This window comes from Crossiella sp. NPDC003009 (assembly GCF_053591555.1).
Map to the genome: position 1 here is coordinate 1 of NZ_JBSFUA010000057.1, position 48,559 is coordinate 48,559.

Consider the following 48,559-nt stretch of genomic DNA (forward strand, 5'->3'; position numbering starts at 1 on the left):
GGTCATGCCAATTTACGTCAACGCACAACGGAATGTCCACCAAGAGCCGGGACGCAATCAGCTAGCGGGCATGACCAATCCAGACGCCGGCACGCTGCCTCAACCTGCTGCTCCCAGATTCCTCGCCGTCATCCGGGACTACCACTCGCGCAACAAGGTCTGCGCTGCTGTGGAGAACTACGGCGGCAAGGTCACAGAGTGGTTCTTCGGCCGCGGGACGCCTGAGAGACAGCGTGATCCACTTGACCAGCTTCCCGCACCGCACCTGTTCGACGCCATCGTTCTTGCCTCCCCGGTTGCCTATTCCAGGCAGTTGGGCGAAACGCACCGGTTGATGGACTGGGCGACTCGGCACGGCAAGGCGATGGTGGTACTTGACGAGGAGCCGCACAGCGCACTGAACAATCCCCAGGTCTCAACGCTGGTGGGCATGGTCATTTTGCTGGCCGAGGTTGAGGAGCGACGCACGGAGCAGGAACGGCGGCTTCTTGTACGCAGGGCGCGGGGACAGAGGATTCGCGTTGTCTGACTTCTGGAACTCTCAGCGCCCTGGGGAGCGCGAGAAGTGCTACGTCGGCGTTATTCGGCTTTCCCACATGCGGGACAACAGTTCTAGTCCAGAACGACAGGAACAGATCATCGAGGAGGAGGCCAAGCGCAAGGGCGGCAAGATCGTCGACTGGGTCATAGATCTGGATGTGTCTGGATCAGTTAGCCCCTTCGCCCGACCGGAGTTCGGCAAGTGGCTGACCGACACGCCACCCAAGCCTTTCGATGGCTTCATCGCCTGGAAGGTCGACAGGTTCGCCCGCTCGATCATGGACTTCCACGAACTGTTGAAGTGGGCGAAGGACCGCGGCAAAGAGATCATCTCGGCGGCGGAGAACTTCGACTTGTTTTCGACGGTCGGACAGATCATCGTCGCAGTGTTGGCAGGGCTGGCACAGATGGAGCGCGAAGCCATCTCCGAACGGATCGCCAACGCACGGGAATTCCTTCGATACTCCGGGCGCTACGGCTACGGGACCGTTCCGTACGGGTACAGAGCAGTCGCTAGAACTGGTGGCGGATTTGAACTTGCTGAGGACACCAGTCAATCGGCCACGATCGAGTGGATCATCGAGGCGGTTCTCGCAGGGGAGTCACTCTTCAGCATCGCGAAGGCACTCAACCGCGATGGTGTGCTACCCCCGGCGCTCGCTAGGCAGGAACGAGCGAGCAAGGCAGCCGCGGCGATGGATCGAGCAGCCCCGAAGTACAAAGTCGCAGAACGACACCGGGGCTGGTCTTCCCGAACATTGGACGTCATTCTCCGATCACCCGCACTTCGAGGCCAGGCAGCGTACGTCTACAAGTGGGTGGACCAGGACGGCATCAAGCGCGAGGAGATGCGTCCACTGGTCTATCCACACGGCCACGAGAAGGCGGGAGAGTTTGTCGTCCGGGGGCCTGCGCTCGTGTCTGCCGAACTCCAGCAACGCGTCGTCGCAAAGCTCGATGAGCGCCGAGCCCGGAGAGGCTCGACCGGGGGTCGGCGTCGCACTAAGGACGTGCAGATGTTGTTCGAGGTGTTGTTCTGTGGAGACTGTGGCGCAAAGATGTACTCCGGGACGGCAGGAAAGATTGGCTTCAAGCGGCGCGTATACCGCTGCTCGAAAGCCCCAACGGAATACGCCAAGAACCGCCACAAGATCGTCACCATGACCGCAGAACTTACTGAACACTGGGTTGAGGAACAGTTCTTATCTGCCTTTGGCCATCTTGAAGTGGTTGAGATCATTCACGATCCTGGAGAGGACCACTCTGCCGAGATCGCTGAAGTCAAGAAGGCTATGGCGAAGCTGAAGACTGACCGTTACGAGCACGGACTATTCGACGATGAGGAAGGCGAGCAGGACTTCTTGTCTCGATATCGAGACCTGCGAAACCGTCAAACTAGATTGGAAGCACTGCCAAGTCGGCCAGCAGGAGAGCGACGAATTCCGACCGGCAAGTCGGTTTCAAGTCTATGGACCGAACTCGATCGAGATGATCGCCGTCGAATGCTGCTGGATCACAAAGTGACAGTAACCGTCCAGCAACTCTCCAGTGGCCGCCGGAGGGATTGGAATCCCGAGCGCCTGCAAATGCTGGTTAATGGCGAACCCGTGACATCGAAGGCGGCGTAATGGAGACGAAACCACACCAGCTTCTTCGCGCTCAGCGAATGATCGTTCGCGGTGTCTGGGTCGTGGCCGGCATCGCGATGCTGTACTCGCTGGGAACGGCGAAGGACTACTTGGAGGACCACGGAGTCCCGTGGTACCTCGCCATACTCCTTCCGCCAGCAGTCGACGTCGCTTTGGTGGTCGCACTGTACGGGGACGCCGTTCTCCAGGAGTACGGCGTTCGTACCGGCTGGGGAACGGCGTTGCGATGGGTTACCGCCGGGATGACGCTGTGGCTGAACTGCGGGGGCGCGGTCGAGAACGGCCAGTGGGGAACGGCGGTGCTCCATGCATTCGGCCCCGTGCTCGTCATCGTCCTGACCGAGGCCGCACACGGGTACGGGCGCTGCTTCACCGAACTCACGAAACGGGAACAGCAGGCCGCGACCATGCCCGCGCCTGCCACCATTCCCGGCGCGGACGGGTCGACACCTCCACTGCCGGTCGCCAACCTTGTCGCGCCGCCGGAACGAAGCGAGGGGTCCCGACCGCAGGAACGAACCGCCCGCCCAGCGCGCAGGCGCTCCGCGCCAGGTCGTTCCCCGAAGCGGCAGACATCGCGAGTCGCGGAGTTCAGCGCCGCGGAACTGGAAGGGGCGGTGGCGGTGCTGGAACGGTACGAGCTGGAGAACGGCAAGATGATGACGCTGGACGCGTTCCAGGCCATACAGCGGGGCAACCGCGCACGGAACAGCGCGCTCCGGAACGCTGCGCTGGCTCAGATCAACGGAACGGGAACGGAACGGCCGGAGCTACACCCGGCGAGCGCCGGGAGCGGCCCGACCGCTGAGCAGCCAGTTGTAGTCGCATCCGGTCCCTCGGGCGATGATGCGACAGGTCGCTTCGAGGTCGCGGGGTGAGGTCTCCCGGTGTTCCCACCGACGCCAGGTCTCGAACGGAATGCCGGTCTCCTCAGCTGCCTTCTTCATGTTCCAGCCGAGGTGAATCCGCACCGCAGCGATGCGCTCACCGAACGTGGCCGTCGTCGGCACCCATCCCGCATCAGCGCTGGTCACAGCCGAAAACGGTAGACCACTGACAAGATATGGGTAATGTACCCACAACTAGGTTTATTACCCGTTAATGGGTATATTACCCAGAAAGGTATTGAGGTCGATGTTCGACAACGTTTCCCCGCTGCGGAAGTGCGAGCTTCCCGTCCGGAGGCCGTGTGCTGCTCGGCGAGGCAGGGTCGTCCACCTGCTCCGCGAGATGTACGCCGCCCCAAGGAACGGAGCCATCGGGATGGCCTACTGCGGCGCACCCGTGACGGACCTGCTGCTTACCGAGCCGGACGCGCCGGGTTGCCGCGCGTGCGAGCGCAAAGCCCGTGGACAGGTCCAGCCGATGGCCCCTGACCTCTACCTGGTGGCGGTGTGCCCGCGCTGCCGTGGGCCGGTCGGCAGGCCCGGCGGCAAGAACTGGGTGTGCGTCCCGTGCGCACTCCAGTGGGAGCCGGACGGGACCCACGGTGAGCCGGTCCGGGAAGCGGGTGAGTGACATGCGTTCTGCAATCGAGGTCTACGAGATGCTCGACGGACTCCGGTCCTTCGTGGCGACGCAGTCGTTTCACCTCTCACTGGTGCAAACGGTCCTGAATGGACTGCCGACGGAGTTCCCCTCGCCCGAGGACGGCATGCCGGCGGTTCAGGGGTGTGCGCGGTTCCAGGATCGCTTGTTGCAGGGGTTGGAGAGCCCGCCGGTGTACCAAGCGTCCGTGGAGACCGTGGCGCTCGCCAAGTCGGGCGGGGAGGTGGTGCCGAAGTATCAACTCGCCTCGGAAACCCTGCCCTCGCCGCATGGATTTGTCATCTTCGAAGAGCCAGTGGACCACTACCAGGCCCCGGACACACCGGGCGTGTTCACCGACATCATCGGCATCGCGTGGATGCCGGCCACTCGGCACGGGCAGGCCGGAGTGGAGATCGTCATGCTCTCCGATATGGAGTACTTCGCCGAGCAGCAGGCGGCGCAAGGAAACGGGGAACTCGCCCTGCCCCCTCTCGTGGGTGTCCTGGGGTACGACGGCGAGGCGTTTCTTCCCTTCGGGGAACTCGACATCCCGGTGTTGAACCCGTCGATTAAGACGATCATGTCGACCTGGCTGCTGATGCAGAGCCGCAGCATCGTGGAGCTGACGACCACGGCTCCGCCCCGGCGGCAACGTCGACGACGTGAGCGGGCCGGAAAGTCCGCGGAGATCACGGTGGTGAGCCTTCGAGGTGAGATCGCGCGGGTGGTGCGCGAGATCCGCGAGGCTCCCGATGCAGGCGAGCCCCTGGAGCCCGATGCCGATGGGCGTGTCCGTGACTTCCGGTGGCCGGTCTCGGGGCACTGGCGACGGTGGTACTTCGTCAAGGAGCAGCGCAGGGACCTCATCCTGATCCCGCCATGCATCAAGGGACCGGAAGGGGCACCGCTGAGGGTGAACAAGAAGCTGTTCCGCCTGATGCTGGATAAGCCTTTGCTCCGATCCACAGATCATCCTCGATGAAGCATGAAGCCCCGGTACCGAGTTCGGTGCCGGGGCTTCGTGCTCAGGCAGCCACTTCGGCCAGGCGTGTCTTAAGGGTGGCGACGCCGCGTTCCCGGGCGATACCGACCTGGCGCCGGGACAGACCGAGAGCGGCGGCGGTATCGGTGTCGGTCAGCGGCTCGTCACCGGTCAGGCCGAAGCGAAGAGTAAGCACCTGAGCTTGGCGTTCGTCCAGGTCGGCGACCGCGTTATGGACTGCATCAGTGCGCGCACGGTCCACGCAGGTCTGCGCGGTGGGGTCTGCGGCCTCCTCCGCGACCGCGGTGATGTCGTCAACCGCCCGAACCCCGCCGATCATGTGCCGTGCCAGGTCGTAGAAGCTTCCGCGGCTGAGGCGCTCGTTGTAGCGCTCGACGAAGAGCAGCCAGGCCGCGTCGATGTCGTTGTCCGTCTCCCGCAGCATCTGGTTGACCATCTGGATGGCGCCGATGGGTGCGGACAGGCAGTGGTGGGCTGCGTACCGGGCTGCGGTGAGATCGCGGTTGACCGTGCTCTTCACCGCAGACCAGACCGGAATTCGCTTGCGCCGCAGCGCATCCGCTTCCAGCGAACCAATGGCGCACCAGAATGCGGCGACGGCCACGGCGAGCGCCTCTTCTCGGTCGAACGCCGCGGTCGACCGAGCTGAGGCCAGCTTCTGGGCGGCGCGTAGGCAGCCTGCGACGAGCTGCTCTCCGGCGCGCTGATCGCCAGCCTGCTGGCGCTCCAGAAGGTCCCAGTCCTGGCCGGGGGCAAGGGTGATCGCCTGCATGAAAAACTCCAGATGAGGTGGACACACACTCTGATGTCAGGGGTCGGCGCATGCCGAAGAGGGCCAGGGCAACCGCGGTCGGTCACCCCAGTCGACGAGGAGGCTCGTTATGCGCTCTGCCAGTCCGCGAGCGCATCCTGGAGTTCGTCGCAAGCCGCATCGAGCGCGATTGCGACTCGCGGCAGCAGTGCCTCGGCGGTCTGGACTGCCGCGCGCAGCGCCAGGCGCCGATCATCGAGCGCGGCCTCCGCGGTGGGATCAGCATGGCCGCCTTGGCTTCGACGGCCGTCCGTGTCTGCCCGGGGCACCGGTGCGGCTTCCCACTGCGCCTGCTTGGCGGCACGCAGGGCCTCGTGCAGGTCACGAGCGCTACGCAGCAAGCGAACCGTGGGCATCGAAGGTGTCGTAGTCGTAGTGGTCAAGTTCGGGCTCCAGGTCGTCGCCCGCGTTGGCGAGCAGTGGGTGAGCAGGGGCGATGGATCGCAGGGCTTGTTCAAGCGTTTTGATCCGGGCGCGAAGGGCGCGGGTGGCCAGGGCTTCCGCGGTATTGGCCGAGATGGTGACCGCGGACAGGTGACTCGGATTGACGCAGTGGCGGACGCCGCAGCGGTGGTGGACTGCTTCGCCTGGCAGAAGTTGGCCGCCGTGAACGAGGTAGGCGACGCGGTGCACGCCGGTCGAGCGGCCGGCCACCCGCGTGTAGCCGTAACCGGCGTCGTTGCACCCGCCGATCCATAGACGACACCCCCCGGGGCCGGGAACGCTGTGTGCGGCAATGCGTTCGCCCGCCGCCTCCATGTGTGTGTCCACCTCACTCATGAGGCAGGCCGAAATCGCGGATCATCGCGCCACACATCGAGGACTCCGACTTCCAGGTGTGTGTCCACCTCATTCCGTGGAGCTGTGAGTTGAGCCGGAGCACCGTACAGCGAACCCCAGCTGCGGCGGCCTACCTCGTGTTCAGCGTCAATCGGCACACCATGCAGGGTCATGCGCATCGCTTCGGCGATGCCTCGGCCGACCTCCTCGGCGTCCTCGGCCGGGACGCTGGTGAGGAACTCGTCGTGGATGATCATGCGGAGGAACTCCCCGTAGCCCGCGTCTTCGACGGCGAGGAGTGCCTGGGCGGCAATGTCGCGTGCGGTGGGCTGGATCAGGTAGTTGGTTGCGGCGTAGAGCCGGTCGGAGTCCAGGGGAATCCGTCGGCCGGTCGGCGTGGTCACCCAGCGCTCGCCAGTGAGCCGGACGCGGTCTCGGAGTCGGCGCGAGAGGCGCGAGATGGCCGGGTAGGTTTTGTCGAACTCGGCAACTGCTCGCTCCACAGTGGACTGTTCGACGCCGGTCTGGCGAGCGATGCCGGCCGCACCTCCGCCGTAGACCTTGCCGAAGGCAATTGCCTTGGCCAGCTGGCGTTCGGCCTTGGTGAAGTCCTTACCGAACAGCGCTGTCGCGGTCCAGTCGTGCAGGTCGACACCGTCGCGGATCAGGATCTTCATGGCCTGCTCGTCCGCCAGCGCCGCCAGCACTCGCAGCTCGACGGACTTGAAGTCCACTGAGACGGTGACGTGCCCGGGTTCGGCCAGGATGCACTGGCGGATACGCCAGTCCCGCGAGGGCAGCTGCTGGAGCGGTGGGTTGGACACCGACATCCGAGCGGTACGAGCCTGGAGGGCGTTGATCGTGGGATGGATGCGGTCGTTGCTGTCGCGGTTGGCGAGCATGGCCTCGGCGTAGCTGGTGCGCCACTTGTCGGCGCGCTTGGCGGCCAGCACCGCCGCGGCCAGCGGATTGGCGTCGCGGGCGCGGGCGGGGTCAGCGAGGCCGGCCAGCACCTGCTTGTCGACCTTCCAAGCACCGCTTGCGGTGCGCTCGGTCAGCTCTTCTCCCATGGCGATCAACGCCTCGGCGACCTGGGCCGGGGAGCCGACCTTGGCCACGCCCCACTGTGCGGCTTCGCGCCGGGCCGCTTCCGCGTCACTGCGCAACTCGGTCACCAGCCGCTCGGTGTAGCTGACATCGAGAAGCATCCCGCGCCGCTGCATGCGGCAGGTGGCCAGCTGAACCTGGTGGTCGAACCCGACCAGGTCGGCAACCTGGCGCCGCTGGACCTCAGCTGCCAGGACGGCGTGCAGCCGGTGGGTGAGGATGACGTCGAGCCCGGCGTACAGGAGGTAGGTCGGATGCGCAAGGTCGATCCGGGCGAAGCCCTCGCCGGTCTTGAGTCCGAGCTGACGGAAGACCTGGTGCAGGCCCCGCTGGGTGTCGGGCGCCTGGTCGTCGATCAGTGCCTGGGCCAGCTCCTTCAAGCCATGCCCGGTTCCGCCTTCTTGCCGGGCACGCGGATCGAGCTGGTGAGCCATCAGACGGGTGTCGGTGACCCGTGGTGCCAACTCCTCGAAGTCGCCGAGCCCCAGGTGATCCAGAGCAAGAAGGTCGAAGGGAGCGTTGTGACACAACAGGTTCCGACTACGCCGCAGAGCCTCGGTGACGAGGTCGCCGAAGCCATACTCCACCGGGACCACGTAAGCGCGGTCGCTGTCGCCGAACTGCGCGGTCCGGATGCGGAAGCCCTCGGTGTAGATGTCCAGCCCGGTGGTCTCGGTATCGACGGCCACCGTGGGACTGTGGGTGCAGAAGTTGAGCAGCTCGGCGGAGTCGCCGCGGCCTTCCAGCACGCGGACTTGGATCGGGTGTCCGGCCACGGTGTGGTCGAGAAGCTTCATCAGGCCGCACCTGCCTCAGCGTGTACGCCCCGGTCACTTCGGTGCCGCTGGTAGGCGATGTCGGGACGGCGGGGACCCGGCACGGCCGAGGGTTCGGCGTGCTGCTCGCACCGGCGCATGAGTTCAAACGTCGTCCACGCCGAAACCTGCGCCTCGCTGTAGGTTCTGCCCGCGTCAAGCACCTGGACCACCAGCTCCGCCATGACCGTGGCCTTCATGTCGAGCAGCTCGACGCTGTTGACGCAGGGACTGTCCTCTTCGGACAGATCGACCGCACCGGCCCACGCCAACGCCTTGCCCAGCAACCCGACGGGCTGACCATCGCGGGCGAACGGTCCGTATGGCTGATCACGCCCTTCCGGTTCCCCCTTGGCAACGGTGACGATTGCCCGGTACAGGCAGTCGTAGGTGATCACGCAGCTCTCTCCTTGAAGATGCGGCGCTCCCCAGTGCGCCCCCCTGTTGGTTGTTCAGTTGTCGACGCCCCCGCGTCGTTGTCCTGGCTCCAGTGCAGGCCGGTCAGGAAGATGCCGCGGCTTCGGCGTTTGCGGTGCGCTCCGCGTTCTTCCAGCGCGCCATAGAAGGCGCGTGCCGAGAGCATGTCCCGGTAGGGCATCCCCGCGGCTTCGGCCCACTCTCGGTAGGCCAGGTACACATCCGGCCCGAACAGCTCCTGCTGCGGGTCCGAGACCTGTTCGATGATGCCGGGGAAGAACCCGGCCAGGATGTCGCTGGTCTCCCGGTAGCTCTGGGTCTCCTTCAAGACCACGGCCGGGTCCTGAAGCCCTCGCGCGTACCACTCCTGTGCGCCCCGAACAGCCCAGGACAGGATCGCCGGCGCTTCGGCGAGCAGCTTCTTCGCCAGGTTCGGGTCACGCTCGGCCGGGGCGAAGAACCGCCGGAACGGAACCAGCCTGACCCGTCGCCAGAAGCCCTCGTCCTGCCCCTTGATCAACGGCCGGTGGTTGGTGGCCATGAAGATCAGGAAGGTGGGCTTGAAGGTGAAGAACTCGCGGTTCAGGAAGCGCGCGGTGATCGGGTCCTGACCGGTGAGCCTCTTGATGACCGACTCGGCCATCGGCGTGTTCGCCTCGCCCTCGGAGGCGAAGACCAGTCGGGAACCGTGCAGCGCGGCAAGATCATTGGGGATGCCGCCGCCACCGAAGCGCTTCTCGAAGGTGCTGAACGGCGTGGTGGCTGCGATGGCCTTGAAAATCTCGAACAGCACGTCCATGAAGACGGACTTGCCGTTGGCGCCTGCTCCCAGCAGCGTGACGTAGCACTGCTCACTCGATTCCCCCGTGATCCCATACCCGATGAGGCGCTGCACGTAGCTCACCAGCTCCGGCTGCCCCTCAAACACCTCCCCCAGAAACCGCAACCACCGCGTGGGCACGGCATCCGGAACGTAGTCCAGATCGATGAGCTTCGTCAGCCCGTATGCCCTATCGTGGCCGATCAGTGCGGTGTTACGCAGGTCAACTATCCCATTACGGCACGCAAGCAAGTGGTGGTGTTGGTCAAGTTCGTCGACAGACCAGACGACTTCGCGGTGGCTCTTGAACTCCTTGAGCATGGAGTCGATGCCGCGGCTGGAGCGGGTGTACTTGGCGTGCGCGGCGGCCTTGCGGTCCACGACGCCGTCCGGGCCGGGCACGGTGATCTCGGTGCCGATGCGCCGGGCGACCTCCTGGGCGGCGAAGCGGGTGGCGTCGGTTTCGTCGCGGCGCCAGATCCGCCCGTCCCAGTGCAGGAAACCGAGGGCGGGGATGTGCCGGATGTTGCCCTCGGCCTCTTCGACCAGTCTGGCGGCGTTGCCGAGGTCGTCGAAGGTGTGGAGCGGGCGCTTGGCCGCGGCTGAGGGTGGCGTGTCCGGGGTGGCCTGGAGCACCGCGTCGTAGAGTTCGGCGGCGAAGCGCTCGCCCCGCTCCGCAAACCACCCGGCCAGGTCGGGATCAGCGAGTTCCTCCGGCATTTCCAGCGCGGCGATGTCCAGGCCGTAGTGGGCGAACGCCTGCCGAAGCCCGTCGCGGAAGCGCGCGCCTGCGGCACCGCCCTGGGTGGCCACGACGACGCGCTTTCCGCGGGCGGATGCCCAGCGGGCGATCGGCGCGATGACCTCGGGCTGGGTGATGGAGGCGCCGCGCAACATGACGGAGTCGACGCCGGCCGCGCAGGCGGTGAGCCCGTCCCCAGGTCCTTCGCAGACCAGCAGGGTGTCCAGGCCGGTGTCGGCAGGGAAGAAGCCGGCCTTCGCCCACGCCGCGCCGGGCGGGTTGATGGGACCGCACCAGCGGGCACTGGAACGTGAGAGCGCTCTGCCCTGCATGCCGCGGCACACCCCGTCCTCGTCGGCGAAGGGCACCACGACCCGGGGCACCGCGAGGAAGGGGGTGGACAGGTACTCGCCGAAGGTGCCGCCGTCTCCGGGTTCCAGCCCCAGGTGCAGACGCCGGGCGAGTTCGGGCGTCACTCCGAACCGGGTCCGCAGGTACTCGCGCGCCTGTTTGGCCAGCTCGGTGTCCTCGTGCAGGAGGCTGGCTCGGCTCAGGACGTAGGTGCGCAGGGCGACCTGGGCGGCAACGGGCACTGGGCCGGCCGAAGTGCTCAGACGGGGAGTGCTGGAGTAGCCCTCGGCGTCCACATCGGCCAGCTCGGCGAAGGTCAGCGACACCGCGGCCAGCACGGTGCCGGTGGGGCATCCGGCGCGGCACTTGACCAGCAGCTTGCCGCCTTCGGCCAGGGCGATGCGCAACGAGGGATCGTGGTCATCGTGGGCCGGGCAGTGTGCCAGCCATCCATCTGTCTGCTCGATCAGCTGGCCGCGGGCGGCGAGCCGGTTGAGCAGGGAGTTGAGCTTCACCTGGGTCCTCTCGGTCGTGGCATCCCGGACGCTCGATAGCTGACTGCGGCAGGTCCGGGGTGTACGTGACCGCGAGGTGCGCCGAGCTGGTGCTAATGAAGTTATCTAATTACATTGTGAGTCATCACAGTCTCTTATGACACAACTTCAACGCCGAATAAGCGTCGGCCGATCGGGTGACAAACTGTGAGCGCTCACACGTCTACGGACAGACAGCAGCGCCCCGGCGGGCGCGATGCCTCCGGGGCGCTTAGTCCTGGTCAGTGCCTGTGCTCAGTTAGGTAGGGGAGAACGATGTCCCGGTAGAGGGCCAGCTCGACATCGAGGTTCTTGATCACGTAGGAGCGGCCGGTGGGATGGCCTCGGCGCTTGGCGACCACCGACCAGTACGGCTGGCCGGCGCGAAGAGCCTGCGCCGCGGCGGCGTCGCACCATCCGGCGAGGTCGAACCTGGCGTGGTTCTTGACCTGGATCGCGGTGAGCGGAAGACCGCCGAGGTCGCCGACGTCCAACGAGCCTGCCTGGGCGAGCCGGTGCACGTGCACTCCAGTGGCCTCGCTGGCATAGCGGGCGACCTCGGTTTCCGTCCTGGTCCCCTTGGCCTTGTTCGGGTTGGCCACCTACCTCCTCCCGGTCTGCGCAGCGGCGGTCATGCGGCCACGGCCTTCGGTTCGTCGTCCCGGTCGAGCACCAGCTTGAACAGCTGCCGAGCGGCCTCGTGGTAGACCACGATCCCCTCTGGGCTGAGGTAGTCCGGCGCCGCCACGGAGCCGACCGTCCGCAGCAGCTCGGCGACCTCGGTGGCCTTGCCGGTGTCGAACTCGCCCTCGTAGAGCACGGGCACCACGCCCAGGCCCGGCACCTGGTCGAGCTGGTCCGCCGCAGCACCCCACCGATAGGTGTTGAACAAGGAGAACCGCCGCTCCCGCAGGCCGTAGCCCCGCTGGATGCCCGCACCCCACCACTCGCCGTAGTGGTGCCCGGGGCCGAGGACTTCCCGGAGCTGCTCCGCGTGGTTGGCGACCCACGCGCCGAAGCCGTAGTGGTCCCCGTGGCTGCCGGGCGTCAGCAGGCGGTTGCGGGACTGGCCGCCCACGGTGCCGTCCTCGGCGACGATGACGGCGCAGTTGGAACCGTCGATCTTCTCGGTGATGACCATCCGTCGGCGCAACCGCGGCGTCTTGGGCCAGGGCTGGAAAGTGATCACGTCTCCTCCGTGGGGAAGTCCAGGTGCTTGAGGTCTTCCACCGGCACCGTGAGCTGGAACGGTTCGGGCACCTCGTACTCCTCCAAGGCGAAGGGGACGGAGTACCAGGCCAGGCGCTGCCAGATGACCCGCAGCAGGACCACCAGCGCGTTCAGCGGGCGGTCCGGGATCGGTGTCCCGGCCTTGCGGCAGCTGTCGGCCCACTGCTGTACCCGGGTCAGCACGAGCTGGATCGTGGTGTAGCTGGCGAAGGCGGCCTGCTCGTCCTCATCGAGCAACGCGTCCATACCGAGGTCGGCGAGGAATTCGCGGTGTTCGGAGTCCACCACCCGGGATTCCTCCGGACAGCCGAGCGCCTCATGGGTCCGGATCAGCGGGTCCTGCTCCAGGAAGACGAGCAGGCTCCCCAGATGCGGAAGCCAGGAAACCGCAGCGCGCGGTTGGGGCGTGGTCACAGTCGGGGCTCCCCGTGGTGGGCGTGGTGGGCTTCGGCCACTGCCATGGCGGCGCTCAACGCGGTGGCCAGGCTCAGCGCCGCGGTGGTGGTGAGGATCAGCGCGTCGTCCAGGCTGTCGGAGGTCAGCCGCACGACGGCGGTGTCCTCGGGCTGGATGTCCGGGACGTCGACGGTGATCGACTCGTCATACAGCTGACCGTCCGCGTCCAGGGTCGCCGGCACCACGGCCAGGAACGGTGGCGGGCCGTGCTGGCTCACGGCGTCACCTCCTGGCCTTGGTGCAGCTCGACGGTGCGTGCTGCCAGCAGCAGCACGTTGGCCAGCTGCACCGCCTCGGCCGCGCGCAGGATCAGGTCGGGCATGCGCGTCGGGTTGCCGTCGAAGTTCAGCCAGATGAGGCGGTTGATGCCGGGGGCGACGGTGACCCTGGCCATGTAGCTGTCCAGCTCGATCTGGGGCCGCCCGTCATCGCCCATGTAGTAGACGGAGACGTCGAGCACGTACCGGGTGCCCGGGTGGCCGTCGGCGAGTGTCGGCGCGCTCAACGGGATTCCTCGGGGGCCGGGCGCAGGTCGGCGATCACGGCCTTGTGGAAGGACTTGTTCTTGCCGGTGGTCTTGTCGGTCCAGCTGACCTCTTCCAGGCGCAGCACGCCGACCGCAGGGCCGTCGATCTTGGCCAGGGTGTCCTCGACGTCGCCGATGTCGCGGGCCAGCGACCAGCTTCCGGTCTCGTAGCGCCACAGGCCCAAGTCCGGCAGGTCGACGAGCTGGAACAGCAGGGAGATGCTCGGTTCACAGCCCAGGCCGTTGCTCGCGGCGTCCTTGCGCTCGCGGAGGTCCCGAGGGCAGGCGCAGGGTTGACCGTCCCGCTGCTTGGCGCCGTCGCACTGACGCAGCACGGTCTTGCGGCCGTACAGGCGCATCTCGCTGCGCAGCATCTTGGGGCTGGGGATGAGAATCTCGACCGCGGAGACATCGAGGTCGGTCTCGAAGCCTTCCCGGCCGTTCGGGTCGAACTCGACGACCTCGCTGCCGCCGTACTCCTCGATCAGGGTCTCCAGCACCAGCGGGTCGTCGGAGGTGACTCGCCAGTGGTCGAGCGCGACAGGGCGCTTGCCCACCAGGCGGCCGGCGCGGAAGCGGCCCACGATGTCGCTCTGTTCCTTCTTGCGGGCGGGTTCGTCGGCGAAGACCTCGCGAATGGACACAGACTGTCCTCTCAGGATGGTGAGAGTGGCTGATCCGCTCTCATCACTCCGCTACCTGTTGCGGCATAAGGGCATCTGCACCCGGTCTTCGCTTCGAACGCAAAAAACCGCCGACCGGAGGTGAATCCAGTCGGCGGTTTCAGGCGATCAGGCGGCCCGGCGGCGTGGTGTTGCCAGGCTGCGGCGGGGTGTCGTCACTCCGGCGGCCTCGGGGGTCAGGGGCGAGCCCAGTACGGTGCCTTGGGTTTCGCGGTCCCAGCGGAAGACCTCGCGCAGGGCAAGGAAATGCTCGAACACGTCCTCATCGATCCGGACGGGCACCAGCTGCCAGGCGGGCCGACTGGGATCGTCAGCGTCGGGGCGAAGGTGCAGGACCGCTGCGGAGTCGATGTCGGGCAGCGGGTCCTGGGTGCCGTCGGCGCGCAGGATGTAGTCGGCGTGTGCGTAGGCGGCCAGCTGGAGCGCGACTTCGGCATGCACACCGCTGCGGGTGGTCTTGTTGTCGCCGATGACGATGTCCGGGCCGATGCGGGCGATCCAGTCGAAGCTGCCGGCGTAGGCGTGCTTCTCCGACCAGACCGTGGCCTCCAGCTCGATCCAGTCGGGCTGGTAGTTCTGCAAGAACTCGCGGAAGCCTGCCACGAAGGGCTCGACATCCGGGTGCAGTCGACCGACGGCCTCCCCGCGGGCCAGGCGCTCGCACACCTCATGGACTTCGGTGCCGAGGTCGGCCGCAGCAGCGGTGTCGCGGCGGTAGGACCGCTTGAGGAAGTCGATCGCGGCGGGCTTGTCGCGCATAGCGATGCCGACGACCTCGCCCAGAAACTCCACCGCGCTCTCCGCGGTCTTCTTCGCCGCCCAGGCGGTCAGGAAGGCTTTAGGCAACATCCCGACGACCGAGGTGACGCCGGGCACCCGGTCGTCAGTCATGGGGTGGATGTAGAAGCGGGACCCGCCGCGTTGGATAGTGCGGATCTTGGGAACGGTCACGTGTGCCTTTCGGCTGTGCGGGGACTTTTTCCCCAACCGTTCGCTACCTGTATGCGGCTGTACCGGTCTGTTCGCTCCGATCAGCTTGACTCGTCGATGGGCTTGATGTCCCTCGGGTCAACCACTAGTTCGGCGCCGCACGGCTGGTGCACCCAGGGGCCGTCATCAAACTGCTTCTTCGACATCCGCCCGGCCGCCTTGCCGCACCGCGGACAGAGAACACGGAACCGGCGGGGCTCGGACACGCTCGACGTGACCGGGGACCCCGAGTGAAGAGCTGGCCACTTCGCGCTGAGGACCTGGAGCGGTTCCCGACAACGGGCGCGCGCCACCCTGCCCAGCACGACCTCGTAGAACCGCAGCGACGTGGAGTCGTCGGCCGACGGCGGATGCACTAACCCCAGTTCCTCAGCGACACCGAGGAAAGCAATCAGGTGATGCTGCTGGTTGCTCGACAGCACAGCGATGCCCCGAGCCTCGGCCAGCGCGTGAACGGCGGCGTGCATGACCGCGACGGCTGCTTCCCCACCGGTCGCAATCATCTTCGGGTCGATGATCACTTGCACGTTGTCTGGGGTCACCCGTGTGGGGCGAACACATCGGGCGTGACGCTTCCGCGACGGTCCCACCGTGACCGCGGCGGCCGGCAAGTCCTGATTGACCAGGAGACGGGTGTCGTCCCAGATGCCCTGGAGGGCCTGCTGGGCAAGACCGAGGTCGTCCATAGGCCGGAGGGTACCGGTAAGGCGGACACACACCGAGGTCGCATGCGGGAAGTCAGCCCCTTTTGCCGGTATTGTCCCCCCGCTGTCGTATTCCGCCTCCATCCGCCGATGGATACTTTCGTGGGTCCGCCTTGTGGTAGCGGGGAACGCCTCGGGACGTCGTGCAGCCGAAGTCCCAGAACTCAGCACCCTCCGGTGCTGTGACGAATGAGCGGAGCGTGGCCCCGTGCTCACAGGGGGAAACGCGAAGCAGCGCCACCTCACGCCTCCGCCAGGACACGGACCATCGCCCGGTGCACCTGGTCCTCCAGGTGCGCGCGGCCGGCCTCGTTGCGGATCAGGTGGTCCACCTCGATCTCGCTCAGCTCGTGCTCGGAGACATGATCATTGACCGGGCCGATGCTGGGGCGGTGAATCCGCCAGAGGGTGTCGGCCAGGAAGACCTCGTTGGCGAACCGGAGATCGGTGATCACCCAGGGTCCCGGCTCGGCGGTGAGTCGCCGGGCGGCCAGTTTCACCCAGGCGTCGCGGTCGACGATGTCCCGGACGACGTCGGTGCCGAGTCGCTGGAGCAGGCGGCGGACCTCGCGGTGCTGCTTTGCCGCGTCCCACCCGAACTCGCCAACCAGCCAGGAGAGGCGCCGGGCGGCGGCCACTCCCCACGGGATGAGCGGATCGAGCGCGAGAAGGGCCTCGCGGACAGGGTCGGCGACGGCGAGGCGGCGGTAGCCGTAGTGCTGACGCAGGTAGTCGGCGACGGTGTCCTTGCCGGAGCGGGCGGGAGCGATGAGGCCGATGGTGGGCAGAGTCGACATGTGCAGGTACTGGCTGCGGAAAACCAGGATATGTACGCCTGCTAGCCTGTCCGGCGCAAGGTGCTTCCATTCCGCAGCACCACCTTGTGCAGAAGCCACGTCAGAGATGGCCTGACACGCCGGATAGCGACCTACTCCCGCAATGCCAACTTGTGGTAGGTCGGCCCCTTGCTGAGCCGGAGGGGTGCATACCTGACGCCTTGGACCCAGTGTCACCTGAAGACGCACCAACTCACGCAGCGCCGAGGGCTCAGCTCGGCTTCGTTCGCATGGGATGGTTGCCGTGTCAGTTCCAGCTACCGCGTGGGCACTCGCCGCGGTTCTCGTGGCGGTTGCGCTGGTCGCACTTGCCAGCCTTTGGCTGATCCTGCGACGAGTGGACCGAATCCACGAGCAGCATGGATCGCCGGAACAGGTTGAAGCACTCCGGCTCCTCGTCCGCGAGTACTTCGACGGTCTGGCCCGCGTTCTCCGCTTCCAGCGCCGCCGCCCTCCAACGACGAAGGCGCCCCGCTCGGTGAAAGCGGGGCGCAGGAGGTCAGTTCAGGCGGTCGAAGCGAGTGTCGACCAGGCTCGGACTGCCGGAGTCACCGACCGAACCGGACGAGGCAACCGAGGTGAGTAGCGAGAGCAGCGCCGCCATGCCGGCCGCGGACAGCGCGGCGGTCCACGGGGCGTTGAGCAGGCCGATGCCGTCAGCGCCGAGTACCGCGACGAGCGCCTGGGCGAGGGTCTTCAGAGCGCGCTCAGTGGCCGAGCGCCAGAACACAGAAGTCCACAATGGACGATGTACCTTTCCTTGGAGTTGAGCAGCGGCGGGAGTGCGGCTGCCTATAGGCCGAGCACCTCGCGAGTGCGCGGGCCAACCACGCCATCTACTGGCAGGGCGGCACGGCGCTGGAGTTCCTTCACGGCGGTTTCCGTTGCGGTGCCGAAGATTCCGTCCTCGGCGAGGTCGAGTCCGGGGTACCAACGGTTGAGGACCCGCTGGAGGGATCGGACAGCGTCACCCTGGGCACCGCGCTGGAGTGCCGGGTCCGCAGGCGGATGACCGCTGCCGCCGCCAGGAACAGCAGACTTGCCGCCCAGCCCGGAGAGGATACGCTGCCAGGTCTTGGGTCCGACCACGCCGTCGGCGACGAGGCCCTGGTTGGCCTGGTACCGCTTGACGGCGGACTCGGTGGCGGGGCCGAAAATTCCGTCGGCTGGGGAGACGCCGAGGTAGCGCTGGACGAGGGCGACGTCGGCTCCGCGGGAACCTCGCTGGAGGGTGGGTCGCCCTCCGGGAGGAGGGGTACCACCGCCCCCGGGAAGGCCGGCCGCGATGCGCTTGGCCTCCACCCGGTTGACGATGACCTCGAAGTGCATCTCGTCCTTGCGGCCGGAGTAGTCCCCGCCCCACCGAAGACCGAGCTGGCGGGCGCGGGCGGAGATGGCACCGCGGAGGTGCCCGGGAACAGTGCCGACCTTGCCGAGGGGGTGCTTGGGGGCGTTGATGTCGATAGCCGTGCCGCTGGCATGGTTGGACAGCTGCGCGCTGCCGGAGATCGCGCGGTAGTTGTGGCCCCAGCAGCCGGGGTTCATCAGCGGTTCGACGTGGTCACGCCACCAGACAGCCATCGCCAGCAGGAGCGGCGCGGCGTCGCGCTGAAGTGGGACCCGGATGTCGGTGCCGGGGATGGTGAAGGTGTCCACGCCGATGGCGGCGCGGTTGGCCGAAGCGGGCCAGCCGTTCTGGCTAATGGGCAAGGGCTGTTCTCCAATGAGGGCATGGCGAAGGCCCGGCGGTCGCCGGGTTCGCGAGAGCTGTTGAGAGAGAGGAAGATCAGGCGCTACGAGGCCAACGGGAGGCCGAGCGCTCGTGTGGTCGCGTCGTCGAGTTCGCCGGTCACCGGGAGGCGGCAGTGAGCCTGAACTCGGCGCAGCGCCGACTGAGTGGCCGCGCCGAGGTGTCCGTCCACCCGGACACGGACGATGCCGGTGAGGTTGATGCGGACCTGGACGGCGCGAACGTCGTCAGGAGTCATGGTCAGTAGGGCAGGGCGATCAGGCTGGGTCGGCTGAGATGGCCGGCCGCGGTGGTGTCGCCGGGTTCGGCGGTGCAGCAGGCGCGGGAGCGGAGCTGGTAGTAGCCCGGGGCAAGCCCGCGGTGGATGTGGGCGAAGCTGGCCCGGATGCGCGCGGTGCCGCCGGTGCTGCTGACAGCGAGAGCACGTGCGGGTTCCGGCGCGATGACGTCCGGCCCGGCCAGCTCCCAGGAGTAGCAGCTCGTGGTGGCCTTGCCGGTGGCGGTCAACTCAGCGGTGGCGAAGACGATGAGCCGACCGGTGCGGACGTGCACCTGGATGTCCGGGCCGGTGCCCACCCAACCGGTGCCCGGGGCCAGGGCGCGGTCGGCGGGGTTGTCGCGACCGTCCGGTCCGGCGGTCAAGGCGAGCAGTGGCAGCGTGTCGCCGGTGACCGGCTCGGTCTGGGACAGCCCGTAGCTGTCACCGGGCAGGCGCCCGAGTCGTATCCGCTCCTCGGCCGTGGCGCTGCTGCCGCCCGGGTCGTAGATCGTGAGGGCGTAGTTGCCCTCAGCGTCCGGTGCCAGCACCGCGGCATCGCGCCCGTTGGGGGCCTGGGCGCGGATGATGCCGTTGTCCCGCAGCACAATCTCTCCGCCGGTGACGGTCAGGGTGCCGTTGACCGAGGTGGCGTGATCGAGGGGGTTGCGGCGTTTGAGGGCGTCGATGTCGCGGCGCAGCGCGGCCAGCTCGGCGGCCAGGGACGCCGGAAGCCGGGGGTCGGCAGGCAGGGCGGTGCTCCTAGGCGGTCTGGGGAAGGTCGGGGTCGGAGGCCAGGGACACGCGCACGTCCTCGATGCCATCGACGATGTCCACGGAGACCTCGCCGATGAGGTAGCGGGCGTCGACGTGCAGCAGGCCGGCATCGGCGATGAACCTCGCGGTGTGCCCGGGGCCGTAGGAGCCGAGGGCGGGTTCGGCGTCCGGGGTGATCGACAGGGTGGGCACGATGATCGGCGCGGCACCCAGGCGCAGCATGGCGTCGGCCTTGCCACGCAAGGTGACCGGCTCGGAGACGGTGGAGAAGGTCTCCACGCGCTCCAGCAGGGGACGGCCGGTGGTGCGGCTGATGCGCGTCTGGATCGGGGCTTCGGCACCGGAGCCTTCGCCGATCGCGTCAGCGCGGTTGGTCAGCAGGGTGCCGTCGCGGGTGATGCGACTGCCGGTGAAGCAGTTGCGGCCCAGGTCGAAGGTCAGGTTCGGTGGGGCGGCGCCGGGGGCGATGACTTCGATGTGGGTGCGGATCACCGCGCGGTGGGTGTCCCAGCGGTGGACGTAGCGGAAGCTGAAGTCCTCCAGGTCATCGGCCAGCGCTTCGATCAGCTGGCCGTAGGAGTGGCGCTCATAGCCCAGGTAGTTCCGCTCGCTGGCCGCGCCCAGAGGGCGGATGAGGCTGGTGTCCACGCCGATGTCACCGCTGATGTGCGGCCAGATCGGGAAGGACGAGCCGTTGTCCTGGGCGTGGTCGATCAGCGCCTTGACGATCATCGCCCGGTCGGTGGTGGGGCCGAACTTCAGGTCGACGCGCAGCAAGCGGCGCCGGAAGTAGGAGTGGAAGCCCTCGCCGGAGAGCTGCATCTCCCCGGCGGTCAGGTCGAACTCGGTGGTCCAGCAGATGCCGCCGGCCAGCACCACGCCGTCGCGCTCGATCCACAGGGTGGTTCGGCCCTCGATGAAGGACTCCGCGGTCAGCGGTGAGCCGGGGCCGGGGTCCAGGGGGATGGTGACGGCGATGGAGCCGGGTGCGTTGCGGGTCTCGGTGTAGCGGGCGGCGGTGGCGGGCAGCTCGCCGAGGATGCGCCGGGTGAGCAGGTCCCCGTAGAGGAACCGGTACTCCGCGGACATCAGGCGGGGCGGGCCGGGGTCGCTGGGAACACCCGCGCCCACAACAGGCCGTTGAAGCGGGAGCTGGAGAAGCCGCCGTCGCCGTGGACCTTGGTGGCGCGCAGGAACACAGTGGTGCTGCCGGTGAGCACTGGCGAGGACTGCGTGCTCGCCACGGCCAGCTTCACCCCGGCGACCTGGGCTTCGCTGCCGACGTAGACGTTGACGACCGGTCCGGCGAAGAGGTTGTTGAGCAGCAGGTGCCCGTCGTAGCGGCAGTTCTCCACCGAGTACTCGTAGCGGAAGCTCGTATCGAGCACGTAGGGGAAGCCGGGGTCGGGGATGACCAGGCGGGCCAGTTCGATGTGCTGCTCGCGGTTGCCGTTGTGCACGGCGATGTCGCTGGTCTGATACGGCCGCGACAGCAGGCCCCCGGCGCGGTCGTGGTGGATGTAGCGCAGCGGGAAGTCGGCGTGCTGCTCGTCGTAGACGATCCGGCCGGGGGCTCCGGCCGGGGTGGCGCGGTCGGCACCGAGCCGGTGCACTCCACCGACGGCCTCGGCAAAGGTGCGGGCGTCGGCCACGGAGGTGACCGCGGTCGCGCGGGCCGGGACGGTGACGTAGGCCAGGGCCAGGTAGACCGCGTCGGTGGGCAGCGGCGGAGCGGCCGGGTTGGTGGCGGGCTGGCCCTCGATGACCCGGAACTCCACCGTGACCGGGCGCCCGCCGGCGTATTCCGGGTCGACGACGCGGATGGCCACGATGTCCACGCGCGGGGCGATGTCGCTGGCGGGACCGATCGGCACGCGTTCATCGGAGACGTTGCGCACCATGTAGGAGCCCTGGGTGGTGTCTTGCTCGCCGCGCAGCATCGCGCCGCCGCCGCGGACCAGCACGGCCATTTCCGGGGTCGGCATCGGGGTGACCGCGAGGGAGTCCCGGCCGCGGTTGATCACGCCGTGGCCGCGGTCGGTGAGGTAGGCCAGCATCTCCCGCAGGTTGGCCGCGGAGTACTCGCCGGTCTGGAGGAACAGCGGATTTGCCTGTAGCGCCAAGGGTTTCCTTAGATCGTGGCGGGGCGCCAGGTGACGGTCATGGACGAGGACGGCCCGGGGCTCAGGTGCAGGGGGCTGCGGTAGCCCATGCTGATCGGCACACCCGGGGGCAGGGTCCACCAGCTTGGCCGGGACACCAGGGCGGAGTAGCGGGAGGCGGTGCCGTTGAGCAGCACCGTGCGGCGCGCGAAGTCGACCTCCAGGTACTCGTCCGCGCGGAGGTTGAGGTCGAAGGCGAGGACCTGTCCCGAGGAGTAGTTGTGGATGCGCGGTGAGGGGATCGGGCCGTTGAGCCGGACGATCGGGTCGGTGTCGGCCGAGCCGGTGTTCACTACGGTGACCGCGCCCGCTGGGCGCAGCTCGCCGAAGCGCAACGGGAACCGCAGCGGTGGGGTGAACCCGGCCTGGGGTTGCGGTGGGCCGACGGTGGAGGTCTGGGCGGGACCGAAGATCCGCGGTTCGGGGCACCACAGTTCGACCACGGCTTCGCTGCGGCCGTAGAGGTAGTCGGGGTAGCGGATCGGGACGGTGCGGCGGCGCACCACCGCGGAGACCTCCGAGAGCAGGCCACCGGCCACGCCGGGCAGCTGGAACACCAAGGGTGCGAGAGGCTGCGAGGGGGCGAACGCGGCGGTGAAGGCGTCCACCGTGGACTGGAACTCGGCAGGGTCCGGTGCCCACAGCTCCAGGGTGAGCGTGATGGTGCGCCCGCCGAGGAGGTCGTGGCCGAGGAAGGTGCCGTGGGCGCGGAGCCGGGCGCGATCGGCGGCGCGGACCTCGGGGGCGTCCAGGAGGCCGGCGACCTCGATCAGGGAGTAGGCGGTGCCCGCACCGGTGAGTAGTCCGCGGTAGGCGATCTGCCAGTCCTGGGTGACCAGAGGTGTTACCTCCCAAGGGTTTTCACCGCGAATGCGACGGATCGTCCGATGTCGTCGGGGTGGGCGTTGGTGGTGGCGTTGACGGTGATCGCGTAGTGGTTGATCACCTGTGGCGCGGCGACCAGGCGGGCGGGTGTGTCGGAGGCCAGGGGTTCGCCCATGGTTCGGGCTGCCTCGGCGAGGATGGCCAGGGAGCGGTGTTCCCGGTTGAGCGGGATGAACGCCTCGCGGCCGGTCTGCCGGTCGCCGACCACGCGCAGGAAGTTCGGGCGCACGATGGAGGCGATGGCGTTGCTCATCTTCGACATGCCCTCAACGCCGCGCAGGCCGCCCGCGGCGTAGAACTCGTAGATGTTGCCCAAGGCGTTGGGGCCGAACAACTTCGCGAAGAACTTCACCGTGGCGCTGAAGGGCTGGGACAGCCAGCTCTTGACCTCGGCCTTGGCCTGGTCGGTGTCGGCGGTGATCTGCACTTGCTTGTTCGGCAGTTGGGTGACCTTGTAGCCGAACTGCTCCAGCTTCTTCGCCTCGTCCAACGCGGTGGAGTCGACGATGACGGTCTTTTCATCTGGAACGTCGATCACCTTGGCGCGCAAGGTGTTCAGGTGTCCCTGGGCGGCGAGCATGCCGGGCTGGGAGATCAGCGTCTGGACCTGGTCGGGCAGCAGACCGTAGGCGTTGGCGAGCTGGTTGGCCTGCTCGCGGGACAGCCCGGCTGCTTGTGCCTGGCGTACGAACTCATCGCGAGCGCGTTGGGCCTCGCCGCGGGCGGCGGCCAGGGCGGCCGGGACGTCCTGGCCGTTGGCGATGGCCATCTGGTAGGCCGCGGTCGCCGAGGAGTGCATCGCCTCGCGCGTGCCGGTGAGCACGTCGAGCAGCCGCCGGCCGCCTTCGGTGGTGGTGTTGATCGAGCCGTTGGCGTTGAGCATGTCCACGTGCAGCTTGGCGGATTCGCCGCTGGCCGCGCGGATGGCCTCCTTGACGCCGCTGAGCCGCTCGTTGAGCCGGGCCGCGGCCTGTTCGGCGGAAATCTGGCCGCCGGAAAGTGCGTCCAGGGCGGTGTTGAGGGCGCGGGCCTTGCTGTCGGCGTCAGCGGTGTTGTCGGAGAGGGTGGACATCGCCTCCGACAGGGACTTCATGCTCGGGTTGGTGCTCTGTGCGGCACCGTTGGCCTCTCGCCAGGCGTTGATGGACTCGCGGGTCTTGCCGGTGACATCGGTCCAGCTGTCGCGCAGGCCCTTCAGCGGGCCGGTGGCCTGCTTGAGGCGCTCGCCCAGGCCCGCGATGCTGGTGCTGGTGCCTTCCTGGCCGGAGCGCAGGTTGTCCAGCACGCGGTTGTAGTGCTCCAGCTCGTTGGAGCCACCGAGCATGGCCGTGATGAGCTGGTCCATGGACATGCCGGTGGCCTGGAGGACCGCGTTGAGGTCTTCCTGCGACAGGGTGGAGCGGATGGTCTGCTCGGCCTTGCGCCGCATGGCTTCTTCGGTACGGCGGGTGGCCTCGGCCTCCTGGAGCGCGGCGGCGACCAGGTCCTTGGTGGAGATGCCGAGTTCGCGCGCGGTCTTGAGCGCTCCGGCGTCCTGGAGGGCCTTGGCCACATGCGCGTGGGTGGCCTGGGTGATCGCGCCGGTGTTGCGGTCGAGTGTGTCGGTGAGCTGGGCGACCGCCTGCTGGTGCGCGCGTGCGCGTTCGGCGGCCTGCTCTTGGCGTCCGGACCACAGGGACAGGCCGATGATGGCCGCGCCAAGGGCGAGTCCCCAGGGACCGCCGAGGGCACCGATCAGGCCGGTGACGGCGTTGCGCAGGCCGTTGCTCAGCGCGTTCGCCGCGCCGCCAGCCGCGCGGGCGTAGGTGTCGAAGGCTGGAGCGGCGCCACGGAGGGTGCCGGCCACGATGCCCGAGGCGTTGGTGAGCGCGTGTTGCTCGGTGATCCAGCGACTGGCCGCGGTCGCGCCGGAGGCGTAGGACTCGCGCATCTCCGCCGCGGTGGTGAGCAGGCCGCGGAAGCCGGGGACGACACGCTGGGCGGTGACGGACATGGTGGCCATCGCCGCGCCCAGGCGGCTGACCTCCACACCGTTGGCGCGGGCGAGCGCGGACTGGACCTGGAGGTGGTCGGAGAACGCCTTCATCCCGGTGGTGGGGAAGCTGTTGGCCAGTCGGGGCAGCAGCAGCCGCAGCGCGGTCAGGGCCAGCAGCGCGGTCTGGACTGGGCCGGGCAGCGCTTGGAAGGCGCTGACCACGACGTTGAGCATGGCCAGCAGTGGCCGGGCGGCGTTGGCCAGCAACGCCACGGCCTGCGCGGCGAGCTTGACCAGCGCGGTGAACGCTGCGGCCGGTCCGGTCGGGGTGCTGAGGGCGTCGATGAGCAGATCGCGTAGGGCGGTCAGCGCGGGCAGGGCCGCCTTGAACACCGTGACCACGGCGTGGCCGATCGCCCCGAAGGTGGTCACCAGCGAACCGCGGGCCTTGACGGCGTACTGGGCCAGGGCGTCGAAGGCCGGTTGCGCCCAGCTTCGGACGGCCTCCCAGATACCGGCGATCTTCTCCCGGATCTCGGTGTAGACCCCGGCGGCGCGCAAGGTGCGGTGCAGCAGGATGGTCCGGCGGATGAAGCTCGCGGTCGCGTCACCGGCGCGGTGGATGGCCGAGGTAACGCCGGGAAAAGCGCCGGTGGCCACGGGCTTGATCGCCTCGGCGATGGCGCTGAAGGCCAGCCCGAACTCGCGCTTGAGGCCGGTGCCCATCCCCTTCCAGGTTCCGGACAGCTTCTCCGCGGAACCGCCGAAGGCGACGGTGGCGCTCGTGCCGTCTCGCAGGCCCTCCATCAACATCGGCAGGTAGGTCGCCGACATCAGCTTGCCCTGCTCCATGAGCTTCATCAGCTCTTCGCGGGACTTGCCGGTCTTGGCCGCGAGGATGCCCATGCCGTCGATGCCCAGCTCGGCAAGCTGCTGGGTGAGTTCCTCGGCCTGGATCTTGCCCTTGGCCGACATCTGGCTCAGGGCCTTGATGAAGCGCTCGATCTGGTCGGTGCCCATGCCCAGGCCGGCCGCGACGTCGATGACGGTCTGGAGCATCGGGATGACGTTCTTGGCGGCCACGCCGAGGCCGACCATCTGCTTGGCACCGTCGACAAGGGTGGTGACGTCGAAGGGGCTCTTGCGGGACATCTCGACCAGCTGGTTGTACATCGCGGCACCGCGTTCGGCGGAGCCGAGCATGTTCTCCAAGGCCAGGCGGGCGGCCTCGATGTTGGCGGCGTACTTCCCGCCGAAGAACACCCCGGCCGCGGCCACCGCGGCACCGACTTGAGCGACCTGGCGGGTGGCCGAGGCGGCGAAGGAACTGATGCGGCTGCTCAGGGAGTCCAGGCCGGTGGCGGTTTGCCGCAGTGCCCGCGACACCGAGCTGGCGTCGCCGAGGATGGTGATGCGGATGGGTTTGGCCAACCGGGGCTCCTAGACGATGCGCGGTAGCCGCTCATGTCCGGAGTCGGCGTCGCGTTGGGCTTGGACCGCCTCAGCGGCGGCGGTGTGCAGGGCGATGACATCGCGCCAGGGCAGGGCGCGCAGGTCCGCCAGGGTCATCCCGGGGTAGGCACCCAGCAGGCGGGCGAGCATCACCGTCCGCTGGGCTCGGGAGGGTTTTCCTTGTCCACCAGGACGATCCGCTCGTTCCCGGCCTGCTCCCAGGTGAAGTCCGGGTCGCTGCGGCGCCGGGTGATGAAGGCCAGGGCGCGCAGCATGCGGCCCTTCTTGCCCGCGGGGTCGCACAGGATGTCGAAGGGGGTGTCGGTGACGTCCTCGATGAGTTCGATCTCGGCCACGGACAGGTCGTTGATGTCGGCGGTGAGCGCCTCGGACATCGTGGTCCTCTCGGGTCAGGTGGTGTTGATGCGCTGGAGGGCGCGGGTGATGGCGTCGCGGAACTTCTCGGCCGCGGCGTCGTAGCGGCGGCCCATCGCACGCCAGATGAACTGGTTGGCGCGGATGTTGCGGGGCGGGCGGACGCGGCCGGGCGGGACACCGAAGTGGATCGGCCCGGCATACGGGACACGGCTGCCGGTGCCGGCCATGACGTACGCCTTGGACTCCGAGCCGGTGCCGCGCACGCTGGCGGCCAAGCGACCGGTCCGACGCGGCGCGGTCACCTTGGCCTCGGCGGAGACCAGGTCAGCGACCTCGACGTGCACACCCCGGAGGGTGCGACGCATGGCGTTACGGTCCAGTGTTCCCAGCTCCCGGCGGAGTTCCTTCATGCCCTCAACGTGGATTCGGGTATGCGTGACGGCCTCCGGGGCTGTCCCATAACATCGAGTCGACGATCGCCAGCGCGAGAGCGGAAGATCGACACGAGATGACAGGGGGCTACATGGGTGACAATGAGGAAAAAGAAGAGGAGCACGAGCACGGCTCGGTAGAACTGAGCCGTCGAGCCAGAATTGTCACAGGATCAGCAGCAATTCTGTCTGGCTCCACAGGCGCAGTCGCCGTCTTCCTTACCAGCAATCAGGCTGGTACAGCTGTCCTGCTGGCGCTTTGCGCCCTATTCTCGCTTATGACCCTCGCCGGACGACTGCCCTCACGACTCAAATTCGGGGACAACGAGTTCACTATCCCCCTCATTAAGGCGGTGGAGAACAGGATCGCAGAGGCTTCGCCGGAGGAGGCGAAGGAACTTGTGTCGGCAGTAACGTCATCACTATCCGGTTCGGCATCGTCCCAGTCCAATGTCGAGAGAACGCTCCTTGGTGCCGTGGTGGAGCAGTCGTTCAAGGCGGCGGTACTAAAAGACGGCCGCTTTGAAATCAAGGGTTTGACGAGAAGTTCCAAATATGACATGGAGCTAGTGGGACCAAAGCGCGTAGCGGTCAAGATAGTGATCACCCCGGCACATTATGGGGACATTTCGAGGCGCATACGGGACCTGCGTCGTGTTGCAGCTGAGGACGGCTACGACGCATGCATATTTATGTCCAACTACGAACTCTCACCTAAGTCACTGGCGGTCGCCAATGCATTTTCCAGCGAGTCGGGCAAGCCTGCGATGCACTATCTTTTCCTGGAGCTAAATGAGCCATTTCAGGATCATATGATCGAAATGCTGAGGAATGTTTAATTTTCGTTGACCTATTCCAGCGTCACAACTCGGCGTCGGCAGTGACGTAGGTCGCCGAGACAGCCGCGGTGCCGGTGCCGGGGTCAAGCACACGGAACGGCAGCGGCTGCTTGGTCAGGTCTTCCAGCGACATCTCCGGGCTCTCGCCGGAGAACTGGAACACCGGCACGCTCAGTGCGAACTGGCTGTGCACACCCGGGGCGATCTGCGGCCCGGTCCAGGTCGCGGTCAGTTCGCACGGCGTGCCCTCGACATAGGCCCGGTAGATGTCGGTGGAGTCGAAGTCGATCTCCAGCGAGCCTTCGTAGGTCGGGACCTGGCTGCGGAACGGCCGGGTCTTCCGGCCACCGTTGACCAACCGGTACCGGTCGACCTTCATACCGAAGTTGGCGTTCAGCTCGAACTTCGACGGCTCGAACACCACGTCGATCCCAGAGACCTTGAGCTTGATCTCGCACTCGCTCCAGGCGAAGGGGACCGCGGTGGCCGGGTAGGTCGGAGTGCCGGCCGGGATGTCGAGCTTGACGTCCTGGAAGTCGAACCCGGCCTTCACCAACAGGTTCTGGTCGACCTCCTGGGTAAAGGAGGCTTCGGTGACCACACACCCGAGGTGCGTGAAGGGGACGATGCCGCCGGATGCCTTGGGTCGCTGGGCCTGGACGGTCAGCGACTGCGGCGACTCGTCGACCGCCACGCCGAAGGTCCATTTGGTGGCGACCTTCTTGCCCGGCTGGCCGGGGTCCTCGACGTCGGCTGGGGTCGCGGTGGTGAAGATGCTGGCCAGCAGCAGTCCGGCGCCGGAGGTGAGCAGGTCGAGTTCGATCTCGCCGGTGCCGCCCTTGTGGACGGGGCGGCGGCGATCCGCGCGGACGGTCTGCATACCGGGGCGGAAGCCGACGGATTCCAGGTACTCGGTCTGGCGCTTCCAGTTGTCGTTCTTGGCTTCGTAGCCGCGGTTCAGCGCGGCGGGCGCGGTGCCGTAGGTGGTTTCCTTGCCGACGACGATCGCGCCTTGCAGGACGCTCATTCCTGCGGCTCCTCAAGGGGTGTGGTCGGGTCGTCGGCTTGCCAATGCGGGTCGCCGTCCAGCAGCTGGGCCTCGGCCGCGGTGAACGCGGCGCTCTGTCCTCGATGGACGGTCAGCAGGCGGGTGGGCAGCACGACATCGGCGGTCTGGAACGGCCCGATGTAGGTCAGGTGTGTTGGTGCGTCGGCGATCTCTGCCTCTACGGCAGGCTCGCCATGACGCGGAGCTGTAGCTCGACGTGGCAAATGGGGCCTTCACCGGTCTCGTTGGTGTTGGACCGCAGGGCCGCCATGACGACCGACTTCACGCCCGGAACGGCGTGGGCGAGCACGGGATCGCGGGCGAGCATCTCTTCGATGCGCCCGGTCAGGTCGATGGCGCGGGCCTCGGTCTCCTGGGGGTGGGTGCCGACGACCTCGATGTGGACCTCGACGGTGTAGGTCTCCTGGCGCCGGACGGTCCCGGCGCGGAAGGCGGTCGGGGCGGCCTCGGACATGTCGGTGGCACCCAGCCACACCGAGGTCCGGCGTCGGTCGGCGCGGTCGCCGTAGAGCACCTGGATCGGCTCACCGGCCAGCAGCTCGGTGATGCGGCGGTGCAGCTCGGCCTTGACCGCGGCGATGGTGATGCGGGCCATCAGGCCGTCCCGGGGGCGCGGTGGGAGTGACGCAGCAGGATCGCGTCGACGTCCGGCAGGCCGGTGGGGCGGCGCTCGGAGGCGGTGGCCAGGATGATCTGCCCGTACTCCGACTGGGCGGACACGGCGCGGTCGGGGATGCGGGAGTCCAGGTCGCGCAACCAGAACCGGGCCAGGGTGTCGGCGGCGAAGACGATGTCGGGCGGGGCCTCGGCGGTTTCACCGGCCGTTCCCTGCACATCGAGGACCCCGCGCAGCCGGGTAGGCAGGTAGACGGTGGCCTCGTTCGCGTTGACCAGCCACTGGGAGACATCCAGCTCGGTGTTGGTCTTGACCAGGCGGGCCGAACGGACGGTCCGCGGGTAGATCACCGGCAAGCTGATCCAGTCGACTCCGCTGGCGTGGACCCACTGCTGGAAGGGCTTGTGCTCCCAGCTGGTTTCGGTGACATCGTCGATGATCGTCTCGGCCCAGGTGATGGCCGCGGTGACCGCGGTGTCGGGGTAGAGCGCGAGGTTGTCAAAGCCCTCGGCGGCGCGCACCGAGGCGACGGTGGTGTAGGCCATGGGCGGCTACCGCTGTTCGCCGCGGGCCGGGTCCTCGGCGCTGCGCGCGGTGCGCTTACCCCGGCGCGACGCCTCGGCCGGCGCGTCCGGCTCGGCGAGTTCGGCAAGTCCGGCCTCGACGAGGCGCTGGCCGGTCTCGGGGTCAACCTCGGCGATGTCACCACACGCGTGGTTGATGTCCCTGCCGCTGATCGCGGTCAACATCCGGATCTTCACGGGTGCTCCGTTCTGGGTACGACAACGCGCCCCCGGCGTGATCACGGGGGCGTGTTGTCGTTGGCGGGCAGGGGAATCAGACGGCGGTCTTGACCAGGGTCACCGCGCGGTCATCCATCAACACGCCGTCGGCGCGCTGGATGAACCGCCAGCTGATCTGGTCGGTGTTGAACGCCACGTGCTCGGAGCGGTCGACGTGCAGAGCACCGGCGAAGCGCACGTAGTAGGCGCTCAGATCGCCGAAGCACATGACCTTGCTGTCCGCGGCCAGCGCGGGCACCGCGACGTCGTGGAGCACCGGCTTGCCCAGGATGGTGCTCGGCTCGCCCACGCGCAGGGACTCCTGCCACAGGTAGTTTCCGGTGTTGTCCTTGAGCTTGCGGATGCTGGCCGCGGTGGAGTCGTGCATCAGCCAGGTCGCCGCGCGCCGGTACGGCGGGATCAGCGTGTGGTAGATGTCGATCAGCTCGTCCGCGGTGACCGCGGTCTTGGCCGCCAGGGTCTTGCCGACCGGTGCCGCGGTGAACAAGCCCTTCGGCTTGCCCACGCCGTCACCGACGAGGAAGTGCCGGTTCAGGCCGTCAGCGAACGCCGGGCCGGCCTGGGAGACCAGGTAGCGGCCGAGGTCGAAGATGGAGTCCTCCAGGATCTCGCGCGTGGCGAGCACCCGGTAGGCGTACTTGAAGGCGTTGATCTCCACGTGCGGTCCGAAGCTCGGGTCGGACTCGGGGATGTTCGCGCCTTCGCCGACGATGGTCGCGCTGGAGTAGCCGGTGACCTTCGGCCAGTACAGCCGCTCACCGGACTCGGTGCGCAGCACTGTGGCGCCCGCGGTCATCACCGAGGACAGTTCGCGGATGTACTCGAACATCTGGCCGTAGACGTCGCGGAGCTTGATGTCGGGATCGTCGATCCTGTTGAGCTGCCGGGATTCGGTGGCGGTGAAGGCGGTGGAGCGGACCTCGCCGTTGAGCAGGCCGGCCAGGCGCTGCTCGTACTCCTCGGCCAGGTCGTCCAGCTTGCCCTGGGCCTGGTCGTGGCGGGCGGCCAGACCGGCGCGGGCGGCGCCGAAGTCGCGCTCGATGGCATCCAGCGCGTCCTTCTCCGCCTGGGCTAGGCGGGTGATCTCGTCGTTGAGCCGCTTCTCCTGCTCGACCTCGTAGGCGGTCAGTTCGCGGCCGTCGGTGGCATCGGCCAGGCGACGCAGTTCGGTGACCGCGGCCTGCCGTGCCTCGAACGCCCTCTTGGCGTCCACAATGGACATAGGTGTGCTGTCTCCAGATCACGGGCAGCCAGAGGGCCAGCCCGCAGGGGTGAAGGGATCGGCCGGGACCGGGTGGTCACGCGGCAGGAACCACACGCCGTGGCAACCGCGGAGGAGTGGGCGGCTTGGCGGGGGTGCGGGTGGTGCGCCAGGCGTCCAGGGATCGCATGGCGGCCTCGGTCTGGGGGTAGGCCGGGATGGTGACCGGGCCGATGTCGACCACGGTGATGCGCTTGAGCGTGCGGCGCATCAGGCCGTCACGCTCCTCCCACTCGTCTTCGTCGGCGAAGAAGGTGAAGCTGGACCCCGCGATGTCGCCGCGGCGCAGGAGTTCGGCCCAGTCCCGCCCGGCGGTGGTGTCGGGCATGTCGATCTCGTAGCGCATGCCTCGGGCGTCGGGGATCAGGCGCAGGGTGCCGGAGCTGAGCCGGCCGAGGACCAGGTTGCGGTCATGGTTGGCCAGGGCGAGCACATCGCCGTGCCGCGGCTCGTGGACCACGTCGGGCGCGATCTGCTCGACGAAACCGCCGAGGTCGCGCGACCACTCGCCGTAGACCCACGCGTAGCCGGTCATCGTGGTCCCCGCGGTGTCCTGGTGCCCGCGGTGCTCCACCGGCAGGGTCAGGGTCCGGATTTCGGGGGTCACGTGGTGTCCTTCTTTCCTTGTGGCACAGCGGGTTTCTGCTCCGCGACGGCTGGCGGCCCGGGTGGCGGCGCGTCGTCGGGCGGGTCGCCCAGGCCTTCGCCGTGGCCAGGGGCTCCGCCCCCGGGGTACTCGGGATCGGGGTCGGGGTGGGTGGCCTGCTGGATCTCGATGGCCAGCTTCTCCGCGGTGAGGCGGGCGATCTCGGCCTTGTGCTCCTGCTCGGCGGCCTGGCCCTCGGCGCGTTCGGTGTTCGGGCCGACCGGCCCCATGTTCAACGGGATGTACGGGGCGGTGCCGATGCCGCGGGGGTGCGGCGGCAGGTCTTCCTCGGCCCGGATCTCGTCCATGGTCTTGATCCCGTACTGGATGGACCAGATGTGGGACTGGAAGCGTTCCTCCAGCGACCCGCGCAGCAGCTCGTCCATGTTGATGCGGATGTAGGTGTCCAGCGGGGTGTCCGGCTCGGTGCGGACCAGGCGGGTGAGCGCGTGCTCGACCCGGGTCACCCACGGGCGCAGGGTGTGCTGGGCGAACATGGCGTTCTGCTCCGCCAGGCCGGAGCCCCAGGAGGTGGACTGGCTGGCGTCGGCCAGCAGGTGCACCGGGACGGAGAACAACCGGGCGACGTCGGCGACCCCGTACTTCCTGGTCTCCAGGAACTGGGCTTCGTCGGGGCTCAGCGAGATCCGTTTGAATGCGGCGCCCTCGGTCAGCACCGCGAGCCCACCCTGGGCGTCGCGGCCGTGCAGCTGCTTCCAGCGCTGGGTGAGCCGGTTGGCGGCCTCATCGCTCATCCGGCCCTCGGTCTCGATGACCGCGGTGGGCATGGCGGAGTTGCCGAAGAACTTCGCCCCGTACTCCTGGGCGGAGAGGGTGACGGCGATGGACTGGGAGGCGGCCTTGATCGGGCTGACGCCCAAGTGCTCGCCGGGCATCTCGATGCCGACGATGTGCACCAGGTCCTGATTCGGGGTCAGACGCCGGCCGTTGACGTGGTAGGTGATCCGGCCGTCCTCATCGGAGAGCGCCACCTTGCGCGGGTCGAGCACCACCGCGGCCAGGATGCGGCCATAGCCGTTGCGCTCGACCACGAAGTAGGCATTGCCGTTGAGCAGCAAGGAGACGATGAGCTGGCCGATGAAGCGGATCTGGTTCATCGACCCCTGCGGCCCGCGGGGCTCCTCGATCCACTTGGGCAGCGACTGGGCGGTGCGGGTGCCGTCCTTGCCGCGCCGGAAGGTCTCGATCGGCAGGGTGCTGATGGTAGAGCTGATGATGTTGACGCAGCCGTAGACCGCGGACAGGCGCATGGCGGTGGCGGCGTTGATCCGCAGGCCGGTCTTGGTGTCGTAGTTCTCCAGCAGGAACCGCTGGAGTTCCGGGGTGAAGGAATCGAGGCTGATGCCGCGCTGCTCGGGCTGGCCGCGACCGAAGAACCGGTCCAGGAAGCTCACTCAGCCGCCTCCCGGGCGGGTGCGTCCAGCACCAGGGCGGTGCGCAACAGGGCGGCGCCACAGACCATCGGGGCCAGCGGCGGCCAGGCCATGCCGGCGCCCACGGTGAGCAGCACCAGGCCGAGCACGGCGAGCAGGGAACGCAACGGGAGAACTCCTAGGAGGCGAGGATGAGGAGTTCCGGTTCGCCGGGGTCGGCGTAGAAGACGGCTCGGTGATGCGCGATGACGGCGGCCACGGCCGCGTCGATGAAGCGCTTGGAGCTGCGGAACTCCTTGCTGATGCGCCCGCCGCGGTGGTCCTCCTTGAGGATCGCGTTGGCGACGTGGCGCGCGAGAACGGCGCTGCCGTCGTGGGACAGGTGCCCGTCCCGAGCGGCGTCGGTGAAGGTCTGGGTGGCCGGGATCATGCGGGCCAGGGAGCTGGTCGGGAACTCCACCACCGGCAGGCCCTCGTCGGACATCTCCTGGAGGGTCTGCTCCCAGCGGTAGGGGTCCGCGGCGATCTCGACCACGCGGTAGGTTCGGCAGACCTCTTCGAGGACCGCCTTGACCTCGTGCAGCGGCACGCGCCAGTCCGGGTCGTTGCGCGGGGCTTCCCAGACGCGGATGGGGACCAGGTGCCGGTCGCGCACGCGGCAGGCCACCAGCGCGGTGGAGTCCGAGCGCCAGCTGCCGTCCGCGCCCACCACGATCTCGTCGCCGGGCTCCAGACCCTCGGCCTTGAGCAGCTTCTTCCAGGTGCCATGCGGCAGCCAGGTGGTACCGCCGCGGACGAACTGGGAGAGCCGGTAGATCCGGAACGCGGCCTCACTGGTGCGCTGCACCGCGGCCTGGAAGTCGTCCTCGTTGAGGATCGGGTAGGCGGGGTTGCACGCGCGCCAGACCGCGGGGTCGGTGTGGTCGACCTCTTCGTCCGGCAGCGGTCCCCAGGAGCGGTAGAAGAAGGCGGGGTCGTCGACCTCGCCGGAGTTGACGCGGCGGCCGTAGGCGCACAGCTCGGCGAACTCGCCGTCGGGGTCCGGGCCGGCCGTGCTGATGACCCAGAACATGGGCTGGTTGCGGGCAGCGGAGCCCAGGGTGAGGGCGTCGAAGAGGTCGGCGTTGCGGGCGAAGGCGTACTCATCCAGCGAGCAGGCGCTGACGTTGAGGCCCTGCTGGCGGCCGGCGTCGGCGGAGACGACACGGTAGGTGCCGCCGTTGCGCGGGTTGGTGATCGAGTCGCGGTGGACGATGAGCAGGCGGGACAGCTCCGGGGAGGACAGCACCATCTTGCGGGCGGCGTCGAAGACCATCCGTGCCTGATTACGGTCGTTGGCCGCGGCGATGACCTGGGGTTCGGCATCTGCCCGGTCGGCGACCAGGTGGTAGAGCATGATGGCGGCGGCCAAGGTGGACTTCCCGTTCTTGCGGGCCACGCAGACCACCGCGGTGCGGTGCTTGCGGCGGCCGAACTCATCGAGCCGGTATGCATCCAGCAGCAGCTGCTTCTGCCACCGGGCAAGCCGGAACGGCTGGCCGGCGTGGCTGCCGACCAGGCGGCAGAAGCGCTGGATGAACGCGATAACCCGATGGCCCTCGGTGGGAAAGTCCGCCTCGGCCTCGCCGTAGTAGTCGGCGTCGAACACCAGCGGCTACTCCTCCAGGAAGACGTCCAGCTCGCTGCGCAGCTCGGCCGCGGACAGGCCCAGGCGAATGCGGGAGTCCGGGTTGAGGCCGAGGCGGTCTTCGAGCTGGGCGAGCTTGGTCTCGATGGAGTCCACGGCGCGCAGGGCCGGGTGGACCGCGGGCTGGCCGGTGGAGCCGACGCTGACATAACCGTCCTCGGCGGCGATCTCCAGCAGCACGAGGCGGCGTTCGTGGAGTTCGGCGTAGCGGGCGATGGCGAAGTGGTCCGTGGCGGCGACGTAGGCGCCCGCCCCGGCGCTCCAGACCTCGTTCCACACGCGTCGGCCGATCTCGCCCAAGGTGTCGGGTGGGGTGGGGGCGGATGCGGGGACCAGCTGCGTGTGGTCGGGGCTCTTCGCGGCCCGCGGGCGTCCTTCGCGGTGTTCGGGCGCCTTCGCGCGGCTCATCGGGGTCTCCCTGGGCGGACTCGGGTCAGGCCCGGCCGACCTCGGGTCGCACAGGCGGATACGGAAAGCCGCAGGGGCGCTCGACCGGGCCTCGGCGGAGAGGAGGACACCGAGGCGGGAGACGCGGCCCTGCGGCGGCGTGGCGGTGCCCCTTGCACGAGGGCCAGAAGCCGTCCACGCGAACTTGCGGTGGTTGCACACAGTGACGAAGCCGTTACGCGGCAACCAAAAAACGATCGGCACTCAGCGCGCATACGGCGGCGGGTGCCCGGGGTAGCTAGGCAGGGGGGCCGTCCACTTTGGACCGTGCCCCGCCCCGGCGGATCACCTTCTGATGATCAACACAAGGAAAGATGACGTGAATCACTATGACCTGAAGCACAAACGAGATTAAGCCGAATGGAGCAGAGTTCAACCGGGCGAGGACCGGGCGCGACCACGGCGCGGGTGGTGGCCAGGGCGACCAAAGGCGCACAACTCAGGCAGTCCACCGCCCGGCGTGCCGCTGGGCAGCGCGGGCGCGTGCCTGCGCGCTGGTGATCTGCGCGTGGCAGGCAAGGCACAACGGCCGCGCGTTGGGGTCCGTGTCGGTGCCGCCGTCGGCCAGCGGGTGGACGTGGTCCACATGCAACTGGTCGGCCGGGTAGGTGGTCTCACATCCCTCACACCGGCCGTGGCCGAGGCGGTTGAGCTGGCGGCGCATCCGGCGGGCCGCGCCATCGCCCTGTGCACGGGCGCGGCGCACGTAGGCACGGCGGTGGCGTGGCGCGTCGGCTACCCGGCTACACGCCGGACAGCGGGGCGCGCGGGGGGAGGGGCGTCCGCACGAAAGGCACGGGCGGAGGGTGGGCACCTGTGCGTTACCCCTTCCCCGGTCAGCGGGGGCAAGGTGTCGCGTTGCGCCCCACACCTTCTATCTGTGTGCGGCGTGTACGTCGGCAGGGCGCGGACCCCGGACATACGAAAAGCCGCCCAAGGGCGGTATGCCCCTGGGCGGCTTGGTGGCTGTTCGGTTGTCCTACACCGCGTTCATGTCGAACACGTAGGTGTTTCCGGCCCGCTCGATGGCGGTGTGCACGGTCCGCAGTTCCTGCGAGTATCCCTTCAGGTCAAACGTCACATGCCTGCGCATCATTCGCGGCATGCTCGCACGAATCCAATAAAAAAGGGCGTGTGCCTCCACTTCGCTCGCCGAGAAGTGTTCAAATGACGGCCATATTCCCAGAAACCTGTCCTCGGCCTTCATGACCTGACTGAAAACGAGTGGTTCATTTTGGCTAACTGCTAGCGCCTGGATGTATGCGACAAACGCGTGTCCAGATAGAGTCATTCCGTCTTCAATTGACGACCCGACTTCTGGATTTTCCATTGGAAGGCTGTCGAACGGAAGGATCACCCAGATTTCTCCGGCTAAGATGGACGGGGGAGCGATCCACCTTTCTAGGATGGTGGCGAGTTCCCTGGGAGGGCGTTCGAGGCTCAGCAGGTATCCGTCAATCTTTCCCTCTGCCCACTTTGAGTGAGCTAGTACCCAAACATGCTTAATGCAGTCATTCATAGCCTACCCTCCTTTCAATATCGCGGATCTAGGCGGCTTCCATGTCGAATACGAACACCGATCCGGCGAGGCGAATCACTGTGTACTCGGATTCGAGCTTATCGGCGTAGGCATTAATGTCGAACCTGATAAAACCTAGAAATCCGGGCGGTACACCATCCATGAAGGAGTAGATGCCGAGTTCATCCGCTTCGTACTCGGCGAAATCCTTCAGGCTTGCCCAGTTGCCGTACAAGCGGTCGGTAAATTTCGACAGTTCGTCTTCGTTCAATGGCTCGCTTCCCCAGTATTCCTTGAGTGCGTGCACGTAGGCCGCGAAATCTTCGCCATGCTCGCCGATTCCCCGGCCAATGGCGCTCACCAGTTCCAGGCTCTCGTACTCGCCGATCTCGATACCCCAGAACCCGTCAGCGTCATGAATGGCCCACTCCTCTGCCGGTCCATAATGGGACTCGCGCAGAATTGCCTGGATCTCTTCATGGATGCTGTCCGCGTCTTGGTCGGCAGCGATCCAACGCCCGGTCAGCTCGCCGTTGTTGTAGTCGGAAAGTGAGGCGACGTAAATTCTCGGAGAGTCAGAGATGGTCATCGGTCACCGCTCCAAAGACTGATAGTCGGCTCAAGCGCTAAGGCTACGGCGACGGCGTAACTTACGACATAGAGCCCATTACTAATCGAGTGCCAGTCCTCGTCACTCGCCAGACGGTCGAACGCCCCCTGTTCTTTGGTAATAGCGCACGGCCATGCTTCAAACAAGATGCCTACGACTTTCTCGCTCGGAACCAGAAGGACGTCACCAAATTCGATATCTTCTGAGCGCTGCGACATGTCATATGCCAGGCGGGTGCTCTTAAATTGGCGGATCGTAGGAACGTACGGAATGGATTTGGGCATAGCAGTCCCCATTATCGAATTGGCTGTTTCCCCTGCGTTCGGTCAGGGTGGCAACACTCGGAGGTGCTTCCGCCGAGTGCCACCAGGGTGACCGGACTACTTAGGCGAGATCAGTTCAGCTTCCAAGACGGATTCACCATGGGTTGTGTAAAAGTGGTCGCCGTAGTCGCCAGCGAGAACACATGCTTCTTCCAGTGCTTCCTGTTCATCAGCAGCCTCGATCTCAGCCACGTACTCGACCGTTTCGGTGAGGGATACGCGATACTTTGGCATGACCGGTTCAAGCTCCTTTGGCGTCATTAGTAGTGATTCGCGTTGCCCGACGCGCCCATTATTCGCAGGCGCGTCAATGATCTAGCTGAATGCATGTTGCCGACGTGTATTCTCTTTTGCGGTATCGCTCGCCGCAGTTCGTTACCGCGTCTTCGGCCACTCGAATGGCTGACTCTTCGGTCCTGGCACGCACTCGGACCTCATACTCAGCGCATTCAGTTACTGTCACCAGGAACAGGCGCGCCGGGTTATCCGACATGAACTTCCCCGTCGGCTGCATACAGATTGCATTCGCCGTAGACCTTGCTGGCGGCCGTCAGCCGCTCACCACGTTCACCGAACCCACGATCCCAAAACCCGGCACCGTGCCCATTTCGAGTGAGCCAGAAGTCGTGACCGGCTTTCTCTGGGTTCAGCCCGTCGAGGTCGACCATGTTCGACCGAAAGAAGTCCAGGCAATCCGCATAGAGGCTGAAGTATGCATCCTGCGATAAGTCGTACATGCCATAGTTCAACTCAAGGGGAGGTGGATTTTCTTCAGAACCCCTAACTGACTCCCAATCTAGTGACGACCAGAATGCCGCCTCCACATATCCGTCGAAGAAGATCCCGAGTTCTTTAATTCCCCATCTTTGGCAAGTGGACGTTGAATACTGCCTGACGCCCATTACTTGACCTCCGGCCCACAGATGCGATTTCCCATAGTGCGACAGTCAAAGCGCGGGTCGTCATCGGAAATGAGTTCGGCGGGGACTGGCGCGACGGCACAGTCGTCCGAACGAAGAGAAAAGACGATTGCCACGAGGGCGACAACCAGCAGGAAAACTCCAACGGCGTTCCGCATTGGCTTCATTCCGAATCACGCACCGGAAGGACCACAAGTGTAGGGTCGAGCCTAAACTCATAGCCGAGTGGCGCGGCATTTTCATTCAGGTAGTCAAGGGCGGCATTAGCGATGTAGGCCATGTCCTCAGAGTCATCGCTGTCAGCGCAAGAGTGGGTGAACCGGTCGAGGATGCGCACTACCATGATGATGTCCACGGGATGCCAACCACATCCAATAGCCAGCTTAACGACGTCGCAGTTGAGGTCGTCATCGTCCTCATGGATAACCTCAACTGTGAACTGCGCTTCCGCGAGCGTCAGTGGCCGGTGGCTTCGGGTCTCAAGATTCAACTTCACTTGCTTGCTCGCTTTCGGTTCGGCGGAACTGACACGACACAAGCTATGTGTGTGTCCACCTCACTGGCAAACTAGATGCGCGGTACCCGTACGCGGTCACCGTGGCTCCGTACGTCAACACGGGAGGAACATGGGTCGCAACTAGCCTGACCTGCACATATTCGCCCTGCGGAGGGGACAACTCCGCCACATCACCCGCCCAGCGCCGGTGAGACGCGCCCGCTGAATGGGGCCTATTTGCGTTTCCGGACGCTGTTTTGGTGATTTACGCCACGATCAAAGGAGCTTTCGTTGACTGGATTAAATCGATGGTGTAGCTGTGCGCCGAGGGTGATCATGGAATGGCCGATTGACAAAACCATGTCGGCAGCTTAGAGCGGCCTATATGGAAAAATCATGATTTTTATATATATATGCGCGCGCGACGCGTGAGCGAAGAGAAACTTGAGGCCGGCTGTCGACTCGAATATTCGACCGGGTCCGGCGGACGCTCGCGGTTTCCATCGGCTCGCCTGGAGGCCAAGCAGCCGGGAACCGAGGAACAGGTGCTGGCGGGAGGGTCGAATGCCGGTATGTATGAATGAAGGAAGGTTGAAGCTTTGCCGACAAAGCAAAGCTATGAGGACCGACCCGCCCCGGCGCTACTTCATGCACTTCCGCATGCAGGAAGCCCTGCGGCCCGTTGCCGGAAGTCGGTGCAGCTGCGGTCCGAGTTCCGCGGGCTGTCCGACGTGGTGCGGTGTGTCTTCGTGCCGGTGTACCTGCCATCGCACGGCGGACCTCGTATCCCCGCCACCGTCGTCGTCGTGGCTGGCGCCGTGGTCCCGGTCGTTCGGCACGACGTCGAACAGGCGTCCGGAGGCAGGACGAGCGGCGGAACTCCCGAACAGAACCGCGGTGACGTGGGCTGAGGAAGGGTGAGCGGATCGACACCCCGGCCGGCCGGATGTCGCCGGGAACTACCCCCTGGTGTGGGAGGCCCCCCTGGTCGTGGCGACCCCCCTTACCCGGTTCGCCCCCCTTACCCCTTGCAGGTGATCAACCGGTGCAGGAGTCGCGCCCCGAGTAGATCGTCAGCACGGTCTCGCCGGTGGCCGCCCGTACCTGGACACCGGTGATCCCGCTGCCGGAGCGGACCTGGTACGCAACCAGAGCGGAGCAGATGCCGGCCGCGGTCTCCTTGGGCAGCTCGGCCTTGGCGAGGTTGGTGACCGCCACGGCGAACGGCTTCTTCTGGTGCACGCTGCGGACGTGTGGAAACCATGGCTGCTGCCCGTGCTGCTCCGCCAGGAACTTCTTCAGTCCGGCGTCCTCCGGGCCGAGGTCCTGCCAGGCCGCCGCTGTCGGTCGACCATCCACGGGCTCGCTGGACCAGAACCACACGGCGCCACCGAGCACCAACCCGGCTGCGGCTAACGCCGCAAGCGTCAACCTTCCGCGCACCTGCTTACCCCCTCGGTCGAACAACAAGCGGAGGCCCCCGGCGAGGACGATGCCGGGGGCCACTCCACTGTATTGCGATGCCTTCGAGAAGACGTCGCCTTGTTGGCTGTCCCTCGAACAGCCGCAGTGGCGCCTCTCAATGGAGGTGCGCCTAGACGTATGTGGCGACCAAGTTGTCTGGGCTGTTGAGCCAGACCGCCTGCTGCGAGCCGGAGACGAACAGGCCGAATTCGGTACGCGCAGGCCGACCCTGTGCGGCCCACCAGTTATGGGCCTCCTCAGCCTCCGTCCACAACTGCCGGGGGCCGTGTTGGCGCACCGGATACTTTCCGTCGGCTGTGTGCTCCGCGGTCACCTGAACCGTGGCCCAGGACTCGGTGTCGGCGTGGTAGAGCAGGACTTCGTAGTGGTCTGGATCGTCGTAGGCGACGCTGTACCGCACGTCGGTCAGGCGAAGACCGATGGCGAACGCGCCGTCGGGGTCCTCGGCTACCTCGTACGGCATGACGGTCGTGCTGGTCACCGGAACGTCGGTCGCTGCCTCGGCCAGCCGGCCGAACTTGCCTGCGTGGCCGGGGGTGCGCTGGCTGCGCAGGTTCATGAAGAAGGCGTCTCCGATGACGGGACCGACCGCGGTTCGGTCGTCCCTCACCACCATGCGGGCGAGGACGCCGCTGCCCCACATTGTCTTCCAGGGCAACAGAATCTGGCCGCCGGTGAGTGTCTGCTCCACCCACGCGGTCGGTATGCACCCGGCCAGCACCGAGGCGGTGGCCACCACCCGGTCGTACTGGGCGTTGGGCTGGTAGCCATCGCTGCCGTCGCAACAGATCACCGTGGGACTGCACTCGGCCCGCAGCAACGCGGCGCAGGCCCGCTCGGTGAGATCCGGGTCGACCTCGATGCTGGTGACTTGGGAGTCGCCGACACGGTGGCTGAGGAGGGCAGTGCTGTAGCCGGTCCCGGTCCCGATCTCCAGCACCCGGTCGCCGTCCTGAACGTCCAGCGCGTCCAGCATCGCCAACACCAGACCCGGCTCCGAGGCCGAACTCGTGGCGTTGCCGCTGGTCCATGGCCAGACGGTCTCGCCGTCGTCGAGCTGGGTCACGATCGGCTGGTTGGAGTAGACCTCGGCCTCCCACCGGTCCGGGTCGTTTTCCCGGTCCAGGGGCTCGGTCCTGCCGGCCGAGGTGCTGACCCAGCAACGGTCCGGGATGAAGTTGCCGCGGTCGACGGCGGAGAAGCTCGCTGCCCAGGCTTCCGGGAGCAGGCCGTCGGCGTGAAGCTCTGCGGTCAGGTCGGCGTGGGTGCTCACTTGCCGTGCCTCCGATCGGGTCGGTCCGGATGAGGAGGTTGGGGCGGTCCCTGCGGCCGGTGAGGCGGGTTGCTGGTGTCCTGGTCGGTCTTGTCCTCGTGTTTGGCCACGAGCCTGTGCCTTTCTCGTTGTGGGATAACGGTGCCCGTGTAGCGGGCCTGGTTCAAGGGGTGGCGAGGGAGCCGCGGAAGGGGAGCACGGTGCTTGTTTCAGCGTTCGGGTCGGCGGCCATGAACCGAGCCATCGCACGCTCGCGCAGGAGCGCCTCGTACACGCGGTAGTTCCTCGTCAGCGCGTCCAGTTGGCAGGCGTAGTCCTCCCGGGAGGCAGCGAACATCGACCCAACGAGGTCACGTCCAGGGGTCGAGCGGTGCTCGATCCGATTGGAGGCGACCTGAGCCACGACGCTGGAGAAGCCGAACTCGGCCCGGTCCGCCAGCAGCCGCGATGGGTGGTCGACTAGTTCCCGGTCAGCCGCAATGAGGCAGGCGAAGTATCGATTCCGGTCGGCCTCCGCCTCCTTGGGTATGACCGGCTCGCGGCGGTACGCACACTCAGGATCGCGGCGAAGAAACTCCAGCATGCGGCGAAGGCCGTCCTGGAAGACGTGCCGGACGTCGTAGAAGTCATCGGCATCAGGCCCATCGGCGGGGTCCGGTGCAGGCTCGCCCAGCCAGTTCGCAAAGTCGAAGTCCAGAAGCCGGGCCTTGGCCACCACTCCCACCACGGGCTCAAACGCCGCGCCCAGCGACTCCATTGCCTCCAGGGCGAGGTTGCGCATGTCCACGTAGACGTCCACTGTGCCGTCGCTGCCCTGGTGGGGGCTGTCCAAATCGGCAGCGTCGACCAGCGCAGCGAGATCCTGGACGGCTCCGCCAAGTGCTACGCCGCACTCGGTGAGACGGTCAAGCGCCGCCCGGAACTTGGCCTGGCTTTCGGCAGTGATCATCTTTCCCACTTCAGCGTCCTCGATCAGCGCGCAGTAGAGCCAGCCGCTCGTCAAGCAGCTCTTCCAACTCGGGAATGGAGCGCCGCTCCAGCAACATGTCCCAGTGCGTGCGCGGCGGCTTGACCTTCTTGGGCTCCGGCTCGATCCCCTCGACCGCGCAGGGGCTCTCGACGCCGTGCTGGCGGCAGTCCCACGCCGGCGGGACCTCGGCGTCCTCGGCCAAGCAGACGGTGAACCGGTGCCCCTTGGGACAGGTGTAGGCGACCGACCTACTAGCGGCGCCCGTCTCCTTTTCCTGCTCGTAGCTTTCGAAGCCGCTCAGTCGACGCCCTCGTAACCGCAACGTCGTGTGGAGGCTCACTTCGCGCTGCCCTGTGCGCTCGTCTGACCGTCGCCCCCCGGCACACCCTCAGCTGCTTCGGCTTCGGCTTGGACGGCGGCCTCAGCCTCCGCTCCATCTGCCATCTCGGCCCGCTGCTTGGCAATCCCCCTCCGCGCATCCACCAAGGCGATCGGCAGGTTCAGCGCCGTCTCGCGACAGACGCGATTGACATCGACCAGCTTGCCGTGAGCCTCGATCAACAGGTTGTAGACGGAGTACAGGAACGTCCCAGGCAGGAGGCAAAGCAGGCTCCCCACTGCCGCGATGGAGCTGTCCAGGCTGGAGATGGCGACATCCAGGTCCTCAGTCGGAAGCGTCCGGATGGCGTTCTCGACCACCTCGTCGGGATGGTCTGTGGGTAGTGCGTCCGTCAGATCGAGTCGCATAGTGTTGGCCCCCTTGGGTTCTAGTTGTTGTTGATCAAACTGATGGGATCAGGCAAGCTCGTTCGGAACTCACGGGCCAGGTTGAGCGCGCCCCCTACGTCCAACGCCGGAACGCCGTCCAGGTGGGCGATCGTGGACAGGTCGTAGTCGTGGACGTGGATCAGGTGCCACGTCCGGATGGCCGAGGCCACCCGGCGGCCTTTGTGGATGGGGTTCCAGCGGTAGACCGCATTGCCTGCGTCGGCGTTGATCGGGTGGTGGAGCAGCAGGCCGAGAATGTGCTCGGGCCGGATGAGCGGGTCGATCTCGAAGGGCCGCAAGGGCTCAGGCTCGACCAGGCGGGGCACCAACAGGCAGACGCTGACCGCGATGGCCTGGCCCAGCTCGTTGTTGTTCATGGTGATCCTTCGCGTTGGGGAGGGCCGTGGGCGACCCGCGCCGTGCAGCCGCCCACGACCCCTTTCCCGACCAGCCGCGGTATGGGCGGAAGACAGCGGCCGACCGGGAAGTTGTTCAGCGGATCGGGTTAGATCCGGATCACTCCGAGCTGGATGCCCGTCAGGAGGCAGCGGTTGCAAGGCGCTCCGAGCGGCTGGACAACGTGCAGGCCCTGTCGGAATTCGGTGCCGCACAACGCCTTCGTGCCGTCGGCCAGCGAACCGACGTCGGTGACCCCGCGGTAGCCGTGCTTCTCGCGATCCCTCGGGCTGTAGACCCACAACAGGTCGGCGTCGCGGTTCATTCGGCGGTCCCCCAGATCCAGAGCGCGATGCCCACGGCGAGCGCGACGCTGCCGGTCAGCACCATGACAACACCTAACACGAAGCTTGACGGCGCGCCGAGCATGAGCGGCAGTTGGTAGCCGCCGGTAGTGGTCTGCATTGGTGGTTCCTGTTCGTGCTCAAGAAGATGGCGAGTGGTCGGTGCCGCCCCCGCGCCTAGCTGAGGGAGGTGTGCGCGGGCCGGGGGAACGGCGGCACCGACCAGGCCGACCGCGGTGAACTCACGCGGCCGACTGCTGGAGAACCGGCTCGGGGCAACCGTGTCTCCCGTGTTCCCCATCGTGCAGCGTGCTGTAGACGCGCGGATACACCCGGCAAGGAACAGGGTCGCCGCGTCGGGTTAGCCACCGCCACCACGCAGAGCGCGATGTAGCGGTGCACCGCTCACACGCGCCGTCGCGCTCTGGCCGGTGCTCCTCCAAGAGGTCAACAAGTGCCAGGACGGCGCGAACTCCGTCTTCACGCGCCAGGGGCAGCGCCTGCTCGTCGGTGCCGTGTTGGAAGACCCGGAGTTGCGTGTCGAGATTGCTCTGGACCGCGAGCTTGATCCACCACATCACGACCACACCCCGACCTGGTGCTGCGTAGGGATGCTGGGGGTGATCGCATTCCCGTGCGTGACGAGCAGAGTGGCGAGGTTGGCCATGACCGAGGCGTTAAGGGAGGCGGAACCCCCGGGCGGCAGGACGAGGACGCAGCCGTTGTCGTTCGGAACGAACTGCATCGTGCGGACACGTTCGCCCGCATCCAGACAGACCAGATCGACAGCCGCCGGGTTAGGGGCAGGCTCCACAAGCTTCTCGGTGCTCATCACACACTCCTCCGCAGGGTCGCCGGTTTGCGAGCAGTGCTCACATCCGCCACTTAAGGCGGCGACACCAGGAAGGAGAGCCGGACGAACTCGATCAACATCCGCGGAACAGGCGATGCGTTACGACTGGAGTGATCCAGCCACCCGGGCCACCCGGACCAACCTTCCCGGCGCTCACTATGAGCACCGGGAAGGACACTAGGAGTGATCCGGCGCGCGGAGGGGACAACTTGTCCCGGGGGACAAAATGTCCCCTATACGGCGATGAGCAGCCGTCCCGCCATTTTCTCAGCTGCGGTGCGCACCGAGGCGTGCCCCTTGGTTGCCAGGGTTGTGATGATCTCCCTGGCACCCAAGTTGAACTGGACGGCTTCGGATGAGAACTCCTCGGCCTGCGCGAGTGCGATCAACGCTCCACTGTCCCGCTGCTGGTGGAGAGCACGAGCCACGTGGACCAGGTGGGACGCCTGCCAGGTCCTTGAGGGAACTCGATCAAGATCGACGTCCTCCGCGTGTCGCAACGCCTCGTGACTGTCACCCAGGGATTGCGCCAGCCAGGTTTTATGGATCTCGACATGCCCACGGCTGAAGCCATGGTGGTGGCTATAGTGCTCGGGCAGCCTGCTGAGCATGCTCTCCGCAGCCTCCCAGTGAACCCACGCTGAGGGGTCCCGTTGTTCCCGAGCCTTCGTTGACGCGCGCGCCAGTTGCACTACTCCCCAGAGGCCGCGCACGTCGTCAGGGCCGTCGGAGAGCATAGGGTCCAGTGCGCGGGTTGCCGTCCGCAGATTGTCCATCGCTTCCTCTTCGCGTCCCGAAACGCGGAGGGCAAATGCGGAGTACAGCAACCCGGTGGCGTAGGACTGCGGCTCATCCGCATCTTCACCTGCCTGGTATCCACGGTCGACAGACAGCCAGTACCAGTGGTGCGCATTCTCCTGCCAGGCGAGGTATGCCTGACTAAGGTGCATGACGTCGGCCAGTGCCGCCCGAGCGCGCCTGCGTGACACCCCTTCGTTGTTGCGCACGGCTGCACGAGCAGCGCGAATCAGGGCAGGAAGTTCCGATGCGCTGTAGCTTCGCTGGGTTGGCGATTCATGCCAACCTTTCCAGGCGCGATCAATGGCGGCGCGCATCCAATCGACCGATGGAGGCTCGCTCGAAGGTTCCGTGGCCACGTATTCAGTAAGTGCCTGGCTAACGGGCTCTAGGCCCGAATGGCTAGGGCGTTCGGTTGGCGGAATCTCGAAATTGACAAACTGACCGTAGATCTCCGACAGATTCTTGATGCCGACCAAACGACCGAGCTGAATGCCCATTTCGAGCGGCAGTCCGCGAATCCCTGACTCGATCTTCTTGAGCCAGTCGGGGGATTTTCCCAGTAGTCCGGCTAGCGCCGTTTGACTTTTGCCGGTCCGTTGGCGCAATGCCTTCACATTGGCCCCGATCGCGATACGCTGCTCTTCAGTCCACATCGCCACACCCTTCGCCAACGGGTTGCACCGCACTGCCCGGGGACACCGCCCGAAGCGGGTGGCGGTCACGGGCTCTGCCTCCAGGTTAGCCGTGCCACGAACGAGTGACACTAGGCGAGGTTGCTGACAAGGGACTTCTAGCTGGATACCGCCCCCTTCTCGATCACCACGGGGCACCGCCAAGTCGCGGCTTGGTTCAGTCGAACAGCTTCGCTGCGGTTCGCCCCCGGTGCCCCAGCTTCGCCGCCTGACTCCGCCGCATCCTCTCCTTCTCGGCGTTCAGTTGGGCGACTTTGGCCGGGCTGAGCGTGGCGTCCGAACCCCAGGTGACCACCAGCCGCATCTTGCCGAGAGGCGCGAGGGACTCGAACCAGCCGGCAGGGCCGTCGGCCGGCAGCTTCTGGAGTCCAAGGTTCACGACGTCGAAGAGTGATCCGCGGGCGGAACCAACCATGACGGCGGCAACCGTGCGATCCTGCGTCGGCACGCCGCTCTCCTCGCGCAACGGAACAGGGGGCGGCGTCTCCACCACCACCCAGTCCCCTGCCGCAAGGCAGGCTCGGATCACCTCGCGCACTGCTTCGCTACGTGCTTCGCGGCGGGCCATCAGTTCCGTGTCGGTACTGAACGTCACGAGCCGATGCTATCCGTAGTCCGACGAGGTCGGATCGCGTCCGATCGCACGAGGCACAGGTGGGGCAGCGGCTGCGGGGCGCCGTCCCAGGGCACCGTGTAGGCCACGTATGCCCACCACGGTCCGGAATGCTCCCGTACCCACGCGTGCAGCAGCCCTGGCACCCGGTCGGTGAGGGCGAGGCCACGCTGGCGAATGAGAAGCGAACTCGTTGCTGAGGCGCGGAGGTCTCCGCGGTGCACCTCCGCCAGGCTGACGGTCACCGGCACGGCCGGGGCCTTGACGACAACCAGCGCCTCGGCCATATGCGCCCACAGGGCCGGGTCGATTAGCACTGGGTCGAACATGTGTTCGAGTCTCATGCCTGGGTAGCTTGTTGTCCATCTGGATCATGGCGGTTCGACCGTGACCTGACCAGGTTCGCCGTCGGGCGCAAGCTCGCTCTGTTGTCGCGACCAAGTCAGGTACCAGAGGCTCGTGCGGCGGAACGTCGTTCTGGTCCGACACAAGGTCGATGCACGCAGCCCGGTTCTCGACAGCGGGTTGAGTTCCGGTCGGACGCGGCGTCGACTCGGCATCCACGAGAGCGTCCAGGATCTCGGCGAAGAACTTCTCATCCATCGCCGCGACCGCGGCATAGGCGGCGGCATGGTCTGCGTAGTGGCCGGGCTCGAAGGGCTGGGCGATGAAGGGCTTGCCGAGTAGCGCGCTGTGAATGCGGTGCGCGAGGGCGCTGCCCCACGCTTCCATGACCCTGCGGCGGTACTGCCGACGCATCGAGTTCGCCCACCGCGGGTCGTGCTGCTCTTCAGGGAGCGTGCGCAGCCAGGCCGCGTACTCGCTGGCCGCGGCCAGCGCTGCGCGGTCCATCTCCTGTTCGAGGAGGGGAAGCCATTGGCGGGCCGCAGTCGCAAGCTGGGGCCTTGCGGTGATCTCCAGCATGGTGGGGTCCTGGTCCCAGCTGCGGTCGCCTTGCCGGCAGTCGCAGATCGCCTTGACGACCCTCGTCAGGCTGCGAGCCCGGACGAGGCCCAGCCCTGCGGACGGGGACGCGAAGTACAAGAACCAGCTGTGTTTGGGCACGTCAGAGGCGCTTTCGAGCTGCACGCTCCTGGTCCTTCCCGTGGTTGACGACCGTTGTGCGACGACGTAACGTCGCGGTC

Annotated in this window: 62 protein-coding genes; 7 read left to right on the forward strand and 55 right to left on the reverse strand. The window is 66.8% G+C overall.

Annotated features, from left to right (window positions below):
- From ACWDY5_RS36130 to ACWDY5_RS36150, 5 genes are all read left to right on the forward strand, one after another.
- A partial coding sequence (locus tag ACWDY5_RS36130) for a hypothetical protein (protein WP_449726617.1) occupies positions 1–529 on the forward strand: 529 nt, incomplete at its 5' end.
- Positions 522–2,168 (forward strand): recombinase family protein, encoded by a 1,647-nt coding sequence (locus tag ACWDY5_RS36135; protein WP_449726618.1) that lies wholly within the window; start codon positions 522–524, stop codon positions 2,166–2,168. The genes ACWDY5_RS36130 and ACWDY5_RS36135, both read left to right, overlap by 8 nt.
- Before the next feature lie 38 nt (positions 2,169–2,206).
- Positions 2,207–3,067, forward strand: a complete 861-nt coding sequence (locus ACWDY5_RS36140) for a DUF2637 domain-containing protein (protein ID WP_449726619.1) — start codon at positions 2,207–2,209, stop codon at positions 3,065–3,067.
- Positions 3,068–3,554: 487 nt separating this feature from the next.
- On the forward strand, positions 3,555–3,707 hold the full coding sequence (locus tag ACWDY5_RS36145) for a hypothetical protein (protein ID WP_449726620.1): 153 nt from the start codon (positions 3,555–3,557) through the stop codon (positions 3,705–3,707).
- Position 3,708: 1 nt separating this feature from the next.
- Positions 3,709–4,701 carry a hypothetical protein gene (locus ACWDY5_RS36150; protein ID WP_449726621.1) on the forward strand — a complete coding sequence of 331 codons (993 nt, stop codon included), beginning with the start codon at positions 3,709–3,711 and terminating at the stop codon, positions 4,699–4,701.
- Positions 4,702–4,744: 43 nt separating this feature from the next.
- On the opposite strand, the gene ACWDY5_RS36155 is transcribed toward ACWDY5_RS36150, so the two are convergent.
- The 26 genes from ACWDY5_RS36155 to ACWDY5_RS36280 form a co-directional block, all read right to left on the reverse strand.
- Complete coding sequence (locus ACWDY5_RS36155; RefSeq protein ID WP_449726622.1) at positions 4,745–5,494, reverse strand: sigma factor-like helix-turn-helix DNA-binding protein; 750 nt, start codon at positions 5,492–5,494, stop codon at positions 4,745–4,747.
- Between the two features lie 107 nt (positions 5,495–5,601).
- Positions 5,602–5,889, reverse strand: a complete 288-nt coding sequence (locus ACWDY5_RS36160) for a DUF7169 domain-containing protein (RefSeq protein WP_449726623.1) — start codon at positions 5,887–5,889, stop codon at positions 5,602–5,604.
- Complete coding sequence (locus ACWDY5_RS36165; RefSeq protein ID WP_449726624.1) at positions 5,864–6,313, reverse strand: HNH endonuclease signature motif containing protein; 450 nt, start codon at positions 6,311–6,313, stop codon at positions 5,864–5,866. The genes ACWDY5_RS36160 and ACWDY5_RS36165 overlap by 26 nt, the downstream gene beginning before the upstream one ends.
- On the reverse strand, positions 6,310–8,217 hold the full coding sequence (locus tag ACWDY5_RS36170) for a DNA polymerase (RefSeq protein ID WP_449726625.1): 1,908 nt from the start codon (positions 8,215–8,217) through the stop codon (positions 6,310–6,312). The genes ACWDY5_RS36165 and ACWDY5_RS36170 overlap by 4 nt, the downstream gene beginning before the upstream one ends.
- Positions 8,217–8,633, reverse strand: coding sequence for a hypothetical protein (locus tag ACWDY5_RS36175; RefSeq protein ID WP_449726626.1), 417 nt, complete (start codon positions 8,631–8,633; stop codon positions 8,217–8,219). Before ACWDY5_RS36175 ends, ACWDY5_RS36170 begins: the two co-directional genes overlap by 1 nt.
- Positions 8,630–10,972, reverse strand: a complete 2,343-nt coding sequence (locus ACWDY5_RS36180; protein WP_449726627.1) for a DNA primase family protein — start codon at positions 10,970–10,972, stop codon at positions 8,630–8,632. Before ACWDY5_RS36180 ends, ACWDY5_RS36175 begins: the two co-directional genes overlap by 4 nt.
- 368 nt (positions 10,973–11,340) lie before the next feature.
- A complete protein-coding gene (locus tag ACWDY5_RS36185; protein WP_449726628.1) occupies positions 11,341–11,700 on the reverse strand; it encodes a hypothetical protein in 360 nt (119 codons plus the stop codon).
- Between the two features lie 29 nt (positions 11,701–11,729).
- Positions 11,730–12,287, reverse strand: coding sequence for an RNA ligase family protein (locus ACWDY5_RS36190; protein ID WP_449726629.1), 558 nt, complete (start codon positions 12,285–12,287; stop codon positions 11,730–11,732).
- Complete coding sequence (locus tag ACWDY5_RS36195; protein ID WP_449726630.1) at positions 12,284–12,742, reverse strand: hypothetical protein; 459 nt, start codon at positions 12,740–12,742, stop codon at positions 12,284–12,286. Before ACWDY5_RS36195 ends, ACWDY5_RS36190 begins: the two co-directional genes overlap by 4 nt.
- Complete coding sequence (locus ACWDY5_RS36200; protein ID WP_449726631.1) at positions 12,739–13,002, reverse strand: hypothetical protein; 264 nt, start codon at positions 13,000–13,002, stop codon at positions 12,739–12,741. The genes ACWDY5_RS36195 and ACWDY5_RS36200 overlap by 4 nt, the downstream gene beginning before the upstream one ends.
- Complete coding sequence (locus ACWDY5_RS36205) at positions 12,999–13,289, reverse strand: hypothetical protein (protein WP_449726632.1); 291 nt, start codon at positions 13,287–13,289, stop codon at positions 12,999–13,001. Before ACWDY5_RS36205 ends, ACWDY5_RS36200 begins: the two co-directional genes overlap by 4 nt.
- Positions 13,286–13,954 (reverse strand): recombination directionality factor, encoded by a 669-nt coding sequence (locus tag ACWDY5_RS36210; protein ID WP_449726633.1) that lies wholly within the window; start codon positions 13,952–13,954, stop codon positions 13,286–13,288. Before ACWDY5_RS36210 ends, ACWDY5_RS36205 begins: the two co-directional genes overlap by 4 nt.
- A 147-nt stretch (positions 13,955–14,101) precedes the next feature.
- The gene (locus ACWDY5_RS36215) at positions 14,102–14,944 is read right to left on the reverse strand and encodes a hypothetical protein (protein WP_449726634.1); all 843 of its coding nucleotides are present in this window, start codon (positions 14,942–14,944) and stop codon (positions 14,102–14,104) included.
- A gap of 80 nt (positions 14,945–15,024) precedes the next feature.
- Positions 15,025–15,669 (reverse strand): hypothetical protein, encoded by a 645-nt coding sequence (locus ACWDY5_RS36220; protein ID WP_449726635.1) that lies wholly within the window; start codon positions 15,667–15,669, stop codon positions 15,025–15,027.
- A gap of 260 nt (positions 15,670–15,929) precedes the next feature.
- Complete coding sequence (locus ACWDY5_RS36225) at positions 15,930–16,484, reverse strand: deoxynucleotide monophosphate kinase family protein (protein WP_449726636.1); 555 nt, start codon at positions 16,482–16,484, stop codon at positions 15,930–15,932.
- A gap of 538 nt (positions 16,485–17,022) precedes the next feature.
- Entirely contained in the window at positions 17,023–17,253 is a 231-nt protein-coding gene (locus tag ACWDY5_RS36230; protein WP_449726637.1) for a holin, read from the reverse strand.
- Positions 17,254–17,315: 62 nt separating this feature from the next.
- Positions 17,316–18,179: a peptidoglycan-binding protein gene (locus ACWDY5_RS36235; protein ID WP_449726638.1), complete on the reverse strand. Its 864-nt coding sequence runs from the start codon at positions 18,177–18,179 to the stop codon at positions 17,316–17,318.
- A gap of 137 nt (positions 18,180–18,316) precedes the next feature.
- Positions 18,317–18,511 carry a peptidoglycan-binding domain-containing protein gene (locus ACWDY5_RS36240; protein WP_449726639.1) on the reverse strand — a complete coding sequence of 65 codons (195 nt, stop codon included), beginning with the start codon at positions 18,509–18,511 and terminating at the stop codon, positions 18,317–18,319.
- Between the two features lie 2 nt (positions 18,512–18,513).
- Positions 18,514–19,353 (reverse strand): hypothetical protein, encoded by an 840-nt coding sequence (locus tag ACWDY5_RS36245; protein ID WP_449726640.1) that lies wholly within the window; start codon positions 19,351–19,353, stop codon positions 18,514–18,516.
- Positions 19,292–20,395 carry a hypothetical protein gene (locus tag ACWDY5_RS36250; protein WP_449726641.1) on the reverse strand — a complete coding sequence of 368 codons (1,104 nt, stop codon included), beginning with the start codon at positions 20,393–20,395 and terminating at the stop codon, positions 19,292–19,294. Before ACWDY5_RS36250 ends, ACWDY5_RS36245 begins: the two co-directional genes overlap by 62 nt.
- Entirely contained in the window at positions 20,395–21,429 is a 1,035-nt protein-coding gene (locus ACWDY5_RS36255; protein ID WP_449726642.1) for a hypothetical protein, read from the reverse strand. The genes ACWDY5_RS36250 and ACWDY5_RS36255 overlap by 1 nt, the downstream gene beginning before the upstream one ends.
- An 8-nt stretch (positions 21,430–21,437) precedes the next feature.
- Positions 21,438–22,076 carry a phage distal tail protein gene (locus ACWDY5_RS36260; RefSeq protein WP_449726643.1) on the reverse strand — a complete coding sequence of 213 codons (639 nt, stop codon included), beginning with the start codon at positions 22,074–22,076 and terminating at the stop codon, positions 21,438–21,440.
- A gap of 236 nt (positions 22,077–22,312) precedes the next feature.
- Positions 22,313–25,759 carry a tape measure protein gene (locus ACWDY5_RS36265; RefSeq protein WP_449726644.1) on the reverse strand — a complete coding sequence of 1,149 codons (3,447 nt, stop codon included), beginning with the start codon at positions 25,757–25,759 and terminating at the stop codon, positions 22,313–22,315.
- A 9-nt stretch (positions 25,760–25,768) separates the two neighbouring features.
- Entirely contained in the window at positions 25,769–25,930 is a 162-nt protein-coding gene (locus ACWDY5_RS36270; RefSeq protein ID WP_449726645.1) for a hypothetical protein, read from the reverse strand.
- Positions 25,930–26,175, reverse strand: coding sequence for a hypothetical protein (locus tag ACWDY5_RS36275; protein ID WP_449726646.1), 246 nt, complete (start codon positions 26,173–26,175; stop codon positions 25,930–25,932). The genes ACWDY5_RS36270 and ACWDY5_RS36275 overlap by 1 nt, the downstream gene beginning before the upstream one ends.
- Positions 26,176–26,190: 15 nt before the next feature.
- On the reverse strand, positions 26,191–26,523 hold the full coding sequence (locus tag ACWDY5_RS36280; RefSeq protein ID WP_449726647.1) for a hypothetical protein: 333 nt from the start codon (positions 26,521–26,523) through the stop codon (positions 26,191–26,193).
- 158 nt (positions 26,524–26,681) lie between these two features.
- Between ACWDY5_RS36280 and ACWDY5_RS36285 the strand changes: the two genes are divergently transcribed.
- A complete protein-coding gene (locus ACWDY5_RS36285; protein ID WP_449726648.1) occupies positions 26,682–27,428 on the forward strand; it encodes a hypothetical protein in 747 nt (248 codons plus the stop codon).
- Between the two features lie 22 nt (positions 27,429–27,450).
- On the opposite strand, the gene ACWDY5_RS36290 is transcribed toward ACWDY5_RS36285, so the two are convergent.
- The 29 genes from ACWDY5_RS36290 to ACWDY5_RS36430 all read right to left on the reverse strand — a co-directional run bounded on the left by ACWDY5_RS36290 (position 27,451) and on the right by ACWDY5_RS36430 (position 47,743).
- Positions 27,451–28,455, reverse strand: coding sequence for a phage tail tube protein (locus ACWDY5_RS36290; protein ID WP_449726649.1), 1,005 nt, complete (start codon positions 28,453–28,455; stop codon positions 27,451–27,453).
- On the reverse strand, positions 28,452–28,589 hold the full coding sequence (locus tag ACWDY5_RS36295) for a hypothetical protein (RefSeq protein WP_449726650.1): 138 nt from the start codon (positions 28,587–28,589) through the stop codon (positions 28,452–28,454). Before ACWDY5_RS36295 ends, ACWDY5_RS36290 begins: the two co-directional genes overlap by 4 nt.
- A gap of 65 nt (positions 28,590–28,654) precedes the next feature.
- On the reverse strand, positions 28,655–29,092 hold the full coding sequence (locus ACWDY5_RS36300) for a hypothetical protein (RefSeq protein WP_449726651.1): 438 nt from the start codon (positions 29,090–29,092) through the stop codon (positions 28,655–28,657).
- Positions 29,092–29,658, reverse strand: a complete 567-nt coding sequence (locus ACWDY5_RS36305) for a hypothetical protein (protein WP_449726652.1) — start codon at positions 29,656–29,658, stop codon at positions 29,092–29,094. The genes ACWDY5_RS36300 and ACWDY5_RS36305 overlap by 1 nt, the downstream gene beginning before the upstream one ends.
- Before the next feature lie 6 nt (positions 29,659–29,664).
- The gene (locus ACWDY5_RS36310; protein WP_449726653.1) at positions 29,665–29,874 is read right to left on the reverse strand and encodes a DUF7302 family protein; all 210 of its coding nucleotides are present in this window, start codon (positions 29,872–29,874) and stop codon (positions 29,665–29,667) included.
- Between the two features lie 76 nt (positions 29,875–29,950).
- Positions 29,951–31,138 (reverse strand): phage major capsid protein, encoded by a 1,188-nt coding sequence (locus ACWDY5_RS36315; protein ID WP_449726654.1) that lies wholly within the window; start codon positions 31,136–31,138, stop codon positions 29,951–29,953.
- Between the two features lie 76 nt (positions 31,139–31,214).
- A complete protein-coding gene (locus ACWDY5_RS36320; RefSeq protein ID WP_449726655.1) occupies positions 31,215–31,784 on the reverse strand; it encodes an HK97 family phage prohead protease in 570 nt (189 codons plus the stop codon).
- The gene (locus ACWDY5_RS36325; RefSeq protein ID WP_449726656.1) at positions 31,781–33,238 is read right to left on the reverse strand and encodes a phage portal protein; all 1,458 of its coding nucleotides are present in this window, start codon (positions 33,236–33,238) and stop codon (positions 31,781–31,783) included. The genes ACWDY5_RS36320 and ACWDY5_RS36325 overlap by 4 nt, the downstream gene beginning before the upstream one ends.
- On the reverse strand, positions 33,235–33,384 hold the full coding sequence (locus ACWDY5_RS36330; RefSeq protein ID WP_449726657.1) for a hypothetical protein: 150 nt from the start codon (positions 33,382–33,384) through the stop codon (positions 33,235–33,237). Before ACWDY5_RS36330 ends, ACWDY5_RS36325 begins: the two co-directional genes overlap by 4 nt.
- Before the next feature lie 11 nt (positions 33,385–33,395).
- Positions 33,396–34,865: a terminase large subunit domain-containing protein gene (locus ACWDY5_RS36335; RefSeq protein ID WP_449726658.1), complete on the reverse strand. Its 1,470-nt coding sequence runs from the start codon at positions 34,863–34,865 to the stop codon at positions 33,396–33,398.
- A gap of 6 nt (positions 34,866–34,871) precedes the next feature.
- Positions 34,872–35,312 (reverse strand): phage terminase small subunit P27 family, encoded by a 441-nt coding sequence (locus ACWDY5_RS36340; protein WP_449726659.1) that lies wholly within the window; start codon positions 35,310–35,312, stop codon positions 34,872–34,874.
- Between the two features lie 478 nt (positions 35,313–35,790).
- Complete coding sequence (locus tag ACWDY5_RS36345) at positions 35,791–36,057, reverse strand: HNH endonuclease (RefSeq protein ID WP_449726660.1); 267 nt, start codon at positions 36,055–36,057, stop codon at positions 35,791–35,793.
- 273 nt (positions 36,058–36,330) lie between these two features.
- Positions 36,331–36,870, reverse strand: a complete 540-nt coding sequence (locus ACWDY5_RS36350) for a hypothetical protein (RefSeq protein ID WP_449726661.1) — start codon at positions 36,868–36,870, stop codon at positions 36,331–36,333.
- Between the two features lie 28 nt (positions 36,871–36,898).
- Positions 36,899–37,459 (reverse strand): antirestriction protein ArdA, encoded by a 561-nt coding sequence (locus ACWDY5_RS36355; protein ID WP_449726662.1) that lies wholly within the window; start codon positions 37,457–37,459, stop codon positions 36,899–36,901.
- Between the two features lie 401 nt (positions 37,460–37,860).
- On the reverse strand, positions 37,861–37,995 hold the full coding sequence (locus ACWDY5_RS36360; RefSeq protein WP_449726663.1) for a hypothetical protein: 135 nt from the start codon (positions 37,993–37,995) through the stop codon (positions 37,861–37,863).
- A 290-nt stretch (positions 37,996–38,285) separates the two neighbouring features.
- Positions 38,286–38,705, reverse strand: a complete 420-nt coding sequence (locus tag ACWDY5_RS36365) for a hypothetical protein (RefSeq protein ID WP_449726664.1) — start codon at positions 38,703–38,705, stop codon at positions 38,286–38,288.
- Positions 38,706–38,886: 181 nt separating this feature from the next.
- Entirely contained in the window at positions 38,887–39,219 is a 333-nt protein-coding gene (locus ACWDY5_RS36370; RefSeq protein WP_449726665.1) for a hypothetical protein, read from the reverse strand.
- A 1,038-nt stretch (positions 39,220–40,257) separates the two neighbouring features.
- Positions 40,258–40,578, reverse strand: a complete 321-nt coding sequence (locus ACWDY5_RS36375; RefSeq protein WP_449726666.1) for a hypothetical protein — start codon at positions 40,576–40,578, stop codon at positions 40,258–40,260.
- 235 nt (positions 40,579–40,813) lie between these two features.
- On the reverse strand, positions 40,814–41,977 hold the full coding sequence (locus ACWDY5_RS36380) for a methyltransferase domain-containing protein (RefSeq protein ID WP_449726667.1): 1,164 nt from the start codon (positions 41,975–41,977) through the stop codon (positions 40,814–40,816).
- 163 nt (positions 41,978–42,140) lie between these two features.
- Entirely contained in the window at positions 42,141–42,980 is an 840-nt protein-coding gene (locus ACWDY5_RS36385; RefSeq protein WP_449726668.1) for a hypothetical protein, read from the reverse strand.
- Complete coding sequence (locus tag ACWDY5_RS36390) at positions 42,937–43,287, reverse strand: RNA polymerase-binding protein RbpA (protein ID WP_449726669.1); 351 nt, start codon at positions 43,285–43,287, stop codon at positions 42,937–42,939. The genes ACWDY5_RS36385 and ACWDY5_RS36390 overlap by 44 nt, the downstream gene beginning before the upstream one ends.
- Positions 43,284–43,694 carry a hypothetical protein gene (locus tag ACWDY5_RS36395; RefSeq protein ID WP_449726670.1) on the reverse strand — a complete coding sequence of 137 codons (411 nt, stop codon included), beginning with the start codon at positions 43,692–43,694 and terminating at the stop codon, positions 43,284–43,286. The genes ACWDY5_RS36390 and ACWDY5_RS36395 overlap by 4 nt, the downstream gene beginning before the upstream one ends.
- A 20-nt stretch (positions 43,695–43,714) precedes the next feature.
- Complete coding sequence (locus tag ACWDY5_RS36400; protein WP_449726671.1) at positions 43,715–44,092, reverse strand: hypothetical protein; 378 nt, start codon at positions 44,090–44,092, stop codon at positions 43,715–43,717.
- 128 nt (positions 44,093–44,220) lie between these two features.
- On the reverse strand, positions 44,221–44,436 hold the full coding sequence (locus ACWDY5_RS36405) for a hypothetical protein (protein WP_449726672.1): 216 nt from the start codon (positions 44,434–44,436) through the stop codon (positions 44,221–44,223).
- Entirely contained in the window at positions 44,433–44,576 is a 144-nt protein-coding gene (locus ACWDY5_RS36410; RefSeq protein ID WP_449726673.1) for a hypothetical protein, read from the reverse strand. The genes ACWDY5_RS36405 and ACWDY5_RS36410 overlap by 4 nt, the downstream gene beginning before the upstream one ends.
- 456 nt (positions 44,577–45,032) lie before the next feature.
- Positions 45,033–45,287: a hypothetical protein gene (locus tag ACWDY5_RS36415; protein WP_449726674.1), complete on the reverse strand. Its 255-nt coding sequence runs from the start codon at positions 45,285–45,287 to the stop codon at positions 45,033–45,035.
- 254 nt (positions 45,288–45,541) lie between these two features.
- Positions 45,542–46,762 (reverse strand): helix-turn-helix domain-containing protein, encoded by a 1,221-nt coding sequence (locus ACWDY5_RS36420; RefSeq protein ID WP_449726675.1) that lies wholly within the window; start codon positions 46,760–46,762, stop codon positions 45,542–45,544.
- A 196-nt stretch (positions 46,763–46,958) separates the two neighbouring features.
- Positions 46,959–47,396 (reverse strand): hypothetical protein, encoded by a 438-nt coding sequence (locus tag ACWDY5_RS36425; protein ID WP_449726676.1) that lies wholly within the window; start codon positions 47,394–47,396, stop codon positions 46,959–46,961.
- Entirely contained in the window at positions 47,393–47,743 is a 351-nt protein-coding gene (locus ACWDY5_RS36430; RefSeq protein ID WP_449726677.1) for a hypothetical protein, read from the reverse strand. The genes ACWDY5_RS36425 and ACWDY5_RS36430 overlap by 4 nt, the downstream gene beginning before the upstream one ends.
- Positions 47,744–47,873: 130 nt before the next feature.
- Between ACWDY5_RS36430 and ACWDY5_RS36435 the strand changes: the two genes are divergently transcribed.
- Positions 47,874–48,101 (forward strand): hypothetical protein, encoded by a 228-nt coding sequence (locus ACWDY5_RS36435; RefSeq protein WP_449726678.1) that lies wholly within the window; start codon positions 47,874–47,876, stop codon positions 48,099–48,101.
- The last annotated feature ends 458 nt before the right edge of the window (positions 48,102–48,559 follow it).

Bases quoted from the DNA above. Each gene is read 5' to 3' on its own strand.
- ACWDY5_RS36220 (WP_449726635.1), bottom strand. From the start codon at position 15,669: ATGGACGACCTCGGTCTTGCCCAGCAGGCCCTCCAGGGCATCTGGGAC.
- ACWDY5_RS36405 (WP_449726672.1), bottom strand. From the start codon at position 44,436: ATGAACCGCGACGCCGACCTGTTGTGGGTCTACAGCCCGAGGGATCGC.
- ACWDY5_RS36155 (WP_449726622.1), bottom strand. From the start codon at position 5,494: ATGCAGGCGATCACCCTTGCCCCCGGCCAGGACTGGGACCTTCTGGAG.
- ACWDY5_RS36240 (WP_449726639.1), bottom strand. From the start codon at position 18,511: ATGACTCCTGACGACGTTCGCGCCGTCCAGGTCCGCATCAACCTCACC.
- ACWDY5_RS36280 (WP_449726647.1), bottom strand. From the start codon at position 26,523: ATGCGTCGCACCCTCCGGGGTGTGCACGTCGAGGTCGCTGACCTGGTC.
- ACWDY5_RS36245 (WP_449726640.1), bottom strand. From the start codon at position 19,353: ATGGCATCGAGGACGTGCGCGTGTCCCTGGCCTCCGACCCCGACCTTC.
- ACWDY5_RS36145 (WP_449726620.1), top strand. From the start codon at position 3,555: ATGGCCCCTGACCTCTACCTGGTGGCGGTGTGCCCGCGCTGCCGTGGG.
- ACWDY5_RS36290 (WP_449726649.1), bottom strand. From the start codon at position 28,455: ATGAGCGTCCTGCAAGGCGCGATCGTCGTCGGCAAGGAAACCACCTAC.
- ACWDY5_RS36305 (WP_449726652.1), bottom strand. From the start codon at position 29,658: ATGGCCTACACCACCGTCGCCTCGGTGCGCGCCGCCGAGGGCTTTGAC.
- ACWDY5_RS36410 (WP_449726673.1), bottom strand. From the start codon at position 44,576: ATGCAGACCACTACCGGCGGCTACCAACTGCCGCTCATGCTCGGCGCG.
- ACWDY5_RS36395 (WP_449726670.1), bottom strand. From the start codon at position 43,694: ATGCGACTCGATCTGACGGACGCACTACCCACAGACCATCCCGACGAG.
- ACWDY5_RS36365 (WP_449726664.1), bottom strand. From the start codon at position 38,705: ATGGGCGTCAGGCAGTATTCAACGTCCACTTGCCAAAGATGGGGAATT.
- ACWDY5_RS36430 (WP_449726677.1), bottom strand. From the start codon at position 47,743: ATGTTCGACCCAGTGCTAATCGACCCGGCCCTGTGGGCGCATATGGCC.
- ACWDY5_RS36140 (WP_449726619.1), top strand. From the start codon at position 2,207: ATGATCGTTCGCGGTGTCTGGGTCGTGGCCGGCATCGCGATGCTGTAC.
- ACWDY5_RS36315 (WP_449726654.1), bottom strand. From the start codon at position 31,138: ATGTCCATTGTGGACGCCAAGAGGGCGTTCGAGGCACGGCAGGCCGCG.
- ACWDY5_RS36350 (WP_449726661.1), bottom strand. From the start codon at position 36,870: ATGAATGACTGCATTAAGCATGTTTGGGTACTAGCTCACTCAAAGTGG.
- ACWDY5_RS36340 (WP_449726659.1), bottom strand. From the start codon at position 35,312: ATGAGCCGCGCGAAGGCGCCCGAACACCGCGAAGGACGCCCGCGGGCC.
- ACWDY5_RS36150 (WP_449726621.1), top strand. From the start codon at position 3,709: ATGCGTTCTGCAATCGAGGTCTACGAGATGCTCGACGGACTCCGGTCC.
- ACWDY5_RS36415 (WP_449726674.1), bottom strand. From the start codon at position 45,287: ATGAGCACCGAGAAGCTTGTGGAGCCTGCCCCTAACCCGGCGGCTGTC.
- ACWDY5_RS36225 (WP_449726636.1), bottom strand. From the start codon at position 16,484: ATGTCGACTCTGCCCACCATCGGCCTCATCGCTCCCGCCCGCTCCGGC.
- ACWDY5_RS36160 (WP_449726623.1), bottom strand. From the start codon at position 5,889: ATGCCCACGGTTCGCTTGCTGCGTAGCGCTCGTGACCTGCACGAGGCC.
- ACWDY5_RS36285 (WP_449726648.1), top strand. From the start codon at position 26,682: ATGGGTGACAATGAGGAAAAAGAAGAGGAGCACGAGCACGGCTCGGTA.
- ACWDY5_RS36270 (WP_449726645.1), bottom strand. From the start codon at position 25,930: ATGCTCGCCCGCCTGCTGGGTGCCTACCCCGGGATGACCCTGGCGGAC.
- ACWDY5_RS36275 (WP_449726646.1), bottom strand. From the start codon at position 26,175: ATGTCCGAGGCGCTCACCGCCGACATCAACGACCTGTCCGTGGCCGAG.
- ACWDY5_RS36355 (WP_449726662.1), bottom strand. From the start codon at position 37,459: ATGACCATCTCTGACTCTCCGAGAATTTACGTCGCCTCACTTTCCGAC.
- ACWDY5_RS36165 (WP_449726624.1), bottom strand. From the start codon at position 6,313: ATGAGTGAGGTGGACACACACATGGAGGCGGCGGGCGAACGCATTGCC.
- ACWDY5_RS36420 (WP_449726675.1), bottom strand. From the start codon at position 46,762: ATGTGGACTGAAGAGCAGCGTATCGCGATCGGGGCCAATGTGAAGGCA.
- ACWDY5_RS36250 (WP_449726641.1), bottom strand. From the start codon at position 20,395: ATGTCCGCGGAGTACCGGTTCCTCTACGGGGACCTGCTCACCCGGCGC.
- ACWDY5_RS36300 (WP_449726651.1), bottom strand. From the start codon at position 29,092: ATGGCCCGCATCACCATCGCCGCGGTCAAGGCCGAGCTGCACCGCCGC.
- ACWDY5_RS36170 (WP_449726625.1), bottom strand. From the start codon at position 8,217: ATGAAGCTTCTCGACCACACCGTGGCCGGACACCCGATCCAAGTCCGC.
- ACWDY5_RS36400 (WP_449726671.1), bottom strand. From the start codon at position 44,092: ATGAACAACAACGAGCTGGGCCAGGCCATCGCGGTCAGCGTCTGCCTG.